We start from the raw sequence: 45,166 nt of genomic DNA, 5'->3' as shown, positions 1-45,166 counted from the left end.
GTGTTACTGTTTTTTCAACTTGAGACTCCAAAAAGTTTTCTGCACCACTAAGGTATCATCAGTCAAAAACCATGATATATGTCCTCCCCGTTGATGAGATGAGGGATATTGCTTTTCTAATTGCTTTAAAGTCATGTAAAGTCCCGTCATTCCCACGCGGTGCATTATTGTCGTATCCGCAGCATCGAGAGATAGGGAAATTTTGGGTTGGGTAGCAACCATGATCAGGTTTCCTCTTCTTCCTTGCTGCGAGTCGCTGGAACAAATACTCCACACATCATCTTTCGTTTCCCGCCAATGCCCTGTTCCTGCAAAATTAAGGAATCTTCTGGGTTGAGTTCGCTGATTTTTACGCCAAATCCTCTAATTTTAAACTGTTTCCCTTGTTTATTGATGGTTATTTGTCTTTTTTGAGGTGTTCCATCTTGTCGGGTAAGTAGTTCAATTTTCCCTTGTATTCCTAAATTATCCAGTTGCCGTTGAACAGCTTCAATAAAGTTAGTAGAGTCTTGAAACCCTTTAATCACCACTAATCTGGAATAGGCACTTTCTGAAGAAATTAACGGTTTGTAGTCGGGAATATCTAGTTGATAAGCATTTTGGCCTATATAAAAAGCTTGACCAGCTAAATAAGGATAAATTATAGGAATTTGTTGATGATAAATCCGAATTTTTAGACGAGATTGAGCAGTGAGTTCCAGCAAATTGTTCCTGGTCGGTATTCCAGCAATCGGATGAATCCCAATAGACTTTAGTTCGTGAAGGCTAGGACAAATACTGGACAAAGCACTATAGACAGCATAACCATTATCAAGAGGAATCGGTGCGCCTCTTAGCTTAAACGTTAAGTCTACATATTCCTCACTTTGAATTAATATAGCTGCCATAGATGGAAATTTCTAGAAAAATTTAAAGATGGCAGAGTTTGTTTAATACATCAACATTCTCTTCTGTATAATTGCCCTCATTGCCATCGCCAACTACTTTGGTTAGAGCAGTAATCCAGTTTAGACTATTGTTCGCAATATTCTTACTGCTTAGGGGAATATTATATTACTCTAGTAGTTAATCAGAACAGATCGATAACCGAATGTCTCTATCCCATACCAGCATGAACCGCTTCTACTCCATTCTAAAAAATCCGGCGCTTTCCTGCTTTCTATGCTTGATTGGACTCACGGCAAGCTTATCCTTCCATTTTGGACTAACGGCAAAGTTATGGTTCCAACCTGTCAATTTCATCCAAAATTAGCTGACGCAAGAATAAGGGTTATAGTGGTGTTGACGGCAAAGTTATGGTTCCAGTAGCGGCAAGCTTATGGGTAAAGTCACAATAAACCAAGTATTAGATAGCTAACACTTTACCAAGAAGCGGAGGGGCTGACGCTCACGGCGAAGCCTGCCCCCCTGCCTCTTTTGATGTAGGCTATTTATCCAAAGAAACTGGCACATTGCTAGGAATTGTTTCAGGTATCACCACATCACCTGTAACAGTTGCTTTCTCAGCAGAAGTAGCTGTTTGAGCAGCTTGACGCTGTTGTTCTATCACTTGGGCAATTTGCTGAATCAATTGGTCGATTTTCTGGGCTTCTTCCAGATTTTCTTGTTCCTGGTATATTTGGTGGGCGCGTTTCAATACTGCATTGGCTCTTGGTAGATCACCCTGATTGTATAAAGTCACTCCCAAATTATAGTAAGTTGCAGCATCCTGGGGATTTTGGCGAATGGCTTGGCGATAAACAGCGATCGCTTCGGTATTTTGACCTTGAATTGCCCTCAGACTGCCCATATTGTTGTAGGCTTTGGCATTTTGAGGATTTAGCTGCACCGCTTGCCGATAGGCGGCGATAGCAGGTTCGATTTCACCTTGTGATTGCAGGGCGATCGCTAAGTTAAAATGGGCATCGGCATTGTTTTGATCCAAATTAATTGCCTGTTCGTAGGCGGCGATCGCTTCTTGGGATTGTCCTAAGTCATGTAATGCTAACCCCAGGTTGTAATGGGCTGCTGACCTTGTAGGGTCGATCAGCAATGCTTGCCGATAAGCTGTTATTGCCGCTTCCTTTTGTCCTTGTCGGTGCAATGCTAACCCCAAGTTGTAATAAGTTTCACCCAAATTGGGGTTAATTCGTAAGGCTTCTCCATATTCTTGGACTGCTACATCTAGGCGGTTTTGCATTAACAGAATATTGCCGAGATAATTCCTGGCCATGCCAATAGTCGGGTCACGCTGCAAGGCACGGCGAAAGGCAGATTCTGCACCCTGTAAGTCATTTCGGTTATAACGTGTGACTCCTTGCTGGTAAAAGCTAGCTGCTTCTAAATCCTGAGATACTGGAGTTTGTGCCAACAGTTTGCTTGCTGGTAAATTGATCATTGTCGGTGCAGCCAACATCAAAAATGTAGAGGCAGCACAGAGAAGTCCTAAATGTGGCTGCCGCCCATTGAACATCGGAGAAAACCAGCAAAACCACTGGCGAATTTGATGCTGTTTATACATAACTGGCAACTCTGTACTTTTATAGATCCTTATAAGTCAGAGTACCCACCAAGAAACAGAAAATTAAAAGTTAAAAGTTAAAAATTTCTAACTCTTGCTAGCTCTAGCTTCTGGCAAAATTAGCATGGCATCACCGAAAGAATAAAAGCGATATTGAGAGGCGATCGCTTCGTTGTATAGATTTAACAATCGCTGTCTACCAATCAACGCACTTACCAGCATCAGCAAACTAGAACGCGGTAGATGAAAATTAGTAATTAAACCTTCTACTACCCGCCATTGGTAACCAGGATAAATAAATAAATTGGTTTTGCCACAAAATGGTTGTAAATCCCCAGATGTAGAGGCCCCTTCTAAAGCCCGGACTGCTGTTGTCCCCACAGCAATAATGCGACCACCAGCAGCTTTGGTGGCGCGAATTTGTTCTACTGTTTCTGGGGGAACTTCAATCCATTCTTCATGCATTTGATGACTAGTCACATCTTCTACTTCCACCGGGCGAAAGGTACCCACGCCCACATGTAGTGTAATGTAAGCTTGGTTGATGCCGCGATCGCGCAACTTTTCTAACAGTTCTGGCGTAAAGTGTAATCCAGCAGTAGGTGCGGCGATCGCCCCTGGTTGTTGAGCATAAACTGTTTGATATTGTTCATCAGCAGCAGTCGATGCTGTAATATAAGGTGGTAGGGGTATTTCACCGAAATCATCTAATACCGATACCAAAGATTTTCCTGTCGGCACATTAAATTGTAATAAACGCCCTCCAGTTGCTGCGTCTGTTTCTAAGACTGTGGCAGTTAATTGAGTAGGGAGTGGGTCAGAATTTTCTGCATTCCTCATCCCTATTCCTCTCGGTTCAAAAATAATCTCTGTTCCTTGTTTGAAGCGTTTTCCTGGTTTGACTAAGGCTAACCAACAGTTATGTTGTCGTTCTTCTAAAAGCAACACCTCTATTTCTGCGCCTGTAGATTTACGACCATAAAGACGTGCCGGAATCACCTTAGTATTATTTATGACTAATAAATCACCAGTGCGTAATAGTTCTGGTAAATCCCGAAAAATATGGTGTAGGGGTGCTGTTTCTTGACCTGTAGTAGGAGAATTTACTACCAATAACTGTGAGCTATCTCTAGGAAAAACAGGGTTTTGGGCAATAAGTTCACCCGGTAATGTGTAATCATATCCAGCCAATGAACAGTCTAGATTTGCGTTTTTTTCCTCTTGGGGAGAAGGTGACTGAAAATTAGTGTGTGCTATTTGTTGCTTCATAGAAGTTGAATGATGGTGAACAATTTAGGAACATGAATTAAATAACATGTAAGTCTAGTTTTTGACCTCACCCCGCCTTTGACTTGTGTCAAAGTCTCCTCTCTCCTTAGTAAGGAGAGGGGTTGGGGGTGAGGTTCTGTATTTTATTAAATCCACATTCCTTAGTTTGATATTTATCAGAAAAATGCTCAATTACAATGCTCAATTTCCTGTTTTCACTATTAGGTATGGAGACTATATTAAGTAACACGGAAATATCACTACTAAAATTGGGTAATTTTCCCCATACGAAAACGGGGGCTTTTACCCTACCCGGAATGCGATCTATCTACGAATATAGAGGAGTAGGATTGGCTTTGATCCAAAGCAGCAACATGGAATACTTGTATTACCTGGCAAATGCCAGTCTAACTCTGAGGGTCGTTCAACATCTGCACGCCAGACCTCAGATGCCCGTCTCCTTCGTTACCGTGATTCATCAAATTGATGGTTGGGTGGTGAGAATCAAATTCAAAAGTCCAGTTTCGTCTCAAGAAGATGGCGATTTTCGAGCTTTTCTCAATGAATTAGGAATTAGCTACGAGCCACCGATGCGCGTGCAAATGGCACTTTGGAGTTTGGAAGCGGGACAAAGCCCTGTGGACGTAATGCGTCGCTATCAAGTAGCGATAGTTTCTCATGGTAGCCCAGAAAGAGAAGAAATTGAAGCGTTTCGCCAACAATTCGTTCGGGGGCTGGGTTATTGTCCAGAAACACTGGCTTGAGATGGCTCGGTGTTAGTGCTAGCACCAAAGAATTGGTAATTGGTCAACAGAGATATTTTCCTATGACTAATTACCAGCCGATTTTGGATTTTCGGTTTTCACAAACAAATCTAATTCACTGTTCGCGTCAGATGCTGTAAATATTCGGTGATCTAGGATTCATTTTTATTAGCGCAGCCTGCGTTATGCGCTGAAAAAACTCACTCCCCATTCCCTGTGTCCTATTCCCTATTTTCTGTCAAGCCATTTGGTCGTCGCGTTGCCCAAATATGGGAATAATGGAAATTAAAAGGCAATAGGCAATAGGTAACAGGGAAATCTCCGTTTTGTCTGCTTTTTTAATCGCCAAGGCTAGGTGGAAAATTTCAGGTAAGATTTTCACTATTTCCAATTCACAATTAAGCGCCGTAGGTGTTGTCTTGCCATTAGACATAGGGCTTAGTGAATCGAAAGGTGTTAATAAAATAAATATTCAGATACAACGTTTAGCAATATCTGTCTAAATAGAGTAGGCGCATGAACAAATTAATTTTACAAATATAAATAATGCTCTCCATCGGCAGGTTTTATACTAATTTTACAAATGAATAAAACACATATAATTTACCTGTTTCTCATAAAGTAAAACAAGTCAATTAGTAAGGATTTTTGGGTATGTATCACAAAATTTTGGTGGCTGTAGATAAGTCTGACATGAGCCAATCTGTTTTTGAACAAGGTATATTTTTGGCAAAAGCAGCTGACGCTGAACTTATGTTGCTGCATGTATTATCTCCTTTAGAAGATCCTTATCTCAGTCCTGTATTTACCCAACCAGACACCATGTATCCGTCTCTACAAGCTGCACCTATAGATAGCTATATGCGGGAGTGGGAAGAACTGAAGCAACAAAGACTAGATTGGTTGCGATTGCTCAGTGACACAGCAATTCATGCAGGGGTAAAAACTGGGTTTACCCAAAACTTGGGTGATGCAGGTCGGATAATTTGTGAGGTGGCGCGTAATTGGCCCGCAGACTTGATTATTGTGGGTCGTCGAGGTCGTGTTGGCATTAGTGAGTTTTTGCTCGGCAGTGTCAGCAATTATGTACTGCATCATTCCCCTTGCTCTATTTTGACAGTCCAAGGGCGCATTCCTCCGACAACAGATACCGATTTGATTTGACGGCACCGAATAATTCAAGGTGCGTTGCGCGACAACACAACGCCAGTTCCTACAACTGAGGGAACCTCTGCAACGCACTTGCTCCCCTAAAGTTGATTTATATTTCTTTATATACATTGAATCTTAACTGCTAGAAATAATGTTAATAAATGTAAATTATATGTTGAGTTTTTAACATTTATTAACAAGAAACAAGAAGAAAAAATTTATCTCGAACCCACTATTTCTTTAAAGAAAACTCAGAACTTACACGGATATCATTTAGATTAAATATATTTATTATAGTAGATCAATAACTAATGAACTGCATCTTTATTATCTGAATTATTTAGACAAGTATATTCGCCATCGTAAAGACGCATACCAATTTTTATCTAGTTATTTTGGGTATTTAAAGGGCTGATTTGTTAATTAAAGGAACAAACTATGACCCACCCGGAGATGACGATATCAAATAACATTTTTAACGAATTTAAAATTTGTACTCAACTGCAATATAACGGACATTTAAATATTAAAAGTCCTAAAGGAAATCAATGGGTTTTTTACTATCGTCTAGGGCGAATAGTTTGGGCGACAGGTGGAACCCATCCTTTCCGGCGCTGGCGGAGACAGATGGCTCAATATTGCCCCGACATTGATGTAGATAAGTTGCAGTTACGCAGACAAGATATATCAATGGATTACTGGGATTATCGCCTCCTGGAAATTTTGTATAAAAAACAGAAAATTCAGCGTGAGCAAATTCACGCTATTGTAGAAAATACGATAGCAGAGCTTTTATTTGACTTAGCTCAGAAAACTGATTTTGTCTCTGTGAGTTGCGATCGCAGGCAGGAAGTAATCTTAGAAACACCAATGAGTTTTACGAGTGCAGATCTGTCTATGAAACAGATGCAAGACTCGTGGAAAACTTGGTCAGAAGCTGGTTTAGCGAATTTTTCTCCTGACTTAGCGCCAGTCATCCGCAAACCAGAACAACTCCAGGAGCATGTTAGTCCATCTGTTTACAAAAACTTTGTCAGTTTGATCGACGGTAAGTATACGCTGCGGGATTTAGCAGCAAAAATGAAGCAGAGTATTGTCCCTGTTACCCGTTCGTTGTTGCCTTATATCCTCAAAGGCATTATTGAACTAGTGGAAGTTCCTGATTTACCTTTGTCAGTGACAGAACTCAAAAGTCAGCCTATTGCTACACAATCGCAAAAATCAACTGTGCCATTGGTGGCCTGTGTGGATGATAGCCCTCAAGTTTGTAAAATCTTAGAGGAAATTATCACTTCAAATGGAATGAGATTTGTCAAGATTCAAGATGCTGTACAAGCTTTACCAACCTTGATTCAAGACAAACCAGACTTGATTTTTTTAGATTTGATTATGCCTATTGCTAATGGTTACGAAATCTGCACTCAGTTGCGCCGTATTTCTGCCTTTGCCGACACACCTATAATTATTTTAACTGGTAATGATGGCCTCCTGGATAGAGTCCGCGCTAAAGTAGTCGGTTCCACAGATTTTCTGACTAAACCCGTAACAGAAGATAAGTTAATGAGTGTAGTCAAAAAATATTTACCTGTACAGGTAAAAACTCAAGTTAAAGACAAATCATATCCATCTAATTTAAGGGTTTGTCATTAAGGTCTTTGGCATAAATTTTGGATTGGCTTTTTTAAAAATTACTTTTTGAAAACTCGGATATGCTTCAGTCTTAATTATCTTACGTAAGGCTGAATTATCCAGTGATTAATCATGTTAAATGAATTTAAAAGTATTTTAAAAAAACTGATAAAGCCTAGTATTTACGCTGAAGCAAATACAAAAAACATGAATCAAACTTGAGTAAAACTCAAATCCAGTAAATGCCTTCTTAAGATGTTTACTAAATTTGGTAGTTCTATTATTTCAAAAATTACACAGGCGATAACCATGAATACTGTTTTAGTTGTTGAAGATGGTTTGACAGATATGCAAATCCTCAGCCGTTACTTGCAGCAAGCAGGGTATTCGGTAATGAGTGCCACTAGTAGTGAAGAGGCACAGGACAAAATAGACAAAAATAAACCTGATCTGATTTTTTTAGATGTAATTTTACCAGGTAAAAGTGGATTTGAAATTTGTCGAGAACTTAAAAATAACCCCAACACCAGCAAAATACCTGTGGTTTTTTGTTCTACTAAAAATAGCGATGTAGATAAAATTTGGGGTAATATGCTGGGTGCGGAAGCTTATCTTTCCAAACCTATAGATCAAGAAGAACTAGAGGTTACTTTAAAGAAATTAATTAAGTAATATCAAAGGAAAAATGACTTTAGAGACTAAACAGAAATTTTTAAGTTTGCAATTAGGTACAAGGGATACGGCAGTAATTGCTTTAGAACACATCACAGAAGTTTTTCAAGTATCGTTGGCCGATATATGTGGTGTCCCCCAAATGCCTAATTGTGTCTTGGGTATCTATAACTGGCGCGGCGAAATGCTGTGGTTAGTTGATTTAGACGCAATGCTGGGTTATCCACCACTGTTACAAGGGGCTAATTTTCTTTCAACAATGATGGCTATTGTGCTGGAAAAAGAAGGTAAATATTTAGGTTTATTGGTGCAGAATCTCATGGATATTGAGTGGCTAGACACCAATCAAATTAAACCTCCATCAGCTGAATTATTTTATCCGGCGATGTCACCATTTTTGCAAGGCTACTTTATTAATAGTGCTGAAGAAATGATATTAAATTTGGATGCCACAGCAATTGTGCGATCGCCTCTATGGACTATGAATAATTAATTATTTTTTCTAGTCATGCATTTTCAATTACCAGGGTTTAACTGGAAACGACAAAATATCACTTTACTAGTACAATCTCTCCAGGGTGAAGACATGAGCATTGCATATAATAATAGCCACGAAAACCAGCCTATAGTTACTGAATTAGCACATTTAAACAATGAGAATGGCGATGAAAAAATAGCTAATATTGCTAGCGATGCCATATCAGAATTAAAAGCTATTTCTCAGGAATTTCAAACTTGGCGACAGCAGTTGCAAGAAATGACAACTCAGATGCGTCAAGCTCCAGATATGGAGATGCTACTAAAAATGACTGTGGCACAAGTCAGGGATAAACTTGGTAGCGATCGCGCCTTAATTTATCGCTTTACTTCTCTGGAGTCTGGCACAGTTTTATCAGAATCGAGAACTTTAGGTTGGACACCAACTCTAGGCGAAAATCTTCCAGGTATTTTATTTGGCTTATATACCAGCCAAGATTATTTGGAACCTGTAGCCATTAATGATGTTAACCAAATACAGCTTACCCCCTATCAAAAACAACTGCTTGAGAAGTTTCAAATCAAAGCTTGTTTGAGTTTACCGATTGTCATAGAAGGTAAGGTTTGGGGCTTATTAGCTATCAATAATTGTAATTCAGTTCGCCCGTGGCAAGAAGTAGAAATTACTTTACTATCGCAAATTTCTACAGAACTAACCTATAGATTACAAAAATTTGAATTTCAAAAAGAATTACAACAGCAGACACTAGCTAAGAAATCTGTTGCCAAAGTCATCGACAAAATTCTGCGAATATCAAATGTCGATCAGATTTTTCAAACCACAACTCAAGAAATTCGCCAATTTTTACGCTGCGATCGCGTGGGTGTTTACCGATTCAAACCTGACTGGAGTGGCGAGTTTGTTGCTGAATCGGTGGGTCATGGTTGGGTAAAAATGGTCACCCAAGACTTTAAAATGGTCTGGGAAGATACACATTTACAAGAAACTCAAGGCGGTCGTTATGCCAAGGGTGAAAGCTTTGCTGTCAATGACATTTATCAGGTTGGTCATGCTCAATGCCACATTGATATTTTAGAACAATTTGAAATGAAAGCCTACATAATTGTGCCGATTTTTTCTGGGGAACAATTGTGGGGTTTATTGGCAGCTTATCAAAACTCTGGGCCGAGAGAATGGCAATCTTGGGAAGTCAGCTTTTTAACTCAGATTGGCTTGCAATTTGGTGTAGCCATTTCCCAGGGTGAATATTTAGAACAAATGCAGGTACAATCTGAGCAATTAGTGCAAATTGCTGCACAAGAAAAGGCATTAACTAAAACAATTAACCGCATTCGCCAAGCTTTAGATGTAGATTGTTTCTTTAAAACCACAACTCAAGAAGTGCGTCAATCACTGCGGTGCGATCGCGTGGCTGTTTATCGCTTTAATTCTGATTGGGGTGGTGAATTTATTGCTGAATCAGTAGGTAATATTTGGGTCAAACTAGTAGGGCCTGGTATCAAAACAGTTTTAGACGATACCTACTTACAAGAAACCCAGGGAGGGCGCTATGCCAAAGGTGAAAATTTCGTTGTTAATGATATTTATACAATAGGTCTAGCTCCCTGCCACATTGAGATTTTAGAGCAGTTTGAAGCCAAAGCTTATATCATTGTGCCGATATTTTTTGGCGATAAATTGTGGGGTTTACTGGCAGCTTATCAAAATTCTGGCTCTCGGACATGGCAACCCTGGGAAGTCAACTTTTTAACTCAAATTGGCTTGCAATTTAGCCTAGCTAAATCACAAATAGATTATCTCGAACAAGTGCGCGTGAAATCTGAGAAACTAGCTCAGATAGCTGAACAAGAAAAAGCCGTTACCAAGATAGTCAACCGGATTCGGCAATCATTAGATGTAGACGAAATTTTCAAAACAGCAACTCAAGAAGTGCGCCAATTACTCAGATGCGATCGCGTGGCTGTTTATCGCTTTAATGCTGATTGGGGCGGTGAATTTATTGCTGAGTCTGTGGCGCATAATTGGGTCAAACTAGTAGGTGTTGATATCAAAACCGTTTGGGAAGATACCCACTTACAAGAAACTCAGGGAGGTAGATATGCTAAAGGTGAAAGCTTTGTTGCCAATGACATTTATCAGGTAGGACATTCTCCTTGTCACATTGAAGTTTTAGAGCAGTTTGAAGCCAAAGCTTATGTGATAGTTCCTGTGTTTGCTGGCGAACAATTATGGGGCTTATTGGCAGCGTATCAAAATTCTAGCTCTCGTGATTGGGAAGAATCACAAGTCAGCTTGTTAGCACGGATTGGTGATCAGTTAGGGTTGGGATTACAACAAACCGAATATCTACAACAACTACAAGCACAGTCAGCCAAACTAGCAGAAGCCGCAGCAAGGGAAAAGGCAGCTAAGGAATTATTGCAACAACGATCTATTCAACTTCTCACAGCAGTCAGGCCTGCCTTGAATGGTGACTTAACAGTACGCGCACCGATTACAGAAGACGAACTCGGTACAATTGCTGATGCTTACAATAATACTCTGCAAGCACTACGGCAAATTGTCAACCAAGTGCAGGTAACTTCTCAACAAGTCGCCCAAACATCTAGTAATAGTGAGGCTTCCTTAGCGGGATTAACAAATCTCGCAAAACAACAGTCTGACGAAATTACCGTAGCCTTAGGTGAAATTCAACAAATGGTTGACTCAACCCAAGCGGTAGTTAATCACGCAGATTTGGTGCAGGTGGCGTTGCAACAAGCCAACCAAACCGTAGAATCTGGTGATGCAGCCATGAATCAGACTGTCAAAGCCATCCAAGCGATTCGGGAAACCGTTGCCCAAACCAGTAAAAAGATTAAACGCCTCAGCGAATCTTCACAAAAAATCTCCAAGGTGGTGAACTTAATTAGCAACTTCGCCACACAGACAAACGTACTGGCGTTAAATGCTGCTATTGAAGCCACCCGCGCCGGGGAATATGGTAAAGGCTTTGCTGTTGTAGCCGATGAAGTTCGTTCCTTGTCTCGCCAATCAGCCGCTGCAACCATTGAAATTGAAAAATTAGTCCAAGAAATCCAAACAGAAACTGGCGAAGTTGCAGTAGCGATGGAAACAGGTATTCAGCAAGTTGTAGAAGGGACAAACTTTGTTGGTGAAACCCGTCAAAACTTAAATGCTATTGTTTCTGCAACTGCCGAAATCAGTCAGCTAATTCATCGCATTACCGAAGCAACCCAAAAACAAATGGGGCAATCTGTAACGGTAACAGCATCAATGCAAGATGTAGCAGAAATTGCTAACAAAACGTTTACCGAGTCTCAAGAAATTGCTGCGGTATTGCAAGATTTATCAGGAATGGCACAAGAGTTATTAGCAACTGCCAGTAAGTTCAAAGTGAATTAGTGAATGAGGGAGTAGGGAGTAGGGAGTAGGTAATGACAAGTAATGAAATTCGCTCTTATCAAGATTTAAAAGTTTGGCAAGAAGGTATGAATTTAGCTGAGGCTTGTTATGAAATAACAATGACGTTTCCCAAAGAGGAACTCTATGGAATGACTTCACAAATTCGTCGGGCATCTGCATCAATTCCTGCAAATATCGCTGAAGGTTATGGACGGGAATATCGCTCGGAATACATCCAATTTTTACGAATAGCACAAGGCTCTCTCAAAGAACTAGAAACTCATTTATTGCTATCGTCTAGAGGTAAAATTGCACTTACAGATACTCAGTCAGCTAGTGTAATTTTGAAACAATGTGAATTGGTTGGCAGACTACTCCGAGCGCTGATTCGTGCTTTACAAAAGAAGGGGAGTAAAGAATAGGAATAAAAATATTTATCCCTCCCCACTCCCCACTCACTACTCCCCACTCCCTTATTTATTATGATTACAGACGCTGCAATTCGTGAACAAGGCTATATTTATTTTCTGGCGGAAGCCCCGGAGTTAGTACAAATTATTGAGCAAGAATTGTTTAGCTTGTCAGAAGGTTATAGCATTGCGAAAGTTCATAACTTAATGCGGGCAACTCATACGCTTAAAGGTGGTGCTGCTAATGTAGGTTTAGAAGTAATTCAGATGATAGCCCATTCTTTAGAAGATGTATTTAAGGCTTTATATAACCCAAATGTAGTTATTGATGATGAATTGCAAACACTCTTGCATCAAGCTTATGAATGTCTTAATTTAGCATTAACTACAGAATTGACAGGTAGTGCTGTTAATAATGAAGAAATTCTGCAACGCACTACTTTAATTTTTGTGCAATTACAAGAAAAGCTGGGTGACTTTTTTGGTGCTGAAAATCATATTCCTACCTCTCAAGAGTTAGGATTTGACATTGCCCAGTCTATATTTGAAGTAGGAGTACAACAACGCTTAGAAAGTATTGCTGAAGTTATTAATAATCCACCTGATAATACAGAATTTGTAGATTTTTTAACATCTCAAGCTGAGGTATTTTTGGGTTTAGCAGAGTCTTTAAATTTACCGGGATTGGCAGAAATTGCTCAAACAATTTTAGCTGCACTGCAAACGAATCCCCAGGAAGTAGGCGAAATTGCAGAAATTTCCCTGGTGGATTTGCAGCAAGCACAAAAAGATGTATTAGCAGGCGATCGCACTTGTGGCGGCGCACCTTCTCCAAGGTTACAAAGACTCACAACAACTGTGGTTGATGAAGTTTCTGGATCGGCGGATAATTTTTTGCTCAATGCTGAAGAATTTTATAAATTTTTAACTGCATCTGGTAATACTAAAAATGAACGGATTAAACCGACAACGGCTAAATTATATTTAAAAGTTATTTACTATATTTTCGGCTGGTTTAATCACTATCAAGGAATATCTAAAACAGAACTTAATTTATCTTTATTGATTCCGCCAAAAGCAGAAGAAAATAATATTAATCATATAGAAAGTTGGTTGAGTGCTTTTCTCAAGTTTGTTCAGGATGAAGAAGATAGTTATAGTCTTTGTCTTTATCGCCACGGGGTAATTTTAATTATTCTGTTGGCAGTTGCTAAATTTCAATACTCATCTGATAAATCTGATGATTATATCCTCTTAATTCAAACACTGCAAAATCAAATTCGCACATTAGCAAAAGAATATAAAAATTATCCGCCGGTGACTTCTGAAGAAAAAAATTGGTTAGACAGTCCTAAGTTACGCCAGTTGTTAGTCTTCAAAGAAATATCAATACCGGAATCACCTCTTAGCGATGGCCTATTAGAGTCGATTTGGGGGGGAGACGCAGAGCCAAAAGTGAATCCTGAAATTGAGCAATCGGTAGCCACAGATATCCTAGAAACAGGCATTGAGGCTATTTCTGAACCAGCCATTCAGATTCACGAATCAATAGAAGAGCCATCTCCGTCGCCACAAAGTAATAACGCTCGAAAATCTACATTTATTCGTGTAGATGTAGAAGGACTACAACGTCTGAATTACCTAGCAGGAGAATTACTAATTCATCAAAAACGCCGCACATTATATGATGAACAAATTCAAGAAATATTAGAGCAGTTATTGCAGCGATTGAGCAAACATCAAGACAATTTAAATCAATTGCGAGATTTGCCAGTTCAAATGCAAAATTTCACATCTTTACCAACACAAAATTTTGCATCTGTGAAATTTGATTCGCTGGAAATGGATGTCTATACAGAATTTCATCTGTCTTTGCATGAAGCAATAGAAGAGACTCTACAATTACAAGAAACAACAGAATCCCTTGATTTACTTCTTAAACAAGCCACGCAAATTAGTGAAGCAAAACAAAATTTAGCTTTTAATCTCATCGATAATTTAGTGGAAGCGCGAATGTTACCTTTGGGTAATGTCCTCAATCGCTTCCCTCAAATGGTGAAACAACTAGGAAGGGTTTATCACAAGCTTGTTAACTTACAACTTTCTGGTACGGGTGTATTAGTTGATAAAGCGATCGCCGAAAAGTTATATGACCCCTTATTACACTTAGTACGTAATGCATTCGACCACGGTATTGAATCGCCACAGGTACGTAAAGAACGTGGTAAATCAGAACAAGGCACTATCGAAATCTGTGCTTATCATCAAGGTAGTCAAACTATTATTGAAGTCCGGGATGATGGACAGGGATTGAATTTAGAAGGTATTCGCAAAAAAGCTGTTGAACTGAATTTCATCCCAGAAAGTGAACTATCAAAAGGCTATTTTTCTAACTCAGATAAAGCCGAATTATTAGATTTGATGTTTTTACCTGGATTTTCCACCACTGATCAGGTAAATGAAATTTCTGGTCGTGGTATGGGTTTAGATATCGTGCGTTCTCAATTGCAAGCACTCAATGGTTCTATTTCAGTGCAATTTTTGCCCAACCAAGGAACAACATTCATACTCAAAGTACCTTTTTCTATGACCACTGATAAATTAATGCTAGTCCAAGCCGGAGGTATTGTTTATGCGCTGCTATTGGACAGTATAGAAAAAATCTTGATTCCCTCGACTCAGCAAGTGAAGGAATTTGAAGGTAAAAGAGTTTTACATTGGCATACAGATGAGGATGAAACTCTAGTTAACCTGCATCAATTTTCTGAGTTGATATGTTACAAAGGTTCAGTATTCAATAGTGCAAGCCTCAACAATACACCAATAGCCAATGAAGCAGGCGTGATGAAAAACCCTGTGTTGCTACTGCGACGAAAGCAAGGTGTTTTTGGGTTAGAAGTTGACCAAATTTTAGGCGAACAAGAACTAGTAATTAGACCTTTAGGAAATGCGATCGCTCCGCCAAAATATATTTATGGTTGTAGTAGTTTAGCCAATGGTAATCTGATTTTAGTAATTGATGGGACGCTACTGCTAGAATCTCAAGATAGCCAAACACAACTTGAGATTGCGGCACTACCAATAGCTTATTCTTCGGAACAAAAAGCCTTACCAATGTCAGTCAACCAGGGGGAAAGTCTACCTTTACTGGCTGCTTCTGCAAATAGTATAGAACCACTAACTCAGTCTATCGAGTCAAATCATCAAGCTCCTAAAGTAATTTTGGTGGTAGATGATGCCATTAGTTTGAGACAAACTCTTTCTCTGACTCTACAAAAATCTGGCTATCAAGTTATTCAAGCCCAAAATGGTGTAGAAGCTTTAGAACAGTTACAACGCCATGCTGATATTCAAGTGATTATTTCCGATTTAGAGATGCCACGGATGAACGGTTTTGAATTGTTAGGTAATTTGCGCCAAAACCCAAATTTCGTGAATATTCCTATTGTCATTCTCACTTCCCGCAGCGCCGAAAAACATCGTCAACTTGCCCAAGAGCTAGGGGCAAATGCTTACTTAACTAAGCCTTATTTAGAACATGAGTTCCTCTCTATTGTCAATAGTTTAATTAACAAAGATGATAATAGGAAACTAATTCATAGTTTATAGACACAGTTTCAAAACTAACCCTTCATCCTCAATACCCAATACCTAATCTCTGGCATCACCAAACTTGATTATGAGCGCGATCGCAATACTGACAGCCAAAATTAATGTCATACTCAAAGCTGAACCAAAACCCCAATTTTGGGTAACTCCGAGAAACTGGTTGTAGACCAATCGCGCTGCTGTCATACTAGAAGCGCCACCGAGTAATTCTGGATTGATAAAATCCCCTAATCCTGTAATCAAAACCAGCATTGAACCAGCAGTAATCCCTGGTAAAATTTGGGGTACAGTCACTTTCCAAAAAGTTTGCAGAGAATTTGCACCTAAGTCGGCTGCTGCTTCTAATAAGCGCTTATCTAGTTTTTCTAAAGAAGCATATAAAATTAACACCATATAAGGTAATAAACTATAGCTCATGCCAATTAACACTGCTGGCATACGATTGAGTATTTCTAAAGTAGGCAACCCGAAACTACTCAGTATACTGTTCAATAAGCCAGTAGGACGTAAAATAGTAATCCACGCATAAGAACGCAGCAACGAGGAAGTCCATAAAGGCAAAACAAAACCCAAAAGCAGCATATTTCGCCAGCGTTGCGGTGCTATTTGAGCAATCCAATAAGCAACAGGTAATCCCAAAATTAAACAAATTATTGTTGTGGCGATCGCTAACCATAATGACCGCCCGATTACTTGCAAATATAGAGGATCAAGTATGCGAATATAATTGTCAAATCCACTGGGATTAACTACATCTCCTGGTCTAATATTGGGTACTAAACTCAACTGAAAAATTAATAGTGTTGGTAGCACCAACAAAAGTAATAACCAAATACCAGAGGGTGCAAGAAATACTAAAGGTTGAAACCAGGTTGACAGGGGGCGATGTATTTTTTCTGTATCTATATAATCGTCTGCTGGATTGGTTTGAATATCACGATTTTTTGTGGGCATAATATTAATTTAATTAGAAATAATATAAATTTACTAGATAGATAAATTTGGATAAGTACTCAAATTGCTTTGACAACAAAAGGCTTTCCAGCTTATGACCCCTTTATTTAACTACTAGTTAATTGAGTCCAGTAACGTTCATAAACATCTTCCACATCTCCCAAGGGAGTAAGGCGTTCACATTTGTCTAAAAGTGAAGCTGGAGGAAACAAATTCACATTATTCTTGATGTTGTTTGGCAATTGTTCAAAGCCGGCACTATTGGGAATAGCAATATTCATGCGTTTGCTAATCATGGCAGAGACTTCTGGTTGTAACATAAAATTCATCCAGGCATAGGCTCCATCTATATTGGGTGCTGTTTTCGGAATAACTATAGTATCAGTCCAGAGTGAAGAACCACTACGAGGGATGACATATTTGAGCTTGGGGTTTTCTTTGATAACGTTGATAGCATCTACTGAGTAACACATTGCCAATGTTAAATCTCCGGCGAGAATTTGGTTTTGCCAAGCATCGGTGTCAAAAGAGGCGATCGCAGGTTTTAGTTCTACTAATTTTTCATAAGCTTGTTTAATTTGATTTTCATCTTGGGAGTTGTAAGAATAACCCAACATGCGTAAAACTGCACCCATGACTTCACGGACATCATTCAACAATGTCATCCGCTTATTAAGTAGTTTCTGGTTTTGCCAAAGATAGTCCCAATCTTCTGGTGCATCTTTGAGGATTTCCGAATTGTAAATTAAACCTGTTGTTCCCCAATTAAAGGGAATGCTATGGCGATTATTTGGGTCATAACTAGGATTTTGGAACTGGGGAAATAAATTATCTAGACCAATTAAGCGATCGCGGTTTAATTCAATTAATAAATTTTGTGCCTCCATCTTTTGCACCATATAGTCAGATGGGTAGATGAGGCTGTAAGCGCCACCACCTCCAGCCAACAGTTTAGCTAGCATGACTTCGTTGGAATCATAGACATCAGCCAGCACTTTTATTCCTGTTTGGGCAGAAAAAGTTTGCAGTAATTGTTGATCAGAATATTGTGTCCAGGTATAAAGATACAGTTGGTCGCTGCGTCCAGAGGTGGTAGTAGGTCTGACATCACCTAGCTTCCAAGCACAACTAGCTAAAGACAAGCCAGAAAGTGCCGCCATCCTTTGTAAAAATTGCCGTCTGTTAGTCATGATTCACTATTTGATAAAGCTATACAGTCATTTTCTGCCCACCAAGCATAGATAGGTGTATCATGGTCTGGCAAATTACCAAAGGTGTTGGGCTGCAAAACATCGATGCTGATACCGTTGGTCAATTCCACAACATAATTAACATGAGTTCCTAAATACATAACATTGACTAACCTCCCTTCAAAGCAGTTAGTCGATAAATTGGGGTGATAAAGCGAAAGTTGAATTTTTTCTGGGCGCACACTCACCACTACTGCTTGAGATAATTCAGCTGGTGTATCTTGATTGCGGGTGACAACAATTTTGAATCCTGTTTTGGTTTCAACGTGTACGCATGTGGATTCCATTGTGGTGATTGTGCCACTAAATAAATTAGTATCACCAATAAAATCAGCTACAAAGGGTGTTAGGGGATGTTCGTAAATTTCACTAGGAGTGCCAATTTGCTCAATTTTGCCTTGATTCATCACCGCAATGCGATCGCTTAAGGATAACGCTTCTTCCTGGTCATGTGTCACCAAAATGAAGGTCAGACCTAATTCCTTGTGTAAATTCGATAACTCCACCTGCATATCCTTACGCAGTTTTAAATCTAAGGCCCCCAACGGTTCATCTAGCAAGATGACAGCCGGCCTATTAACTAACGCCCTAGCTAAAGCCACCCGTTGCTGTTGACCACCAGAGAGTTGACTGGGAAAGCGCGATCGCAAACTTTCCATTTTCACTAGATTTAACGCTTCTTTAACTCTGCTTTCAATTTCTGACTTGCGTAATTTTTTTAGGCGCAGTCCAAAAGCAATGTTATCCCACACATTCAAATGGTTAAATAAAGCATAGCTTTGAAAGACTGTATTCACGGGTCGGCGATAAGGAGGAACATTAGTCATCGGCCGTCCCTGAATCAATACCTTGCCAGCATCAGTCATTTCAAACCCAGCAATCAAGCGGAGTGTAGTTGTCTTACCGCAACCAGAAGGGCCCAGAATACTAAAAAATTCACCCTGTCTGATATCTAAATCTACTCCATGAACTGCTGCTTCTTGGTTAAAAAATTTGAATACGTTACGCAGTTCAACATCTATTGGCTTACAAGTAGTGCTTCCCTTCTGATTCTGCGTGACAGTTTGAGCCATAATCTTCAGTAGAATGCCGTGATCTAAGGTGATATTGTCGGTTAATCTAGTCTTGAAACTTGACTATATATTACTCTTTGGTTCATTGTATCCGCCCACAACAATTGTGCAAAAGGATACTTTTTTCATGGCAACTAAGACAATTCCCGGTAAAAATTTCAGATATCAGGCATCTAGGCAAGTATGAGCAGCTTTTTTCCCCAAAATCAGGAGTTAAGACCCGTAAATCGATCACTAGGACTGGAGACTAAATAAATTATGCAGTATAAAAGTTGATTGACACTATCTATTGAGCATTCCCTCCGGTAACTACTTAGCATAATTGAATACATAGTAATCCTAGTAAAGAAGTTTTATTAATCTTATGGCCTTATTGCAACCATCCCCACTCGGTGAAAAAAAAAGTACACGTACAGTTGGCAAAAATTTCCAGCCTGTATTTTTAATTGCCTTTACGTTATTAATGACCACTGGCATAGGTGTTCGTTTAGCACACTTGCAAATTGTCGAAGGAGCAAACCATCGTCAACGAGCAGAAGCTAACCGCATTCGCGTAATTCCCAAACAACCAGAAAGGGGAAATATTTTTGATCGCAATGGCAAACTTTTAGCTAGTACGCGCTACCCTCGTTCTGTATACTTGTGGCCCATGTCCCACACCAAGCCAGGATGGCCGATTGTGGGTGCGCGACTGGAAAAAATTCTGGAAATTCCTCAAGAAGAAATAGCCATAAAATTACAAGAAGCAGGCCCCAACTCTTCTTCTCTGATTCGCATTGCCCGTGACTTAGATGAAGCCCAAATCACGGCCTTGAAGGAGTATGAACATGAACTTACAGATGTAGAAATACATACCGAAGCTGTTCGCTATTACCCCCAAGGCAGAGAATTGGCCCATGTACTGGGTTATACAAGGGAATTAACTGCTGAACAATTAGAAGAGAAGCGTGAGGAAGGCTATCTCTTGGGAGATGTGATTGGTCAGATGGGGGCCGAAAAGGCTTATGAAGACACACTCAGAGGAGAATGGGGTGGTCAACAAGTAGAAGTGGACGGTGCGGGTCGTCCCATTCGGGTTTTAGGAGAGAAACAGGCAAAGCCAGGCACTGATCTTAATTTAACTATTGATTTAAATATCCAAATGGCAGCAGAAAAAGCTTTGGGTGCGCGTGATGGTGCAATTGTGGCACTTGACCCCAAAAATGGTGCTGTTTTGGCAATGGTTTCTCACCCAACCTTTGATCCCAACATCTTCTCCAAGCAAAAACTCACTCAAAAAGATTGGGAAACTGTTCAAGGTGCAGACCACCCCCTAGTTAATCGCGCCCTCAGCGCTTTTCCACCCGCCAGTACTTTCAAGATTGTCACTACAGCCGCCGGGCTAGAATCTGGCAAATTTTCTCCGAATACAGTACTACAAACCTACGGTTCCTTAACCATTGGTGGTACTCGCTTTGGGGAATGGAACCACACTGGATTTGGCCCATTGGGGTTTGTCGGCGCAATGCAATGGAGTAGTGATACTTTCTTTTATCAAATTGCCAGAGGAATTGGTGGCCCTACTTTAATTGAATGGACTCGTAAGTTTGGCTTTGGTCAAAAAACTGGCTTTGAATTTGCCTCAGAAGAATCAAGAGGTTTAGTACCAGATGAAGCATGGAAGCGCAAGGCTTGGAAAATGCCTTGGACTGTAGGTGACAGCATTAATATGTCAATTGGTCAAGGTGCTTTACTGGCGACGCCTTTGCAAGTTGCGGTGATGTTTGCTGTGCCAGCTAATGGCGGTTATCGAGTCCAACCGCATTTACTTAAAGATAACGAAGAAGCTAGAAGTTGGCGAGAACCTGTGAATATGAAGCCGACAACACTCAAAATTATCCGCGATGGGCTGAAGAAGGTGATCACTGACGGTACTGGTCAAGTTTTAAATAAGCCTACACTTCCCCCAGTAGCGGGTAAAACTGGTACAGCTGAAGCATGGAAGCGGGGGGTGAAAAAAAATCATGCTTGGTTTGGTGCTTACGCCCCAATAGATCAACCAGAAATCCTCATTGTCGCTTTTGCTGAACATTCTGGTGGTGGTGGTGGTAGTCTTGCTGGCCCGATGATTTTGGAAATTATGGAAGACTATTTTCAACGCAAATACCCAGGTAAGTATCAAAAGCCAGAGTAAATGGGGACTGGGGAACTCGGGGCCCCCTCTGGGGATAAGGGGCAAAAGGGGTAATGGGGCAGGAAAATACTTTGGGCTGCTATTGCACACTGGGAATTGATTTATTGGAGTTCCCCTACCTGACACCTGACGAATCTGAATAACCACTGGGGGGTTGTTGATCTGAAGGTGGCTGATATCCCGCTGGTACAGCGTAATTTACAGTTACAGTCAGTGTGATGTTCAAAACACCAATAGTTAAAATTGTGGCTAGAAAAAGCTGGTGCAAGAGCCTATTAATAAGAGTCATAATCTTTATGCGTGCGGCATTGCACTGACGAGATGAACAAGAAAATTTACAATGCTTATTTTTTATTTAACAGAAACATATTTGTATATTTACCTAAGATTGATTATACATTTTTACCATATTCTATTAATTAAAAATACATTAATTTATATAGGTTTTGGATACTAAATAAAGGTTTTATTTTTCGATATTCTATCCTTAGATATATGACACAAATGATGTTTAATAGTAATAATTAACTTCATATATACATAATCAAAAAAATATATAAGCTTCACATAAATTCCAGGAAGCTTAATTATCAACATAGCAAAATTAATACCTGAGTGGAATGTTTTCTAATTCCCCATAGGCTTGGTCTTCATAAGGAATTATTTATCGCCACCAAAACTTGGCTACCGGCCAAGATAATTCACATAGAGAACCTTTAGGAAAAAGGGCTACTCGCCGAAACTTTCCCTTTAGTTGTCGAGCTAAATTTCTAAACTGTTGAGTTCCCCGACCTTCTTGAGATGACTTGATACCTAGTCCGTCATCTACAATACTCAAGGTGTACCAGCCTTCAGATGCAGTGCAGGTAACTTCCAGGCGAGTAGCTCCTGTGGCGTGCTTACCGACATTACACAAAGCTTCTTCTAAAAATCGGCAGAGTCCTCGCTTGACTTCAATATTTAAGCATTGTTCATCAATAGGCTCAAAATTGCGGATTTTTACCCTGATGCTTTTAAAACAGGGAAGGTCTCGCTCTAATGTACAACTGTAAACTTGATACAAAATTTCATGCACAGGATCTTGCAAATTAAGAATGAGACTCTTACCTAAATAAAGACTAGTCTCTTGGGTGAGAGGTTCTCGTTGTAAAAATTCGTATATTCCCCGAAGTTCATGGGTTAATTTATCAATTTCTTTTTCTAGCTCTGGTAATAATTTCTCAACGGGTAAATCTTGATTGCGAACCAGTTTTGAGGCTTTAGCCAGACTTTGTAGTGGCCCATTATGAATAGTTTCAAATGTGCGTTCAATGATGGTTTGACGAACTTTAATCCCAGACCTCAACGCGCGATCATATTGATATAAAGCTGTGAGTTCTATACTATTTAAAGCTAAAACTAAAACTGCTGGGATGATGGGAACCCACCAACCCCAAATCAGGAGGTAATAACTAACTACTACTAGGCTTGAGCTAGCCAGACTAAAAAATACCAAATTTGTCCAAGGCGATTTGGTTAGTCCAGCAATCATAATTCCTAAAACTCCCCAAGCCACAATCCACAGGTATTCCCAGATATCATCCCAAGTCTTTAATAGTGGCCGAGAATCTAGAGTTGCACTGATAATTTGACTCACAGCATGAGCTTGGATTTCGACTCCATAAACGCGGCCTGCTGCGGGTTTGCTGGATCTAACAGCAGAAGTAGTGATAAAGTCTTTACGGCTAGGAGCAGTGATGCCAATAATTACAATGCGATCGCGTATCCAGTCAGGATTGAAATTCTTGCTGGTGATATCTGTCAAAGAGACGATTCTAAATCTTTTTTGACCACTACGAAAATTCAGTAGTACCTGAACTCCACCTGCATCAGTTCGGACATATCCCCCAAAATTGGGTAAAAACCGAGGTATTTCAGTATCGCCAAATCTCATCGTAGCGCGATCGCGGATGCCATTTGCTAAGTTCAAATTTTCATGAGCTAAATAAATCTGGGCCAGACGTAAAGACAACGATAACTTATATGCTTGGGGTGTTGGCGTCCCCAACAAACTACGTCTTAATTTGCCATCACTATCCAGAATTTGATCAGCAAAACCCAATTGTTCTGGTGGTAATGTTGCTGGTGCAGCAATCTGCTCAGGTAAGACTTTTTCAATAGCAATTAAATTGGGTAAATTTTGCAAAGCTGCAACTAATTCAGTATGACCAGGATTAACTGGTAAATCTCGATAAATATCAAGACCAATAACTCTGGGCTTGTAACTCTGCAATTTCAATAGCAGTGCCGCTAAGTCACCATCTGGTATGGGATAGTTTTGGATAATCCGAATATCATCTTCATTAATCCCTACAAGCAGAATCCGCTCATCTACAGGTTCTTCAGGACGTATACGTAGAAAGTTATCAAAAGCCAACCACTCTAATGGTTGCATTGAACCTATCAGGCGAAGGATAATCACCAGGGCAATCATCACTATCCCTGGTAAAGCGCCTACACGCCAAATAGTAATTTCTTCCTTGATTTTTCGCCAAGCTCCGGGATACATAAGCTGTTGCCATAGACTTTAAATTTCACCGATTGCTCTCGGTACTGAAATTAATAGGGCTACTTAGTTCTCAAAACTTTCAAGTAAGAAAACATACCCTATCTAGTCGCTAGGCTATGAGAAATAATCACAAATCAATGTCTACTAATTTAAGTAGAATCCTACAACAGCACAGTTTTTAGCTTATATCCAGCGTATATTTAATGATGACACAGTTGTCTCATAGTCCATACATCAAGTTAGAGTTTACCATTTAATCCTCTTTTTTTCATAAAATCTGCATTAATTAATCAATTAAGCCTTCTTCTCTAGCTCGCATTTCCGTTTGGATGCGGATATTTCTCCCATCTTCTGGATAAACGTCTAAAGCGTCTTGCAACTTACTCCAGTAATGACGCACCATCCGTTCAGATATACACATCCGTGCGGCAATGGTTTTATCTTGCAATCCTTCTTCAAATGCTAGAGTCAGCACTCGCAGCCACTCTGGTTTGACTTCCAATCCAGAATGAATTCCTTTAATATCTTTGGTATGAGTTAATCCCTGTAATGCCCAATCTGCCCTGGTTAGCATTTCTTTGGTGGTCAGGCTTTTATCCGCGACTGTAAAGCCTCCTTTATGAGTATCAATGTCAGGACGAATTCTCACCAATGTTCTCACATGGGCGCTTTGAACAACTAAGTTGAGGTTTTGGTAGTCTTTCATCAGAATCCTGAGAAGTTGCACACCTGTATCAGGGCGCGCTGTGGCTCCTGAATGTTCTGGGATAGAAAGATCCATCACCACCAAATCGGGTGGCGATAAGGTAATTTGATTGAGAGCATTTTCAGCGTTGATAGCAGTGATAAATTCGGCATCAGGGTAATGCTTTCTCAGTACCTCAACTGTTCCACCTAATACTAATTCGTGGTCATCGATGACGAGAATTTTTGTTAATGCCTTTTCGGATAAAATTTGTTTCATAATTCACCCTCTACCAATTTGCCCTAAAATGGTTAAATATTTTTCATCTTTGTAATCAATAAATCATAAAATCAGCAATATATATATTACTTATAATTTTATACAGTTCCATATCACTTACCAGATTTAAACTATAATAATTGACTATGGGCTTTTTTCCAATATTTACTAATGCTTTTGTTATGAAACTTACCAACACAAGTACCAAACAGCATTGAGATTTTTACTATTGTAAAAGCACTTTCCCGCAGTTAGAATCCGAAAACTTTCACAAAGATAATCTAATTCAGCGAGATGGGAATAAAAGGTAAGTGTTGATACATCGGGATAACTAATTGTTACTATTAATTGAGCTAAGTTTTCCTGTTGTTTTAAAGTAATATATATGGATTTTGGGGTAACAGCTTCTGGTACAGTTATGATTAGTAGTTCCTCTAAAGCTTGTAAAACGATCATGCTGCGTTCAGCTGTCTCATGTCTCCAAGATCCTGGCATATCGATATAAAAATATTGGCAGGGATGGGATATTAACCACGTTTCTAATAAGCACTCGATAGCTAACGGCAGACTATCTTGCAGTGATGCGGGAAACAAGCGATCGCTTAATTTTGCTAAAGAATGATGAAAATTATCAATTTTTTGCAAACATTCTTGAGTTTCTTTGGTTGATGAAATTGGGTGTTTTACTGTCAGCAAATCTAAGCTACGACGGATAATAAAAGATTCCTGTAACAAGCCATCACGAATTTTTTCGGCTTCCAAAAAGAGCTTCGTAGACTGTCTCGAAGACCACCACTGCAATGCTTTCTGAATTTTATGATAAGACTTCAGAAAATAGGCAGAGGTAATTACGTAGGCAGCGAGTAGTATAATTTGCGTACATAATAGCAGGCTCATTTGAGATTCGCAGATTATTTATTTTACTAGCATAAGAGAAAAATGCTAGGAAACCTATGGCGTGTTTGCGCCATAGTACTTTTGTAAAGTTTACAAGATTGTTAATAAAATACACCATAGTAATTTCCGAAGGGTTGGCATAGTGCAGTGAAAAATATTGCCGGGTATAAAAATGAAAAATTTCTCAGTTTTCGCTTGAGAACACAAAGCCTTGCATCAAAAATAGCAACATATTACATAAAACCACATGAAAATATGCTTATAAATCAGTGATTAATCTGGCTTTTCTCAGCATAAATTGCAGAGCTGTTTCCTCTCGAGAAATGATATCAGCTTTAGTATTCATGCCTGATTGGATTCGACATTGACGATCGCCATTGCCAAATGTCAGAAGTTCTGGTTGTAGTGAAGCCTCAAAGTAACTAACTGCTGTAGTCCCAGTTGCAGCTGCACTCGTATTATGACTAGGAGTTGTCATCACATCTGGAGATATATTGCTAACCACAGCTTTGAGAGTGCCATAATCAGGATATGGACAGGCATCAACTCGTAATAGTACATCTTGACCCACTTCAACCTTGTGAATATCTGCGGAGGGAATCATCGCTTTAATCACTAGAGGTGCATTTTGCGGAACGATTTCTGCCACAGGTTCGCTAGCACGTACAACTTGGCCAGTGTTGCGTAAATTGAGCTTGAGAATAACGCCATCACTAGTGGCACGAATAATAGTACCTTGCTGTTGATTCTCCAGTTGTTGAAGTTCTTTTTGTAGCTGGTTGATTTGATTTTGCATATCAACCCGTCGCTGAATTAACGCTTGTTTTTCTTTTCTTAAGGTAGCGATGGTTGCTTCACCCCTAGCAGTTTCTTGGGCGATACGTTTTTCAGCAATATCTACCGCCGCTGGAGAAGGATTGAGTGCTGCTTCAGCTACACGCACTTTACTTTCAGCAATCTCTACTGCTTGCTTTCCAGCTTCCAGTATTGCTTCTGTTTGCTCAACCAGGAGCTTTTTCTGTTCATATTCACGTTGACCTATAGCGCCAGTCCCTGACAATTGCTCGTAGCGATCGCGGTCCAATTCGGCAAAGTTTAAATCAGCACGAGCTTTTTGTACTTCTGCGTGTGTTCTTTGCAATTCAGCTGATGCTGCATGTAAGTCACTTTGAGTAGCAACTTGCCTTTGTTGATAGTCTCTTTGATTACGTGATAAATCAGATTGAGCAGCATCAATCGTCCGTTCTATAACTCTTTTTTCAGCCAGAATTTGAGTGTTCAAAGAATCAATTTGAGCATTGATTTGAATTAGTTGCAAATTGCCCTGTTGAATATTGCCTTGTAATTGACTTGTTTTGATTTGCAATTCTCGAGAATCTAGGCGAGCAATCACATCTCCTTTCTGCACAATTTGATTTTCTTGGACTAATATTTCTGTAATTATGCCTTCTGTTGGTGGCTGTACTAGTCGAACTTCTCCCGCAGGACGAACGGTAGCCGCAGCTTTCACAGTGACTTGATATTTCACCCATGAAGAGAGAGCGATCGCAGAAACCACTGTTCCCATTAAAGTCACTCCAGCTAAAGACATCCAGATGCTAATAGGAGGTAGAAAATCTTCAGTTTTTACTGAAGGAATAATTTTTTGGTTATGAGTGTAGAGCATATTATTATCAGCAAATTAGGACTAACAAGACATGAAGAAATCCAAATGTTCTCCTGGTTTTTCTCTTAATGCTGTCAAAGCTCCTTGCTGTTTCAACTTGCCATTGTCTAACAACACAACCCAATCAGCCCGATTAATCACTTTAGGGCGATGAGTAATTAAAATTGTGGTTTTTCCCCGACGATGCTTAAATAATTGATCTAAAACTTGTGCTTCACTCACCGGATCAAGTCCACCTGTAGATTCATCTAAAATCAGAATTGGTGGGTCTGTAACTATGGCTCTAGCTATTGCCAATCTTTGGCGTTGTCCCCCAGAAATATTTGCCCCAAACTCACCTAAAACAGTTTGATATTTTTCAGGTAGTTTAGTAATAAATTCATCAGCTTCCGCAATTTTACAAGCTCTGACAATCTGCTCAAATGAAGCATGAGGCGCTCCTAAGCGAAAATTTTCGACTATAGAACGACTCCAAAAATGAGCATCTTGAGGTACAAGTACTACTTGTTGCCGTAAACAATCTAAAGACAAATCTTGGAGATTATATAATCCAATTTGGATGTTACCTGATTGTATAGGATATAGACCCGCAATTAATTTTGCTAAAGTACTTTTACCACAACCGGATTTGCCAATGATTGCAGTAACTTTGCCTCCTGGAATAGTCAAATCAAAGTCTTCTAAAAGGTCGAGCCTGCCAGCATAGTGAAAATTAACATTACTGCAAACAATATCCGTATCACTGGAAATTTTAGCAAAAGGCTTTTTCCCATCATTTTCATTCTCTGGGGTAGCATCAATAACTTCTGTGAGACGTTGAGTTGCAGTTTTAACACGGGTAAATTCTTCTACAAAACTAATGATTGTAGAAATTAATCCCAGAAAGTTAGCATTCATGGCGTAAAATGCTAATAGCTGACCGATACTGAGATTTTCTGCCGGGTCGATTACTAAATAACCACCATACCAAAGTAATAGCACACTACCAACACCAGAAACTAAGCCAGAAAAAGCATTATTAATAATGCCAATCTGCATGGTGCGGAATGCTAAGTTACTCAGAACGCCAAATTTACCTTGTAATTCATCTTTAAATTGCGGCCCTGATGTAGTTGTTTTGAGAGTCAGAGCGCCTTTAAAAGTTTCTACTAAAACTCCTTGTGCTTCGGCATCTTTAACTAATAATTCACGGGTTTTTTGTCTTAAAGTCGGTTGAAATATGATTGTTGATAAAGTCATAACTACAGCTACAATTGCAGCTAAAACTGTCAATTTCCAACTGTAGAAAAGCATCAAAGCCAGAGAGATGATCGCAATAAAAAAGCGACTGGGTAAACTGACAACGACTTGGGCGATTAGCTGATTAATTTGATCAATATCTTGTAATCTACTAACAATTTCTCCGCTGCGCCGAGCTTCATAGTAAGCAAGAGGTAATTGCAAAATTTGTCGCCCGAAATCTAAAACTAAGCCTAACTTTAGACGTTGGGCAAAGTGGGCAATTAAATTAGATTGCACATAAGAAAGGCTAGTAGAAATAAAATTCATCACTACTACAGCAATTACCACCGTAGTGAGTAAACTTGTATCACCTCTAACTAATACATCATCAGTAAGGATTTGCAGCAAAAAGGGAGAAGCTAAAGATAGCAACCCCAACATCAAGTTCAGGGGTAAGGCTTGGGCGAGAATTACTCGATAAATCCAAACGCGCTTGAAAAAACGTAAAAACCCGCCCACTTCGTCATCTTTTTGGTCAAAAAAGCGGATGGGATCTGGTTCTAATAAGAGCATTAACCAGTCTGTCCAACCCTCGGCTAAATCTTGAGGAGACAGATAACGAATTCCCGCAGCCGGATCAGCAATTAGACATTTTCTGCCTTTTTTGCCGTACAAAACAACCCAGTGATTTCCTTTCCAGTGAATAATTGCCGGTAAAGGAGCTTCATGCAACCGCTCAAGTAACTCCGGTGAAGTTTTCACAGGACGAGTATTGAAACCAAGAGTTTCCGCACCTCGTCTTAGCCCCAACAAAGTTGTGCCAAACTGTCCAGTACCTACAGTTTCCCGGATATGGCTAAGAGTAAAATTGCGCCCGTAATACTTAGAAACTGTCGCCAGACAAGCTGCTCCACAGTCTTCTTCACTATGCTGCCGAACAAATTGATATTTCATAAGCGAGGTTTTTGACATCAAAACCATCAAAAGTTGAACAGAGCCATCATCAATCAGTTGTGATAACCCAAAAAAAATCCAGTTAATTTATAAATGGGGCATCATTTTCATTAATATTTTGATTCACCGGATAATCCTTATCATCTGACAGCCATAAGGAGTTTTCTTGTGAATAAACAGCAAGGAAATTTTCACAATAATTTTGTGATTGCTATATAAATCTATTAGCTTGTTTATGCAATCAATTAATTATGTCAAATACCCGATATCTAAGCTAAAATCACTGCTTAAATTCTTCTAGTATTCTTCTACAAGTGAAAAAAATTAAAAGAAAGATAGCATTCTAAACAAGGAGATTAATGGGCCGATACTTCTCCTCCCTCTTCTATTACTGCCTAAAAGTGAAGAAAAATCAACTGCAATAGTCAGTTGTGATAAGCTATAATCGGTTCTGGCACTGGAGTAATATTTAGTGTCACCATCTAAAATTAGTAAATCACTAAATCCTGAAGTATTAATGTTTGTTTGTTGGATAATTAAATCATATCCCCCAAACACATCTGCCTGATCCTTCTCAGCTACTTCTGTGAATAATTCAGAGTTTTTATTTGCTAATTGCTGATTTGACATCTGGAATGTTGTTGTTATTTAATCTGGTTTTTAATTCAATAGTAAGACAACATTGGTAGCAACCATAATGATTGCTGTGAGAAATAGTCAGCTATTGATGGGCAGTCCACAGAGACAAGATAATTATTGCTAATTATGCAACCCACAAGTAAATAGCTGACCAAATCTAAAGCGTGACATTTAAAAGTCAGTGAAGGATTCTAGAGCTATGAATTTTATTTACAAAGCGTGGAAACCACTCATCAGATAAATTAAAAGTTGCAAAAAGCTCTAAAATCCAATTGCATCTGCCTATAGCTACACGCCAAGTGCAATAATATTTAAACCAGCTGTGATGGTTTCTACAGAGGCACCAGTACCTCCTGCCACTGAACCAGCAGGGCCAGAAGCACTAGCGGTTTGTAATGCTGCTATTCTGGTCTGAAATGCAGTGAAGCTTACTCCCAAATCAACTCCACCTGCCACGATTTCTTGTTGCTCAACGGATACTTCAGTAAACAATTGGTTAGACATGGTTTTAATCTCTTGGTATTAGGAATAATTACCAGAGTTGGTAGTTGTTTAAACCACTGAACTCTTGGTTGTTATTACACTAACTTTCTTCAATAACCAAGTCATTTACATTTTCTGTAAAGTTAATTACATAATTTAGAACTTGCTGTTTCATAATCAAGTCATGGTTATTACCGAAAACTACATCAAGCAATTACACTTTTCGGTAATGAAGAACATACGGTGCAAATGTACTATAGGTTTATACAAAATGGAAGAGACATAGCAACGCTACATCTCTTCACATATCGGAACAACGAATGGATAAAAAGGTCGGGTGTAATTAATTGGTTGTTTAAGGTTTTTGAGTAGAAATCGCTAACTTTGCTCCTTTTACCTGACGTACCTGATCCATTATTGTCACTACTTGACCATGCCCTACTTTTTCGTCAGCATTAATAATTACCAATGCTTCTGAGTTAGAACCAATTAAAGTCCGTAGCTGCTCGCCTAATGCATTAACTGTACTAGGTTCACGATTAATGCTCATAGCTCCTTGTTCGTCTACCGTAATGGTAATTCTCATGGGAACTTGCTGTTGTGTTGCTGTTGTTGCTGACGGTAAATTTACTGGTAATCCTTCAGACCTAGTTAAAAACAGCGTTGACATGATAAAAAACGTTAAAATTGCAAATATCACATCAATCATCGGTAAGATGTTGATTTGTGCTGGTATATCAGCTTCATCTGGTAGACGCATAGCTTTTCTCTCCTCGTTCGTAGCGTCGGCGGTAAAGTAATTCTAATTGTCCCCCATACTCCTGAATGAGTGCCATTTGACGTACATATAGTCCCCGAAAGGAGTTGGCAAATAAGAGTGTAAATATAGCAACTACCAAGCCTGTTGCTGTAGAAACCAGCGCTTCACTAATCCCGGCTGTAACTCCTGCCGTTTTTGTCCCGCCCACGTCACCAATATCTAAAGAAGCAAAAGACGTAATCAGTCCTAAAACTGTACCAAGTAAACCCAATAGAGGGGCCAGACCAATGATTGTCTCAAAAATGTTTTGAAAGCGTTTGAGTAAAGGTATCTCAGCTTGGGCTTCACTTTCTAAGGCCAAACGAAATTCTTCGGGATTTGCTTCTTCCAATTCCAAAGCTGCAAGAAAAATGCGTGCTAGAGGCAAGTCTGCATTTTTCCGTAGTTTATCCAATGCACCAACTACGTTATCTAGCCGATAGAGATTCAACACGTCTCTGATAACGCGGCTTTGACGGTTATTGATTCTCACCCAAAACCGGATACGCTCAATAATCAATGCCACTGCCAACACTGAAAAACCAAACAAGGGCAGCATCACAACGCCGCCTGCTGTAAACAGATTATTAATTCCCATCTAGTGCCTCTTTACAAATCAGTGATACACAGCCAGATTAGCAGAATTTTTGTGTAAATTGAGAGTCTTTATCAATAGACTTTAAAATATAATGTAAGTCTTTTTCAAGTACATATGATTGTTATTTATAATAAAACAGCAAAAAATTACATAAAATTACGTGTAGAAAAGACTTATAGCATACTCTGAGCAGTATTTATGTCAAGAAATTCTCATTTGTTGTGGTGCGTTGCGCTGAACGACAACACACCAGATATGGAAGTATGACTAAGTTAATAGTAATGATGTAATTTTTGGCAATAGCTTTTTGGGTATTGTTATCAATTGTAGCTTGAAACCAGCTAGGGCTACTCCCCACTACTAATTTTCGCGGAAAAACGTTGAGTTGTTCGAGTATTAGGGTGTTGATTCAGATGTCGATGATGGTTACAAGTTTCTAGCTTTGTAAAATAATTCTAAGCTATGGCGATCGCCTACAAAACGCCAGTGCCAAGGTTCATAACTCACGCCTTGGGAATTATCTTTGGGAAAGGACATTTCAAAGCCAAAACGGGCAGCATTTGCTTGTAACCAATTAAATGCCTTGGTATTTTCAAAATTGCTTTGGAGATTAGTAGCTGGTACTGCTCCGTCGCCAATATCTACAGCGTAACCAGTGTGATGTTCACTGTGACCTGGAGGCGCGCTGAGGGCTGCCCTTTGTGATGGAGTTTGATTGCGTTGGGCGCCAATAGCAAAAAACAACTGTTCCTGTTGCTTCACCGAGCGAAAGCCAGATAATGGCACTAAAATTACACCTTCTTTGCGTGCTGCTTGTGTCATTGCCTGATACCTTTGGGCAGCTGCTTTTCGCATTTTGATCCGCCCATCTGCGGTAATGGCCATGAGTTCTGATTCTGGTGCTTCTGGGTATTTTAAATGCCCTAACAGCGCATCGCTGGGTTTAGCTGGTGGGTTGGCAGTATTGCTAGAAGCTGTATCGGGCGCAGTTGCCGTACTAGTTGATGCCGGTTGCGAATCAATGGCTGTTTTGGGGGCTGTCACATAAAAGAAAAAACCAGTGATTAAAGCCAACAACAGAAAGCCCCCTACCCCTCCAATGATTAAAAAGAGGGTTCGCAAAGATAGCTTGCGGGTGGCATCAGGAGTATCGCGTAAAGCCACTGGAATATCTTCACTAAAGACACCTGATAAATTTTGCGGTTGTTCAGAAAATCCAGCTTTATCCAAGACTCAACTCCTGCTTGTGTGCAATATTCATAACAAATTGTAGACTAGACAGAAATAAACATATTGGGTAGCATTTTACATCTATAATTCTTAGGCGCAATCTTGGCAAATCTCCTAGAACTATACGTCAAATTAGTGGGATTAGTCCTAGTAGGTTTTATTCTGGGACGTAAATTATCTAACACAGTTCCTAACCGTATAGGCCAGTTACTTTTTTGGGTGGGAGTACCTATAAGTATTGTAGCTTTTTTACGGGGAGCCGACTTGTCTGGGCAAATTTGGATTGCACCTGCGATCGCCTATATAGCCATTTTTTTAGGAGCATGTTTGGCTTGGGTGGGCATTCAAGGACAAGCTTATTTCACAAATACCATTTCCCAAAAGCCCACTCAAGGGAGCCTAATTTTAGGGGCTATGGTAGGTAACACAGGTTATCTTGGCTTTCCCATCACCTTAGCGATGGTAGGACAAGAATATTTTGCCTGGGCTTTATTCTACGATTTGTTGGGGTCACTGTTCGGGGCTTATGGCTTAGGTGTAGTATTAGCATCTCATTATGGTGGTGGTACTAGTAATTATAGGCACATGACAAAGGCTATATTAATTAATCCTGCCCTGTGGAGTTTTGGCGTGGGCTTACTATTTCGGGAAATAAAACTTCCCAACTTTGTAGAATTTAGTCTGGAGAAATTAGGTTGGAGTGTCGTTGCTTTGTCTCTAGTATTAATTGGAATGCGACTTTCTCGACTAAATTCTTGGCATAGACTACCACAGGCAGGGATCAGCTTAGTAATTAAAATGTTACTAGTTCCCTTAGTTGTTGGCAGCACATTACCATTTTTTGGTGTAACTGGTGAACCAGCCCAGGTGATTGTCTTACAAATGGCTATGCCGCCAGCATTTGCCACATTAGTAATAGCCGAAACCTTTAATCTTGATCGTGACCTTGCGGTTACCTCCTTAGCCGTGGGATCTATGGTATTACTAGTTACACTTCCTGTGTGGTTATGGATATTTTAATGTACTCTTGGCCACGTTAACTATTTGTTGATTTTTCCTGCTGATATTGCATTGCTTTAGCATAGTCTCCCAAGGCATAGCAAGCGACTTTTAAACTCGCTAGGGATTGGTCTTCAATGCGGTGGTCTTTAATTTTTCTGGCTAACAATAAACGTTCTTCATAATATTTAATCGCCTTTTTATAGTCACCTAAAGCTTCACAAGCAACCCCTAAACTACCAAGAGATTGTTCTTCACTACGCTGATCTTTGAGTTCTTTGGCTAATTGCCAACGCTCTTCATAATAAAGAATAGCTTTGCCGTAATTGCCTGTAGCATAACAAGCATTACCGAGATTTTTGAGTACCTGAGAAGCACTACGAAGATGGTTAAGTTTGCGGGCTATTCTCACACATTTTTCATAGTAGGCGATCGCTTGCGGATAATCATCCAACGCATAGTAAGCATTACCGAGGTTTTTAAGTACCTGTTCCATCCCCCAATTATCTTGAAGTTCTTGGACAATTTCTAAACTTTGTTTTTGATACTCAATGGCTTTTTTAAAGTTACCCACAGCTTTATAGACTAATCCGAGATTATTTAATGCTGCAACTTGACTTCTCTGATTAGACATCTGACGGGTAATTTTCAAACACTCTTCTAGATACTTAATTGCCTTGTTATGCTCATTTAAATGACGATAAGAATTACCCAAGTGAGAAAATGCCTGCATCTGTATCGATAAATCTTGGTTAGCTTTATCCAAGGACAGACATTGCTGGGAGTAAGCAATAGTGCTTTTGTAATCCCCTGAGGCATAGGTTAAAAGTGCTAGACAAGACAGTGCTTGTTCTTGATTTTCTATATCTTCAACTGCTTGAAACATTTCTAGGGCTTGTTGTAAAGACTGTAAAGCAGCTATGACTTCACCAGCTTGCTGCTGTTTCATGCCTTGATGCAGTAGCTTGCTTGCTTCCGATAACTGGTCTTCACTTTCTTGTGACAAAACCATTTCCCCCAATGAATTTTGGTCAAATTCATGAGTAATTGTGTTGCGTTTGATTTGTTTCAAGTGTTTTGTAGGCACTTGCAAAGGAAGTGTTTTGTTAATACTCTGGCTAGATTCACCGTTGGGCATCGACCAATTCCTGTTAAGTTTGGTGATAAATCTATTGTTCCCAAAACTGTAGTTTTATTTTCATCGGCTAAATAACAGGGAGATTAATCATGCAAAGACTGCTGGAACCAGAAGTTATGGATACCTGGGAAGAAGCCATTGAGTATGATGCAATGGACTTCACTGAGGTAAATACAGCTTTTGCGAAAGAAGCGATCGCTTTGGGGCCAAAAGAACAGGGTTTAGTCTTAGATGCTGGTACTGGCCCTGGGCGGATTCCTGTCTTAATGTCTCAAATGCGTCCCCAATGGCAAATTATTGCTATTGATTTAGCAGCGAATATGTTACAAATTGCCTCACAACATGTGCAACAAGCCGGGTTACAACAGCAAATTCGCTTGGAATTGGTTGATGCTAAACAATTACCTTATGAAGATGGCGTGTTTGATCTGGTTATTTCCAATAGCCTAGTTCATCATTTACCCGATCCTCTACCGTTTTTCCAAGAACTGAAGCGCGTCACCAAATCCCACAGTGGTATTTTCATCCGCGATTTATTGCGCCCAGTTGATGAGGTGACGATGAATAGCTTGGTAGAAAGTATCGGTGATGAATACGACACCCAGCAGAAAAAATTATTTCGTGATTCTCTCCACGCTGCACTGACAATAGATGAGGTGAATCAGTTAATTTCGGCTGCAAATTTGACTGGGGTGGCGGTTTATCAGTCAAGCGATCGCCATTGGACAGCTAAACGAGGTTAGAGTTTGCCAATGATAAAAAAATTAGGTGCGTTTTTGTTTACACAGACCACACATACGCACCTTCCCTTTCTAGCGGGTAATTTGACAAAATGCTTATGATCGATTCATGGGTGTTTTTGTACTCCACACTTGTTCAAATTCAGCTTTGGTAATGCCAAATTCTTGAATATCCTCTGCACCTAAAGGTTTATCGCATAACATGCCATGATTATCTGAAAAGTGGCTACCGTCATAAAATAAGACGTTGCCATTTTCGTAAACCTCTATTTGTCGCACGGCACATAAATCATGGCCCACTTCCATAAAATAGGTGCTGGTACCCCAATCATCATAGTCACCGCCCAGAGATTCATCCCAGAACCATTTGCAATATTTCTTGATTTGTGTTGATAGAGACATAATTTCTTTACTCCTATAAGGGATTGCTGCTTTCAAGCTACTCTACGAGAATCTGCTTTTCTGATGTTGAGACAAGTGTGTCTTGAAAACTTGTGTGCAGCAACACGCTCTTGCAAGATAAGACTCTACGACAACTGGGTGGCTATCAAGATTAGTTTCACACTTTGAGATTGCTTTCCTCTAAGATACCCTTTGAGACGTCTGCAAGAGCAAGCATTAACAACAATAGTATTATTTTAACGTATTATTCTCCCCCATTGTCTTGTTCGTGAGGATGACGCAGAATCTCACGCACTTCCATTAATATGATGCCCAACATATTTTTGCCGCTACCATTAGCACCACAACCCCAATAGTAGTCAATGGGTGAATTTTCCACGATTTCTTCATTATCTGTGGATAATAAAATTTCCCGAATATCCTTGTGAGTTTCAAATTTACGCAACACCGCTTTTCGCATGACATCATCTTTAACTTCAGTCCAGTCTGGACGCAGAGGACGACTTCTGTCACGCCCCATGTTTGCTGCATCTTTAGGAGTTTTGACTAAGCGTATTTTTTCTACATGAAATGTACCCAGAAATTTCTGAGCTTGGAAATAGTGTTCGCTGGTATACCAATATAGATTATCTAATTCAAAGCCGTGGTATGAAAAATTAGAAAAACAGCCATATTGTTCGTTAGTGGTGTAAAAATAGATGGTCATTCAATTTATACTCAAGAATATTAATGACTTAATTAGATATACTTTTAATCGGTAAGGTAATAATAAATTCTGTTCCTTGTTCTAGTTCTGAAAATACTTCTATTTTACCTTTGTGTTTGTCAATTATCTGGTAACAAATACTTAAACCTAATCCAGTTCCTTTACCTATCGGTTTAGTAGTGAAAAAAGGATTAAATAACTTATTGATGATTTCCGGGGAAATTCCGGCACCGTTATCTCGAATTTTGACTTTGATGTAATGCTCATCTATTCTTAATGTATCTATAATTATATTTTTATCTGATTGTATTTTTTGTTCTAATAAGGCATCTATGGCATTACTGATAATATTCATAAATACTTGATTTAGTTGAGCCGGGTAACATTCAACTAAAGGTAAATTTCCATATTGTTTAATAACTACAATTTCATGTTTAATTCTGTGATTCAAAATCAATAAAGTATTGTCAATACCTTCATGAATATCTACATCTTTCATGTCAGCTTCATCTAGCCGGGAAAAATTACGTAAAGATAAAACAATTTCCCGAATACGTTGGGCGCCCATTTTCATGGAAGCAAGTAAACTTGATAAATCTTTAGAAAGGAAATCTAAATCAATTTCTGCAATTTTTTCGGAGATTATCCAGCTGGCTTGTGGATACTCTTGCTGATATAAAGCTACTAAACTCAGTAAATCTTGAATATATTCATTGGCACACTGAATGTTACCGTAAATAAAATTAACGGGGTTATTGATTTCATGAGCAATCCCCGCTACCATTTCTCCCAAAGAAGACATTTTTTCTGTTTGAATTAATTGCCCTTGGGTTTCTTTCAAGTCTTGCAGAATTTTTTGTAAATCTTGGGTACGTTCTTCTACTCGTTGTTCTAGATGTTGACGTGCTAGTTCTAATTCTTGAGTGCGTTCTTCTACTCGTTGCTCTAAATGTTGACGTGCTAGTTCTAATTCTTGAGTATAATTCCCTACCCACTCTACTAATTGATTGAGAGAATTAGCTAAAGTCCCGACTTCATCATTACTGCTAATATTAGCTCTCAGTTGAAAATTTGATTCTTGTGTAATTTGTTTAGCAACATTAGTTACTAACTGTATGGGACGGGCAATTAACCTGCTAGTATATATTGCTAGTGCTGCGGCGATGGCAACCGAGAAAAACATACTTACTAAGATAACTTTGATTCGTAATTTTTGGGCAGAATCAAAGCTAATATTGGCATTTTTATTTTGAATTTCCGCAGATTTTATAATTTGCAGTAATTCATCTGATAGTTGATCAAACTTAATATTAATGTTAACGTCTTCATTTCCCTGAAGCTCTGTATAATATAATTTTCTTGACTCTTCTGATAATTCGCCAGTATCAAGTTTTTCCCATAGAGAGTTTATGATTTCAGTGTAGGAATTTGTGGTTGTTCTGTAATTATTTAATAAATGATTAAAATCAGCTTTATTGATTACCAGGTCATGAGGATAAGTATTGATAAATATTTCTAATTCAGATAAATTGTCCTTAAATTTATTTTGTTGATCGAAAAAAATATTTTTCTCAAATTCCAGCCAAATTGAATTTCCCCATACAGTAAATAATCGTTGTGGATGTAGTCGCAATCTAGTGACTGAATTTTCTAAATCTTTTAATAAAGATTGCTGTTGATAAGATAAATTTAACTGTTTATAAGCATATGTTTCGTTATGGTAAGCCAGCAACAAACCACTACTTGTTCCTATAAGAGAAATACTAATTGCTATAGTATATCCATAACCAATTTTCTTAGCGATGCTCCAGCGATTGGTTAAGTAATGTAGCCAGTGAAAATTTTTGCGGAAATTATTTTTATGTTGGGGATCATTCATTTTAATTCAATTTGATGAGAGAAAACTTCCTTGTCCTATTTTTTGATAAACTTCACGGATCATATTATAATCAGCATCATTAGCTGGGATGAATTTAGAACCTTTGTATGGTTGATTGACTGGAGAAACTAAAAGGCTTTGAATTAGTTTTTGTTGATTTTCAATCATGCGTGATCGCATATTTTCTATAAATTCCAAATTCATTTGATTACTGACAACAAATACATCACTGGGAAGTAGTGATCCTTTATTAAGGATAGTAAAATCTTTTTCAGAAAAACCTTCAGATTCCAAAACAGTTTTATATCGATCTGATGCAATTGTCCAAGCATCTACCTCACCTTTTTTCAAAGCTTTTACACCCGCATTACCCAACATCACAATCTTGACATCAGTATTAGGATCTAATCCAGCATCTATTAACATCTTTGTAGGAGCCAAATGACCTGATGTCGAACCAATACTTCGCATGGCAATTGTTTTGCCTTTCAAATCAATTAATGATTTAATTTTGCTATCGGCACGAACAACAATGATGGGATAATACTGACTGCGTTGAATAGCAACTATAGGAATAGCCTTAGCGCGAGAATTTAAAATTACATATTCTGATGGCCCGGCAAATATAATATCTACCTCACCAGATTGTAAAGCTGGTACTGCACCTGTACGATTTTGAACTGGAAAAAATTCAATGGGGATGTTTAATACTTCTTGTAATGCAGAGCGAAATGCTTCATAGTTCTGTTGTAATTCTTTAATACCAGTCGCATCGACAACTGCAAATTTAAGTTTTTTAGGCGCGGGTTGAACAGATTTTTTAGAACTACTATTAATGGGATTCAGTCCTGTGGTACATCCCCCAATAAATAAGATACTTCTATAAATTAAGATTCGCCTTTTCATGTATATTAATATTATTAATATTTACCAAAAATACAAGAATAGCCAATAATTCACCTATTAATCTTATTGTATTTTTTAAATGCAAGCTTCTGTAAGATTACCTAAATAATTTTTATGTTTTCAGCAGTTATTTAAAATTATCTGCCAATATTTTTGTACTCAGATGTATATAGGTTTTAAGCCTACTGGATAAACCTCCTAGTTTAAGAAAAGGTTATTAAGTAATAATGCTAGTAAATCCATTACCCAATTAACGTACAGCATAAAATACATACCCTAAACAAACTGAGGTTTCTGCTCAGTTACAGAGAAACCTGCATAAAAATATATTTCAATTTATTGATAATAATTGAGTTATTCAAGCCGCACTTAGTTGATGCAGTATTTTAAATTTTTTCACTAGCAGCTAATTCTCTGGGTTCATAGTGACGACAGCCCTGACAAGGGCCACTGGGGTTAACCGCACAGCGCATGTAGCCAGATCGAGCATTAAATTGACAACTGATGTCACCAATTAAGTAACCTACACCTTCTAAATAATAGCGATCGCCTTCAACTGGGCCAATATTTTGCCGGACGCGCACTCCTGTATAATTTATGGGTGCTTGCCTGATCCGTGGGCGTGTTCTTGTCTGGGTTTTACGCATTACCCACAGGGAAAATAAAGACGGCAACAAACCAACGGTAATCACTAAAAGTGTTTTCAGCACCTTTTTTACCTCTTTTATGCGCTGACTGCTCTTTTTTGATGTTACACCCCATTTTTTCCCAAAGTGCAATGACTAGGGCAGTTTGGCTTGATTGTTTTTGAACACCGATATAATCAGTGATTTTGAAGTTGGTTTGGATTATGTATCCGTAGCTACCGATATTAATGATGCTAGTCATGTAGTCGGTTATACATATTATCATAATCGCTTTAGACCTGGGTGGTTGTGGAGTGCTGAGAAAGGCAGAATCAGCATTCAAGATGGCCCAGAGATGTTTGATACTCATGCTATTTTACCAACTAGCATTAACAATGCCGGTCAAGTTGCACTATACAGAAAGACGACTGATTACGGCAGTTGGAGTGGTGTATGGAGCGAGAAAAGTGGCCTTATTTTTTTGGAAAGCAGTGTTTACTACCAAAGCAACGCAGCCTTAGGAATCAATAATCTGGGACAGGTAGTTGGATATACAGATTTTTCTTCTGAGCCAATATTTGACGAATTGGGCGAATTTGTTTTTATTGATGAGTGGAACTATCAAGCAGTTTTGTGGAATAGTAACACTGGTGAAAGGATTAGCCTTGGTGTTCTTCCGGGTCAAGAGAGAAGTTCTGCCCATGTAATTAATGATGCTGGTCTGATATTAGGATCATCTTATAACCACAGTGAAAATGCAGGTTTCTTTGACATTGTATGGAGCCAAGACACTGGTATGGTTGAAATCAGCACGTTCATAGGTGCTGATAGGGTTTATGGTATTGATATTAATAATTCCAATCAAATATTGGGATATTCCTGGGATAGTAATGGCGGCAGAAACTTTGTGTGGAGCCAAAGTACTGGTATGATTAGGCTCCCTTCAAATATACTTGCCAGAAAGTTTAATGATGTTGGTCAAGTGATAGGGTCTTGTGATGGCAGACCCTGCTTATGGAGCCAAAGAACAGGGCTTGTTGATATTATTTCTCTGATTGACCCTAGCTTAAATTGGGAACTGTTGAGTTTAACAGGTATTAATAACAAGGGACAAATTATCGGACAAGGCTATACACGCAACGAAGATAGTTATTTTGACGTTGTTCGCCCTTTCTTGCTGACTCCCAGAACTATTAGCAAAACCGTACCAGAACCAAACACAATCGGCGGTATATTGTTGGTGGGAATGGGACTAACTTATCTGCGTCGCCGTCAGCGTCAATTATAGTTTGTAGAATCAGAAGTTAGACCGTTACTTCACTGGAGCTTTAGGGTATGATTTGTACCTTAAACTCTTTTTTTTGTGAAACTTTCACCGTGAGGTAACTCTTAGGTAGAATGCACAAAATCAGCACAAGCGATCGCAGGAGGCAAAAAATGGGATTAGCTGGGTTAAGAATTATATTGGTGGAACCAGCTGGCCCGATAAATCTGGGTTCTATCGCCAGGGTAATGAAGAATTTTGGACTACATCATTTAGTATTAGTCAATCCCCAATGCGATCCACTGTCAGAGGAAGCTTTGAAAATGGCAGTTCATGCCAAAGAGATTTTAGAATCGGCGGTATTGGTAACCACATTACCAGAAGCATTGCAAGGATGTATCAGAGCGATCGCTACCACGGCTCGTGTACGTGATTGGGAAACACCTTTAGAAGCACCCAGGACGGCATTACCTTGGTTACTAGAGGCACCAGACCAACCCGCAGCCCTAATTTTCGGTAGAGAAGACCGGGGTTTAAGTAACGAAGAATTAAACTATGCCCAACGGTTTGTCCGCATTCCCACACATGAAAGTTATGCTTCCCTGAATTTAGCTACTGCTGTGGGCATCTGCTGTTATGAACTATCCCAACATGCAGCACCACCAGCAACACCAACCCCGAGACAAACTGAACTGGCTCCTTTGGATCTTGTAGAAACATACTACCAGCAATTAGAATCTCTACTACTAGATATTGGGTACTTGTATCCACATACAGCAGCTAGTCGCATGGAAAAATTCCGGCAGCTATATAATCGCGCTCACCTCCAAACTCAGGAGGTAGCTATGCTAAGAGGGATTCTCAGACAAATAGAATGGGCAATGAAAAACCACAGAGAAGATGAAAAGTAATAATTATTCGTTTAATATGTACGAAATTATTCCCCCAAAATAGTGAATATAGCTTAAACTAAACACAAAAATGCTACTGGGTAATCAAGGGTAATTTCCGCATCAAGCAACTTCAGAAGTAAGTTTTAAGTCAGGAATGAATCCAGAAACTGAAAAAATGGATCACTCTCCCTGAAAAATCTCTATAAATAAATTTCCATTAATTACGTTCGCGTTAGCGTGCCGTAGGCTCTATTACGAATTACGAATTATTAAGTCACAAGGAGTAACAGTGTCAGAGTCAAGTGACAACCTCAAAGCTTTTCCCCGGCGACAACCTACAAATCGCCGTTCGCGTCAGCGTCCAGACCAAAAAGTCGTTAAGAAAAAAGTCAAGGTTCCCATTCAGCCACAACGTGTTGCTAAACAAGAAGTGGCTCTCACTCGCTTCTCCCCTGTGATTCCCCCTTCTCCCGTCGCTACTGGGGCGCAGCGGTCAAAATCAAGGGTAGTTATGCCAACAGCAGTCAAACCCATTCCCCATGTGCAGCGAACCATACCAGCTTATAATCCCAGTCCGATGAAGTTAAAGACAGTACGGGCGCAGAAGCAGCCATCGCCCAAAGTAGCCAGACGTGTATCGCGGAAAACACGGTTAAAGCCAATGGCCAGAACTTTATTGTATGCTCTGCGGCTATTAATTGTCGGAGTTGGTATCGGCGCCATCGTGGGTACGGTATTGTCAATATTAGATCCGGCTACTCGAATGCCCACAAATCCGGCGGTACAATCTAACACTAGTAATGTGGGAACAAATCAGCCACAACCTACCCCCAATGCAGCTGCTAGTTTATACCTTTCCCAAGAAATCACTCCTTTGAAAGAGGCGGTGCAAAATTTGGCGGCTGCCAATGCCAATCTGACACCTGGTGTTTTCTTGGTTGATTTAGATACTGGTGCTTACGTAGATGTAAATGCCTCCACCCCTTTTTCGTCCGCCAGCACGATTAAAGTGCCAATTTTGATTGCCTTTTTCCAAGATGTCGATACCGGGAAAGTACGCCTGGATGAAATGCTAACGATGGAACAAGACATGGTGGCTGGTGGTTCGGGAGATATGCGATCGCAACCTGTCGGCACCCAGTACACTGCACTAGAAGTGGCTACGCGCATGAGTACCATCAGCGACAACACAGCCACCAATATGCTAATTGCCCGACTAGGAGGAATGGAGGCGCTAAATCAGCGTTTTCAAAGTTGGGGATTAACCCAAACTGCCATTCGCAATCCCCTACCAGATTTACAAGGCACAAATACCACCAGTCCCAAAGAATTGGGTAACTTGATGGCAATGGTGAATCGAGGCAATTTTGTGAGTATGCGATCGCGTGATTTAATGCTAGATATCATGCGCCGTACTGAAAGAAATCATTTATTGCCTTCTGGTTTAGGTTCAGGTGCTAGAACTTATCACAAAACAGGTGATATTGGCACCATGCTGGGCGATGTTGGTTTAATTGATATTCCCACAGGTAAACGCTACATCGCTGCTGTCATGGTACAACGCCCCCATAATGACCCAGCAGCCGAAAAACTGATTAGCTCGATTTCTCGCGTTGCTTATCAACAATTTAGCCAAAATTCTGTACCGAATAATCCGACAAATACTATTCCCCCCACTAGTTATCAAAACCCAGTCAGCAATTCCCCCACACCCAACCCAATGGGAAATACTGTCCCCCCAGGTGGAAATCAAACTCCTTTCTCGACTCCGCAATATTTTCCCTCTAGGTAAATTTTCGGTAATGGACTATGACATCTATCACCCCCTCTATTCAATTTTTTGCAGGTGTTTTTGAAGAACTGAGTAATATCAGTTTGCGGCGAGAAGTCCGCACCGGTAAACGTGTTGTTGTGATGCTCTTTAGTCAATTGCAAGCCTTGGAAAGATTCAATAGCTTCACCAAGCCATCTTTAAATTCCTTGGTGTTAACTGATGAAGAAGGCGAAATTAGTGTCACGCCTTCCGCAACCAAATTCATTTTCGGGGGTGACGAGGGTGATGAACTACAACGGGTAGAATGTCAATTTGAAGTTGAGCAAGATGACCATTGGGAGCGAGTCATGCGATTTCTGCATCGTTACGCTGAGGCGAATGGTATGGAATACGGAGAAACTTAGCAAATATAACTTCCAGGAAAATAAGAGAGTAATTTGTCGTACAGTACTATCAGTAATAACGACCAATAAATCCATTG

39 protein-coding genes are annotated in these 45,166 nt (G+C 39.5%); 15 read left to right on the top strand and 24 right to left on the bottom strand.

Features of this window, described 5'->3' with window-relative positions; translation table 11 throughout:
* Positions 1-3: 3 nt before the first annotated feature.
* The 4 genes from ACM0OS_RS02925 to queA all read right to left on the bottom strand — a co-directional run bounded on the left by ACM0OS_RS02925 (position 4) and on the right by queA (position 3,769).
* Entirely contained in the window at positions 4-222 is a 219-nt protein-coding gene (locus tag ACM0OS_RS02925; protein ID WP_414541649.1) for a hypothetical protein, read from the bottom strand.
* Positions 223-224: 2 nt separating this feature from the next.
* Entirely contained in the window at positions 225-887 is a 663-nt protein-coding gene (gene cas6 / locus ACM0OS_RS02920) for a type I-MYXAN CRISPR-associated protein Cas6/Cmx6 (protein WP_414541648.1), read from the bottom strand.
* A 539-nt stretch (positions 888-1,426) separates the two neighbouring features.
* Positions 1,427-2,500, bottom strand: a complete 1,074-nt coding sequence (locus ACM0OS_RS02915) for a tetratricopeptide repeat protein (RefSeq protein ID WP_414541647.1) — start codon at positions 2,498-2,500, stop codon at positions 1,427-1,429.
* Between the two features lie 87 nt (positions 2,501-2,587).
* Complete coding sequence (queA, locus tag ACM0OS_RS02910; RefSeq protein ID WP_414541646.1) at positions 2,588-3,769, bottom strand: tRNA preQ1(34) S-adenosylmethionine ribosyltransferase-isomerase QueA; 1,182 nt, start codon at positions 3,767-3,769, stop codon at positions 2,588-2,590.
* 374 nt (positions 3,770-4,143) lie between these two features.
* Here queA and ACM0OS_RS02905 point away from each other — a divergent pair, with 374 nt between their 5' ends.
* A complete protein-coding gene (locus tag ACM0OS_RS02905) occupies positions 4,144-4,533 on the top strand; it encodes a hypothetical protein (protein WP_414541654.1) in 390 nt (129 codons plus the stop codon).
* A gap of 238 nt (positions 4,534-4,771) precedes the next feature.
* On the opposite strand, the gene ACM0OS_RS02900 is transcribed toward ACM0OS_RS02905, so the two are convergent.
* The gene (locus ACM0OS_RS02900) at positions 4,772-4,915 is read right to left on the bottom strand and encodes a hypothetical protein (protein ID WP_414541645.1); all 144 of its coding nucleotides are present in this window, start codon (positions 4,913-4,915) and stop codon (positions 4,772-4,774) included.
* 272 nt (positions 4,916-5,187) lie between these two features.
* Here ACM0OS_RS02900 and ACM0OS_RS02895 point away from each other — a divergent pair, with 272 nt between their 5' ends.
* The 7 genes from ACM0OS_RS02895 to ACM0OS_RS02865 all read left to right on the top strand — a co-directional run bounded on the left by ACM0OS_RS02895 (position 5,188) and on the right by ACM0OS_RS02865 (position 15,909).
* Positions 5,188-5,697: a universal stress protein gene (locus tag ACM0OS_RS02895; RefSeq protein WP_414541644.1), complete on the top strand. Its 510-nt coding sequence runs from the start codon at positions 5,188-5,190 to the stop codon at positions 5,695-5,697.
* A gap of 426 nt (positions 5,698-6,123) precedes the next feature.
* Positions 6,124-7,335 carry a response regulator gene (locus ACM0OS_RS02890; protein WP_414541643.1) on the top strand — a complete coding sequence of 404 codons (1,212 nt, stop codon included), beginning with the start codon at positions 6,124-6,126 and terminating at the stop codon, positions 7,333-7,335.
* Positions 7,336-7,623: 288 nt separating this feature from the next.
* Entirely contained in the window at positions 7,624-7,986 is a 363-nt protein-coding gene (locus tag ACM0OS_RS02885) for a response regulator transcription factor (protein WP_414541653.1), read from the top strand.
* A gap of 13 nt (positions 7,987-7,999) precedes the next feature.
* Positions 8,000-8,479 (top strand): chemotaxis protein CheW, encoded by a 480-nt coding sequence (locus ACM0OS_RS02880; RefSeq protein ID WP_414541642.1) that lies wholly within the window; start codon positions 8,000-8,002, stop codon positions 8,477-8,479.
* A gap of 93 nt (positions 8,480-8,572) precedes the next feature.
* Entirely contained in the window at positions 8,573-11,890 is a 3,318-nt protein-coding gene (locus ACM0OS_RS02875; RefSeq protein ID WP_414541652.1) for a GAF domain-containing protein, read from the top strand.
* 32 nt (positions 11,891-11,922) lie between these two features.
* On the top strand, positions 11,923-12,312 hold the full coding sequence (locus ACM0OS_RS02870; RefSeq protein ID WP_414541641.1) for a four helix bundle protein: 390 nt from the start codon (positions 11,923-11,925) through the stop codon (positions 12,310-12,312).
* A gap of 60 nt (positions 12,313-12,372) precedes the next feature.
* Positions 12,373-15,909 carry a response regulator gene (locus ACM0OS_RS02865; RefSeq protein WP_414541640.1) on the top strand — a complete coding sequence of 1,179 codons (3,537 nt, stop codon included), beginning with the start codon at positions 12,373-12,375 and terminating at the stop codon, positions 15,907-15,909.
* 42 nt (positions 15,910-15,951) lie between these two features.
* Here ACM0OS_RS02865 and ACM0OS_RS02860 read toward each other — a convergent pair whose 3' ends face one another.
* The 3 genes from ACM0OS_RS02860 to ACM0OS_RS02850 form a co-directional block, all read right to left on the bottom strand.
* Positions 15,952-16,863, bottom strand: a complete 912-nt coding sequence (locus ACM0OS_RS02860) for an ABC transporter permease (RefSeq protein ID WP_414541639.1) — start codon at positions 16,861-16,863, stop codon at positions 15,952-15,954.
* Positions 16,864-16,970: 107 nt separating this feature from the next.
* Positions 16,971-18,053, bottom strand: coding sequence for an ABC transporter substrate-binding protein (locus ACM0OS_RS02855; protein WP_414541638.1), 1,083 nt, complete (start codon positions 18,051-18,053; stop codon positions 16,971-16,973).
* Positions 18,050-19,186: an ABC transporter ATP-binding protein gene (locus ACM0OS_RS02850; RefSeq protein ID WP_414541637.1), complete on the bottom strand. Its 1,137-nt coding sequence runs from the start codon at positions 19,184-19,186 to the stop codon at positions 18,050-18,052. Before ACM0OS_RS02850 ends, ACM0OS_RS02855 begins: the two co-directional genes overlap by 4 nt.
* 364 nt (positions 19,187-19,550) lie before the next feature.
* Here ACM0OS_RS02850 and mrdA point away from each other — a divergent pair, with 364 nt between their 5' ends.
* The gene (gene mrdA, locus ACM0OS_RS02845) at positions 19,551-21,359 is read left to right on the top strand and encodes a penicillin-binding protein 2 (protein ID WP_414541636.1); all 1,809 of its coding nucleotides are present in this window, start codon (positions 19,551-19,553) and stop codon (positions 21,357-21,359) included.
* Between the two features lie 664 nt (positions 21,360-22,023).
* Here the strand turns inward: mrdA and ACM0OS_RS02840 are convergent.
* The 10 genes from ACM0OS_RS02840 to ACM0OS_RS02795 all read right to left on the bottom strand — a co-directional run bounded on the left by ACM0OS_RS02840 (position 22,024) and on the right by ACM0OS_RS02795 (position 33,358).
* Complete coding sequence (locus ACM0OS_RS02840) at positions 22,024-23,907, bottom strand: CHASE2 domain-containing protein (RefSeq protein WP_414541635.1); 1,884 nt, start codon at positions 23,905-23,907, stop codon at positions 22,024-22,026.
* A gap of 286 nt (positions 23,908-24,193) precedes the next feature.
* The gene (locus ACM0OS_RS02835; protein ID WP_414541634.1) at positions 24,194-24,871 is read right to left on the bottom strand and encodes a response regulator; all 678 of its coding nucleotides are present in this window, start codon (positions 24,869-24,871) and stop codon (positions 24,194-24,196) included.
* A 189-nt stretch (positions 24,872-25,060) separates the two neighbouring features.
* Positions 25,061-25,768 (bottom strand): hypothetical protein, encoded by a 708-nt coding sequence (locus tag ACM0OS_RS02830; RefSeq protein ID WP_414541633.1) that lies wholly within the window; start codon positions 25,766-25,768, stop codon positions 25,061-25,063.
* Between the two features lie 259 nt (positions 25,769-26,027).
* The gene (locus ACM0OS_RS02825; RefSeq protein WP_414541632.1) at positions 26,028-27,434 is read right to left on the bottom strand and encodes an HlyD family efflux transporter periplasmic adaptor subunit; all 1,407 of its coding nucleotides are present in this window, start codon (positions 27,432-27,434) and stop codon (positions 26,028-26,030) included.
* A gap of 21 nt (positions 27,435-27,455) precedes the next feature.
* Entirely contained in the window at positions 27,456-29,609 is a 2,154-nt protein-coding gene (locus ACM0OS_RS02820) for a peptidase domain-containing ABC transporter (protein WP_414541631.1), read from the bottom strand.
* Positions 29,610-29,933: 324 nt separating this feature from the next.
* Positions 29,934-30,239 carry a hypothetical protein gene (locus tag ACM0OS_RS02815; RefSeq protein ID WP_414541630.1) on the bottom strand — a complete coding sequence of 102 codons (306 nt, stop codon included), beginning with the start codon at positions 30,237-30,239 and terminating at the stop codon, positions 29,934-29,936.
* Between the two features lie 297 nt (positions 30,240-30,536).
* The gene (locus tag ACM0OS_RS02810) at positions 30,537-30,752 is read right to left on the bottom strand and encodes a CTB family bacteriocin (protein ID WP_414541629.1); all 216 of its coding nucleotides are present in this window, start codon (positions 30,750-30,752) and stop codon (positions 30,537-30,539) included.
* A 334-nt stretch (positions 30,753-31,086) separates the two neighbouring features.
* Positions 31,087-31,491: an ExbD/TolR family protein gene (locus ACM0OS_RS02805; RefSeq protein ID WP_414541628.1), complete on the bottom strand. Its 405-nt coding sequence runs from the start codon at positions 31,489-31,491 to the stop codon at positions 31,087-31,089.
* Positions 31,475-32,128 (bottom strand): MotA/TolQ/ExbB proton channel family protein, encoded by a 654-nt coding sequence (locus ACM0OS_RS02800; RefSeq protein ID WP_414541627.1) that lies wholly within the window; start codon positions 32,126-32,128, stop codon positions 31,475-31,477. The genes ACM0OS_RS02805 and ACM0OS_RS02800 overlap by 17 nt, the downstream gene beginning before the upstream one ends.
* 426 nt (positions 32,129-32,554) lie before the next feature.
* The gene (locus ACM0OS_RS02795; protein ID WP_414541626.1) at positions 32,555-33,358 is read right to left on the bottom strand and encodes a D-alanyl-D-alanine carboxypeptidase family protein; all 804 of its coding nucleotides are present in this window, start codon (positions 33,356-33,358) and stop codon (positions 32,555-32,557) included.
* A 102-nt stretch (positions 33,359-33,460) separates the two neighbouring features.
* Here ACM0OS_RS02795 and ACM0OS_RS02790 point away from each other — a divergent pair, with 102 nt between their 5' ends.
* On the top strand, positions 33,461-34,378 hold the full coding sequence (locus ACM0OS_RS02790; protein ID WP_414541625.1) for an AEC family transporter: 918 nt from the start codon (positions 33,461-33,463) through the stop codon (positions 34,376-34,378).
* 16 nt (positions 34,379-34,394) lie between these two features.
* Here the strand turns inward: ACM0OS_RS02790 and ACM0OS_RS02785 are convergent, their stop codons facing one another.
* The gene (locus ACM0OS_RS02785; protein ID WP_414541624.1) at positions 34,395-35,495 is read right to left on the bottom strand and encodes a tetratricopeptide repeat protein; all 1,101 of its coding nucleotides are present in this window, start codon (positions 35,493-35,495) and stop codon (positions 34,395-34,397) included.
* Between the two features lie 89 nt (positions 35,496-35,584).
* On the opposite strand from ACM0OS_RS02785, the gene ACM0OS_RS02780 reads away from it, so the two are divergent.
* Positions 35,585-36,238 carry a class I SAM-dependent methyltransferase gene (locus tag ACM0OS_RS02780; RefSeq protein WP_414541623.1) on the top strand — a complete coding sequence of 218 codons (654 nt, stop codon included), beginning with the start codon at positions 35,585-35,587 and terminating at the stop codon, positions 36,236-36,238.
* Positions 36,239-36,331: 93 nt separating this feature from the next.
* Here ACM0OS_RS02780 and ACM0OS_RS02775 read toward each other — a convergent pair whose 3' ends face one another.
* The 5 genes from ACM0OS_RS02775 to ACM0OS_RS02755 all read right to left on the bottom strand — a co-directional run bounded on the left by ACM0OS_RS02775 (position 36,332) and on the right by ACM0OS_RS02755 (position 40,838).
* Entirely contained in the window at positions 36,332-36,637 is a 306-nt protein-coding gene (locus ACM0OS_RS02775; protein ID WP_414541622.1) for a hypothetical protein, read from the bottom strand.
* A 244-nt stretch (positions 36,638-36,881) separates the two neighbouring features.
* Positions 36,882-37,343: an NADAR family protein gene (locus ACM0OS_RS02770; RefSeq protein WP_414541621.1), complete on the bottom strand. Its 462-nt coding sequence runs from the start codon at positions 37,341-37,343 to the stop codon at positions 36,882-36,884.
* A 28-nt stretch (positions 37,344-37,371) separates the two neighbouring features.
* Positions 37,372-39,222: a sensor histidine kinase gene (locus ACM0OS_RS02765; RefSeq protein ID WP_414541620.1), complete on the bottom strand. Its 1,851-nt coding sequence runs from the start codon at positions 39,220-39,222 to the stop codon at positions 37,372-37,374.
* A 6-nt stretch (positions 39,223-39,228) separates the two neighbouring features.
* Complete coding sequence (locus ACM0OS_RS02760; protein WP_414541619.1) at positions 39,229-40,128, bottom strand: phosphate/phosphite/phosphonate ABC transporter substrate-binding protein; 900 nt, start codon at positions 40,126-40,128, stop codon at positions 39,229-39,231.
* Between the two features lie 386 nt (positions 40,129-40,514).
* Entirely contained in the window at positions 40,515-40,838 is a 324-nt protein-coding gene (locus tag ACM0OS_RS02755; protein WP_414541618.1) for a DUF6464 family protein, read from the bottom strand.
* A gap of 97 nt (positions 40,839-40,935) precedes the next feature.
* Between ACM0OS_RS02755 and ACM0OS_RS02750 the strand changes: the two genes are divergently transcribed.
* From ACM0OS_RS02750 to psb28, 4 genes are all read left to right on the top strand, one after another.
* On the top strand, positions 40,936-42,042 hold the full coding sequence (locus ACM0OS_RS02750; protein WP_414541617.1) for a PEP-CTERM sorting domain-containing protein: 1,107 nt from the start codon (positions 40,936-40,938) through the stop codon (positions 42,040-42,042).
* Between the two features lie 149 nt (positions 42,043-42,191).
* Complete coding sequence (locus ACM0OS_RS02745) at positions 42,192-42,929, top strand: RNA methyltransferase (RefSeq protein ID WP_414541651.1); 738 nt, start codon at positions 42,192-42,194, stop codon at positions 42,927-42,929.
* 271 nt (positions 42,930-43,200) lie between these two features.
* Positions 43,201-44,703 carry a serine hydrolase gene (locus ACM0OS_RS02740; protein ID WP_414541616.1) on the top strand — a complete coding sequence of 501 codons (1,503 nt, stop codon included), beginning with the start codon at positions 43,201-43,203 and terminating at the stop codon, positions 44,701-44,703.
* 17 nt (positions 44,704-44,720) lie between these two features.
* On the top strand, positions 44,721-45,089 hold the full coding sequence (gene psb28 / locus ACM0OS_RS02735; RefSeq protein ID WP_414541615.1) for a photosystem II reaction center protein Psb28: 369 nt from the start codon (positions 44,721-44,723) through the stop codon (positions 45,087-45,089).
* Positions 45,090-45,166: the final 77 nt, after the last annotated feature.

Source organism: Nostoc sp. CCY0012, assembly GCF_963920855.1.
Lineage (GTDB): Bacteria > Cyanobacteriota > Cyanobacteriia > Cyanobacteriales > Nostocaceae > Cyanocohniella.
Note: the sequence above shows the minus strand (reverse complement) of the source record. Positions and strands in the feature narration are given on the sequence as shown.

What these genes read in the sequence shown, in the direction of transcription:
- ACM0OS_RS02760 (WP_414541619.1), bottom strand. Translation starts at nt 40,128, where the DNA reads ATGAAAAGGCGAATCTTAATTTATAGAAGTATCTTATTTATTGGGGGA.
- ACM0OS_RS02805 (WP_414541628.1), bottom strand. Translation starts at nt 31,491, where the DNA reads ATGCGTCTACCAGATGAAGCTGATATACCAGCACAAATCAACATCTTA.
- ACM0OS_RS02825 (WP_414541632.1), bottom strand. Translation starts at nt 27,434, where the DNA reads ATGCTCTACACTCATAACCAAAAAATTATTCCTTCAGTAAAAACTGAA.
- ACM0OS_RS02775 (WP_414541622.1), bottom strand. Translation starts at nt 36,637, where the DNA reads ATGTCTCTATCAACACAAATCAAGAAATATTGCAAATGGTTCTGGGAT.
- ACM0OS_RS02810 (WP_414541629.1), bottom strand. Translation starts at nt 30,752, where the DNA reads ATGTCTAACCAATTGTTTACTGAAGTATCCGTTGAGCAACAAGAAATC.
- queA (WP_414541646.1), bottom strand. Translation starts at nt 3,769, where the DNA reads ATGAAGCAACAAATAGCACACACTAATTTTCAGTCACCTTCTCCCCAA.
- ACM0OS_RS02780 (WP_414541623.1), top strand. Translation starts at nt 35,585, where the DNA reads ATGCAAAGACTGCTGGAACCAGAAGTTATGGATACCTGGGAAGAAGCC.
- cas6 (WP_414541648.1), bottom strand. Translation starts at nt 887, where the DNA reads ATGGCAGCTATATTAATTCAAAGTGAGGAATATGTAGACTTAACGTTT.
- ACM0OS_RS02840 (WP_414541635.1), bottom strand. Translation starts at nt 23,907, where the DNA reads ATGTATCCCGGAGCTTGGCGAAAAATCAAGGAAGAAATTACTATTTGG.
- ACM0OS_RS02785 (WP_414541624.1), bottom strand. Translation starts at nt 35,495, where the DNA reads ATGCCCAACGGTGAATCTAGCCAGAGTATTAACAAAACACTTCCTTTG.
- ACM0OS_RS02745 (WP_414541651.1), top strand. Translation starts at nt 42,192, where the DNA reads ATGGGATTAGCTGGGTTAAGAATTATATTGGTGGAACCAGCTGGCCCG.
- ACM0OS_RS02830 (WP_414541633.1), bottom strand. Translation starts at nt 25,768, where the DNA reads ATGAGCCTGCTATTATGTACGCAAATTATACTACTCGCTGCCTACGTA.
- ACM0OS_RS02870 (WP_414541641.1), top strand. Translation starts at nt 11,923, where the DNA reads ATGACAAGTAATGAAATTCGCTCTTATCAAGATTTAAAAGTTTGGCAA.
- ACM0OS_RS02835 (WP_414541634.1), bottom strand. Translation starts at nt 24,871, where the DNA reads ATGAAACAAATTTTATCCGAAAAGGCATTAACAAAAATTCTCGTCATC.
- ACM0OS_RS02800 (WP_414541627.1), bottom strand. Translation starts at nt 32,128, where the DNA reads ATGGGAATTAATAATCTGTTTACAGCAGGCGGCGTTGTGATGCTGCCC.
- ACM0OS_RS02855 (WP_414541638.1), bottom strand. Translation starts at nt 18,053, where the DNA reads ATGACTAACAGACGGCAATTTTTACAAAGGATGGCGGCACTTTCTGGC.
- ACM0OS_RS02880 (WP_414541642.1), top strand. Translation starts at nt 8,000, where the DNA reads ATGACTTTAGAGACTAAACAGAAATTTTTAAGTTTGCAATTAGGTACA.
- ACM0OS_RS02905 (WP_414541654.1), top strand. Translation starts at nt 4,144, where the DNA reads ATGGAATACTTGTATTACCTGGCAAATGCCAGTCTAACTCTGAGGGTC.
- ACM0OS_RS02850 (WP_414541637.1), bottom strand. Translation starts at nt 19,186, where the DNA reads ATGGCTCAAACTGTCACGCAGAATCAGAAGGGAAGCACTACTTGTAAG.
- ACM0OS_RS02875 (WP_414541652.1), top strand. Translation starts at nt 8,573, where the DNA reads ATGAGCATTGCATATAATAATAGCCACGAAAACCAGCCTATAGTTACT.
- ACM0OS_RS02865 (WP_414541640.1), top strand. Translation starts at nt 12,373, where the DNA reads ATGATTACAGACGCTGCAATTCGTGAACAAGGCTATATTTATTTTCTG.
- mrdA (WP_414541636.1), top strand. Translation starts at nt 19,551, where the DNA reads ATGGCCTTATTGCAACCATCCCCACTCGGTGAAAAAAAAAGTACACGT.
- ACM0OS_RS02820 (WP_414541631.1), bottom strand. Translation starts at nt 29,609, where the DNA reads ATGAAATATCAATTTGTTCGGCAGCATAGTGAAGAAGACTGTGGAGCA.
- ACM0OS_RS02860 (WP_414541639.1), bottom strand. Translation starts at nt 16,863, where the DNA reads ATGCCCACAAAAAATCGTGATATTCAAACCAATCCAGCAGACGATTAT.
- psb28 (WP_414541615.1), top strand. Translation starts at nt 44,721, where the DNA reads ATGACATCTATCACCCCCTCTATTCAATTTTTTGCAGGTGTTTTTGAA.
- ACM0OS_RS02765 (WP_414541620.1), bottom strand. Translation starts at nt 39,222, where the DNA reads ATGAATGATCCCCAACATAAAAATAATTTCCGCAAAAATTTTCACTGG.
- ACM0OS_RS02770 (WP_414541621.1), bottom strand. Translation starts at nt 37,343, where the DNA reads ATGACCATCTATTTTTACACCACTAACGAACAATATGGCTGTTTTTCT.
- ACM0OS_RS02915 (WP_414541647.1), bottom strand. Translation starts at nt 2,500, where the DNA reads ATGTATAAACAGCATCAAATTCGCCAGTGGTTTTGCTGGTTTTCTCCG.
- ACM0OS_RS02890 (WP_414541643.1), top strand. Translation starts at nt 6,124, where the DNA reads ATGACCCACCCGGAGATGACGATATCAAATAACATTTTTAACGAATTT.
- ACM0OS_RS02815 (WP_414541630.1), bottom strand. Translation starts at nt 30,239, where the DNA reads ATGTCAAATCAGCAATTAGCAAATAAAAACTCTGAATTATTCACAGAA.
- ACM0OS_RS02885 (WP_414541653.1), top strand. Translation starts at nt 7,624, where the DNA reads ATGAATACTGTTTTAGTTGTTGAAGATGGTTTGACAGATATGCAAATC.
- ACM0OS_RS02895 (WP_414541644.1), top strand. Translation starts at nt 5,188, where the DNA reads ATGTATCACAAAATTTTGGTGGCTGTAGATAAGTCTGACATGAGCCAA.
- ACM0OS_RS02925 (WP_414541649.1), bottom strand. Translation starts at nt 222, where the DNA reads ATGGTTGCTACCCAACCCAAAATTTCCCTATCTCTCGATGCTGCGGAT.